Origin of the sequence: Pseudomonas citronellolis (assembly GCF_029335315.1) — a bacterium.
Classification (GTDB): Bacteria; Pseudomonadota; Gammaproteobacteria; order Pseudomonadales; family Pseudomonadaceae; genus Pseudomonas; species Pseudomonas citronellolis_A.
Genome location: NZ_JARJLT010000276.1, coordinates 1 through 43,352, shown reverse-complemented (window position 1 = coordinate 43,352; position 43,352 = coordinate 1). Strand labels below are relative to the sequence as shown.

The following is a 43,352-nucleotide window of genomic DNA, read 5'->3' as shown; positions in this document are numbered from 1 at the left end:
CTGGTCTAGCTTTTCAGCAGTTTCAGGGCCTTCTCGGTCATGGCGACGCAGGCCTTGGTATTGCCTTGCTCCTGGGCCTGGGCGGCTTTTTCCTGCAGGCGCATGGCTTGCTCCTGAACGCTGTCGCTGCGGTGGGTGCTCTGCATGCTCTCGTCGATCTTCTGCAGGTTGTCGTCGCAGCGGTCGGCGGCGAAAACCGGCGACGCGAGCAGCGCGGCGCTGATGAACAGAATGGCGGTTTTCATGGTGCGATACCTGTAAGGCTGAACATGGCACAGGCGGCGTCTCGCCAGGCGAGCGGGGCCTGAACGGTGGACCGCCCGTGGCTCGCCGGGGTTCAGGAATTCTGCGCGGACGGCAGCTCCACCAGTACCCCAAGGCCTGCGCCGCCCAGGCCGGGGTGCAGGCTGATGCGGCCCTGGTGGATCTCCACCACGCGCTTGACGATCGGCAGGCCCAGGCCGCTGCCACCGCTGCCGGCGGCCACGCTGGGGCTGCGGTAAAAGCGGGTGAAGATGGCCGCCTGCTCGGCGGCGACGACGCCGGGGCCGGAGTCCAGCACCCACAGCTGTACCTGCTGGTCGACGGTCGCCAGGCGCACTTCCACGTGGCCGCCCTCGGGGGTGTAGCGCAGGGCGTTGCCGACCAGGTTGCCGAGCATGATGCCCAGCCACACCGGCACGCCCATGATCGCGCCGCCCTGGCTGTCCAGGGTCAGCTCGATGCGCTTGTCGATGGCCTGGGGCGCCAGCTCGGCGATGGTTTCCTCGCTGAGCTGGGCGAGGTCGACGCGGGCGAAGGTCTCGTGCAGTTCTTCGTTGTCCAGGCGCGCCAGCAGGAGGATCTGCTCCATCAGCGTGCCGATGCGCTCGACGCTGCGGCTGACCTGCTGCAGGCCGTGGGCGTGCACCGCCGGGTCGGAGGAGCGCAGCGCCACCTGGGCGTGGGTGCGCAGGCTGGCCAGCGGCGTACGGATTTCGTGGGCGGCGTCGCTGGTCAGGCGGCGCTCGGCTTCCATCGCCTGGCCCAGGCGCTCCAGCAGCAGGTTGAGTTCGTTGACCAGGCTGTGCACTTCCACCGGCGCGCGGTTCAGCGCCAGCGGCTGCAGGCTGCGCGCGCTGCGCTGGTGCAGTTGCGCGGTCAGCCCGTACAAGGGCGCCAGGCCACGGCTGACCCCCAGCCACACCAGCAGGGCGAGCAACGGCAGGGCCAGCAGCAGCGGGAACAGTGCGCTGAGCAGCAGCAGGTGCAGGGTGTGGCTGCGGTGGTGGAGGTTCTCGACGATCCAGATGCGCGCGCGCTGGTCGCTGGTGCTCAGTTGCAGGATGCGCCAGTGGTTGCCGGCCTGTTCCAGCTCGGAGAAGCCGGGGCCCTGCTGCTCGGCTTCGGGCGGCAGGCCGGGGGTGGCGAACAGGCGCTGGTCGGTGTACCACAGCGAGTAGCCCAGGGCGGATTCGCGGCGCACCAGCGGCAGGCCCTCGATGGCCTTGCGGCTGCGGGCGATCAGCTCGCCCATGCCGCCGGGGGAGATGTGGTCGTCGGCGACGTCGACCAGGCGCAGCGCGGCCTCGCCGAAGTCGACCATGTCCTCGTCGTACAGGCGGTTCACCTGGCGCAGCGCCAGGTGGTAGGTGAGGGTGCCGGCCAGCAGCCAGCACAGGGTCACGCCGCCGATCAGCAACAGCAGCAGGCGCCGGCTCAGCGAACCGGCGCGGTGCGCGCGACCGTTGCCGCTCAAGCGCCGTCCTTGGGTCGGTCGATACCGTAGCCGATGCCGCGCACGGTGCGGATCAGCTCGTTGCCGAGCTTGCGCCGCAGGTGATGCACGTGGACCTCGATGGCGTTGCTTTCCAGCTCGCCGTCCCAGCCATACAGCGCCTCGACCAGGCGCGTGCGCGAAAGCACCTTGCCGCGCTGTTCCAGCAGCAGGCGCAGCAGCGCGTATTCGCGCGGCGCCAGTTCCACCTGCTCGCCGGCCAGGCTGACGTGGTGGGTGGCCGGGTCCACGCGCAGCTCGCCATGTTCCAGCAGCGGCTGGGCGCGGCCGGTGTGACGGCGGGTGAGGGCGCGCACGCGGGCCAGCAGTTCGTCGAGGTCGAAGGGCTTGCTCAGGTAGTCGTCGGCGCCGGCGTCGAGGCCGGCGACGCGGTCGGCCACCTTGTCGCGGGCGGTGAGGATCAGCACCGGGGTCATGTCGCCGCGCTTGCGCAGGCCGCGCAGCACTTCCATGCCGTCGCGGCGCGGCAGGCCGAGGTCGAGCACCAGCAGGTCGAATTCGTCGGTGGCCAGGGCCTGGTCGGCGGCCACGCCGTCGGTGACCCAGTCCACGGTGTCGCCTTCCAGGCCCAGCCCGGCGCGGATGCCGTCGCCCAGCAGGGGGTCGTCTTCAGCCAGCAGGATTCGCATGTTCCGTCCTCTTTCGCGGGGGCGCCGCGAGCGTTCCGAGCAGGATAGCCGCAGCGGCGGTTTCGCGGCAGAGGCTGGCAGCGCTCGCTTAACGCGCGGTTAAGACAGCCACGTAGGGCGAATAACGCCTACGGCGTTATCCGCCATCGTGCCCGGGCCGTGATGTGCCGGGGCAGCGGCGGATAACCGCGAACGGTTATCCGCCCTACGCGGGGCTGATCCGCGGGTCTACGCCTGCGCGCGCGGGCGGGTGACGCGGTCCACCAGGTAGACCACGCCGTGATAGTCGATGCCGCTGTGGGCGCTCAGGCCGATCTCGCAGGTGCGGCTGGTGGAGACGCCTTCGTCGCAGTACTGCACCGCGTCCTTCAGGCTGCGCAGCGAGTGGGCGTTGAGTTCCGGGGTGGTGAAGCCCTTGTCGCCGGCGAAGCCGCAGCAGTGGATGCCCTCGGGGATTACCACTTCGCTGGCGCAGCGGCGCACCAGGTCGATCAGCGCCTGGCTTTCGCCCAGGTGCTGGGTGCTGCAGGTGACGTGCACCGCCACCGGCTTGTCCAGCGGCTGGAACTCCAGGCGCTCGACCAGGAAGCTGCGGATGAACTTCACCGGATCGTAGATCTTCAGCCGGCTGTCGGCCAGGTCCTGGACCAGGCGCAGGGTGCAGGGGCTGGTGTCGCAGTAGATCGGGTCGAGGCCGCCACGGCTGGCTTGCAGCAGCGCGGCGAGCAGCTCGTCGCGCTTGTCGTCGGCCTGCTGCTGGTAGCCCTTGGAGGCGAACGGCTGGCCGCAGCAGAGGTTGTCGGCGTTGTCCGGGAACACCACCTGGTAGCCGGCTTTCTCCAGTAGCTGGCGGGTCTTGTCGATCAGCGGCACCTGCTCTTCGTCGCTGGCTGCCGGGCCCATGGCGCGGGACACGCAGGCGGTCAGGTAGACCACGCGCGGGCGGCTGTCGTCGAGGCTGCGCGGTGGCGCCGGCAGGCGCACCGGTTGCGGCATCGCCGGGTTCCACTGCGGCACGCGGCCCTTGCTGGCGTGGCTGATGGAGGCGCTGACGCTGGCCAGGCGCGGCGCGCCGAGGAGCCTGCGCGCGCCGTTGGCGACGTGGAGCATGAAGCGCGCGCCCTGCATGGCGGTGGCGAAGTTGCGCGCCAGCCAGGTGGCGGTGCCGGGGTGGCGGGTTTCCTCGCCGCGCAGTTTCTTCACCAGCTCGCCGGTGTTGATGTTCACCGGGCAGCGCTGGGCGCACAGGCCGGTGGCGGCGCAGGTGTCGATGCCCTGGTACTGGTAGTCGCGCTCCAGCTGCGTGGTGTCGATGCCGCTGCGGCGCTTGGCCTGGATGTCGCGCCACATGACGATGCGCTGGCGCGGGCTGAGGGTCAGCCCCTTGGACGGGCAGACCGGCTCGCAGAAGCCGCATTCGATGCACTTGTCGACGATCTCGTCGGCGGCCGGCAGCGGCTTGAGGTTCTTCAGGTGCAGTTGCGGGTCGTCGGTGAGGATCACCCCGGGGTTGAGGATGCCCTGCGGGTCGAGCAGGCGCTTGAGCTGCCACATCAGCTGGTAGGCGTCGTGGCCCCACTCCAGCTCGACGAAGGGCGCCATGTTGCGCCCGGTGCCGTGCTCGGCCTTCAGCGAGCCGCCGTACTCCACCGCCACCAGGTGCGCCACGTCGTCCATGAAGGCCGAGTAGCGCGCCACCTGCGCGGGCGAATCGAAGCCCTGGGTGAAGACGAAGTGCAGGTTGCCCTCCAGCGCGTGGCCGAACAGGATCGCCTCGTCGTAGCCATGCTTGTCGAACAGCTCGATCAGGCGGTTCACGCCTTCGGCCAGCTTCTCGACGGGGAAGGTGACGTCCTCGATGATCACCGTGGTGCCGGTCTCGCGCACCGCGCCCACAGCCGGGAAGGTGTCCTTGCGGATGCGCCAGAGCTGGTTGTAGACCACCGGGTCTTCGCTGAAGTCGACCTGTTTCTCCACCGGGAAGTCGGCGATGGAGGCCATGATCTGCGCCAGCTGTTCGTGCAGCAGCGTCTGGGTGGCCGCGCGGGATTCGATGAGCAACGCGCAGGCGCCGGCGGACAGGCTCTTCACCCACACCGGCATGCCCTGCATGTTCTCTACCGAGCGCAGGCTGCGGCGGTCGAGCAGCTCCACGGCGGACACCGGCTGCAGCTTGAGCACCGGCACGGCCTTGCAGCAGGTTTCCACGTCGGGGAAGACGATCAGCGCGCTGGCCTTGTGCGGGTGGTCCGGCACGGTGTCGTAGGTCACCGCGCTGATGAAGCCGAGGGTGCCCTCGGAGCCGACCATCAGGTGGGTGAGGATGTCCAGCGGCTGGTCGTAGTCCACCAGCGCGTTGAGGGAGAAGCCGGTGGTGTTCTTCAGCCGGTACTTGTGGCGGATCTTCGCTGCCAGCTCGGGGTTGGCGCGGGTCTGCCGGCCCAGCTCGGCCAGGCGCTCCAGGGTGTCGCCATGGCTGGCGCGGAAGGCGTCGAGGCTGGCCTCGTCCTCGCTGTCCAGCAGGGTGCCGTCGGCCAGCAGCAGGCGCATACCGGCCAGGGTGTTGTAGCTGTTCTGCGCGGTGCCGCAGCACATGCCGCTGGCGTTGTTGGCGACGATGCCGCCGATCTTGCAGGCGTTGATCGAGGCCGGGTCCGGGCCGATCTTGCGGCCGAAGGGCGCCAGCCAGGCGTTGGCCTGCGCGCCGATCACGCCGGGCTGCAGGCGGATCTGCTCGCCGCCGGCGCGGATGTCGCGGCCGTTCCAGTTGTCGCCGAGGACCAGCAGCACCGAGTCGCTGACCGCCTGGCCGGAAAGACTGGTGCCGGCCGCGCGGAAGGTCACCGCCACTTGTTGGGCGTGAGCGGCGCGCAGCAGGGTGCGCACCTCGTCTTCGCTCTCGACGCGGATCACCAGCTTGGGGATCAGCCGGTAGAAGCTGGCGTCGGTGCCGAAGGCCAGGGTCGAGAGGGGATCATCGAAACGCCGCTCGCGCGGGATCAGGTGTTCTACCGTGTCGAGGAAAGCGGCGGGCAAGCTCATGGCGGCTCCGGTCATCATCGGTGAGCGTGGACCGCTGGACGGCCCATCGGTGTTCTTTTGGTTCGAACGCGCGCGGGCACGTTCTTTTGTAGGAGCGAGCTTGCTCGCGAACCCGGTGGGCTCGGAGTTGGGCAGGTTCGCGAGCAAGCTGGGGGGCTTCAGGCGCCCAGTTCGCGGACCAGCGAATCGCGGCTGATCTCGCCGATGGTCTTGGCGCCGGTCAGCACCATGGCCACGCGCATTTCCTTCTCGATCAGCTCCAGCAGGTTGCGCACGCCGGCTTCGCCGTCCACCGCCAGGGCGTAGAGGAAGGCGCGGCCGAGCAGCACGCTGTCGGCGCCGAGGGCGATCATGCGCACCACGTCGAGGCCGTTGCGGATGCCGGAGTCGGCGAGGATGGTCAGCTCGCCCTTCACCGCGTCGGCGATGGCCGGCAGGGCGCGGGCGCTGGAGAGTACGCCGTCGAGCTGGCGGCCGCCGTGGTTGGAGACGACGATGCCGTCGGCGCCGAATTTCACCGCGTCCCTGGCGTCTTCCGGGTCGAGGATGCCCTTGATCACCATCGGGCCGTCCCAGAAGTCGCGGATCCATTCCAGGTCCTTCCAGGAGATCGATGGGTCGAAGTTGGCGCCCAGCCAGCCGATGTAGTCGGCCAGGCCGGTGGGGTTGCCACGGTACCTGGAGATGTTGCCGAGGTCGTGCGGGCGGCCGAGCAGGCCCACGTCCAGGGCCCACTGCGGATGGGTCATGGCCTGCCACATGCGGCGCATGGGGGCGTTCGGGCCGCTCATGCCGGAGTGCGCGTCGCGGTAGCGGGCGCCGGGCACCGGCATGTCCACGGTGAACACCAGGGTGGTGACCCCGGCGGCCTTGGCGCGCTCCAGGGCGTTCTTCATGAAGCCGCGGTCCTTCAGCACGTAGAGCTGGAACCACATGGGCCGGTCGATGGCCGGCGCCACTTCCTCGATCGGGCATACCGAGACGGTCGACAGGGTGAAGGGCACGCCCTTCGACGCCGCCGCGCGCGCCGCCTGTACTTCTCCACGGCGGGCGTACATGCCGGTCAGGCCGACCGGGGCGAGGGCCACTGGCATCGCCAGGGTCTCGTTGAACAGCCGGGTTTCCAGGCTCAGCTCGGACATGTTCTTCAGCACGCGCTGGCGCAGGGCGATGTCCGACAGGTCCGCCACGTTGCGGCGCAGGGTGTGCTCGGCGTAGGCGCCGCCATCTGCGTAGTGGAACAGGAAGGGCGGAATCTTGCGTTGGGCCGCGGCGCGGTAGTCGGTGGAGGCGGAAATGATCATCTGGCAGGGCACCGGTTGGGGTGGACGGTGAGGGCCGGGCCCCGCTACGCAGCGGGAGCCCGGCAGGTACAGCTTAGTGAACGAGCATGCCGGTGAAGACATAGGCCTGCAGCAGGGTGATCACACCGATCACCGCGGCGAACAGCAGGCTGTGCTTCAGGGTGAAGCGGAACAGGTCGGATTCCTTGCCGACCATGCCGGTGGCGGCGCAGGCCACGGCGATGGATTGCGGCGAGATCATCTTGCCGGTCACGCCGCCGGTGGTGTTGGCGGCCACCAGCAGGGTGTCGTTGACCCCGATCTGGTGCGCGGTGGTGCCCTGCAGGGCGCCGAACAGCGCGTTGGAGGAGGTGTCCGAACCGGTCAGGAACACGCCCAGCCAGCCGAGGAACGGCGAGAAGAACGGGAAGGCCGCGCCGGTGCCGGCGAGCACCAGCGCCAGGGTGGTGGACATGCCGGAGAAGTTGGTGACGAAGGCGAACGCCAGCACCATGCCGATGGACAGCACCGGCCACTTCAGCTCGATCAGGGTTTCCTTGAAAGTGGTCAGACCAGTTTTCGCGGTGATGCGCAGGATGACCATCGAGATGATCGCGGAGATCAGGATCGCGGTGCCGGTGGCGGCTAGCGGGTCGAACTTGAACACGGCCGGCAGGGCGGTGGCGGCCGCGGCGATCGGCGGGCCCTTGAACACCAGTTGGTCGAGGCCGGGGATCGGGAAGTTGAACACCAGGCTATAGAGCGCGCCGCCGGGCAGGAACATGGCCTTGAACGGTTTCAGGGTCCAGATGGTGACCAGCACGGTGAGCACCAGGAACGGCGACCAGGCCTTGATGATCTCGCCGGCGCTGTACGGCGAGGGTTCGGCACGCGGCGCGCTGCCGCCGCCAGCGACGGCTGCACCGCCGGAGACGCCGAGCACTTCGGTGGCGTTGGCCGGCTGCCAGACCTTGAGGAACAGGGTCAGGCACACCAGGCTGATCAGCGCGGAGGTGATGTCCGGCAGTTCCGGGCCGATGAAGTTGGAAGTGAAGTACTGGCTGACGGCGAAGCTGCCGCCGGCGACCAGGGCGGCCGGCCAGGTTTCCTTCACGCCTTTCACGCCGTCCATCATGAACACCAGCCAGAACGGTACCAGCAACGACAGCAGCGGCAGCTGGCGGCCGGCCATGGCGCCGATCTTGAAGGCGTCGATGCCCGAGACCTGGCCGGCGACGATGATCGGGATGCCCAGGGCGCCGAAGGCCACCGGCGCAGTGTTGGCGATCAGGCACAGGCCCGCGGCGTACAGCGGGTTGAAGCCCAGGCCGACGAGCAGGGCGGCGGTGATCGCCACCGGTGCGCCGAAGCCGGCCGCGCCCTCGAGGAAGGCGCCGAACGAGAAGCCGATCAGCAGCACCTGCAGGCGCTGGTCGGAGGTGATCGAGAGCACCGAGCTGCGGATGATCTCGAACTGCCCGCTCTTCACCGTCAGCTTGTACAGGAACACCGCCGCGATGATGATCCAGGCGATCGGCCAGAGGCCGTAGAGGAAGCCGTAGAAGGCGGCGCCCAGGGCCTTGCCGACCGGCATGCCGTAGGCGGCGATGGCGACGATGATGGACAGGATCAGGGTGATGGTGCCGGCGACGTGGCCTTTGAGGCGGAACACGGCGAGGGCGAGGAAGAAGAATACGATCGGGATCACGGCGACCAGCGCCGACAGGCCGAGGCTGCCGAGCGGGGTGTAGATCTGCTGCCAGGTTTGCATGCTCTTGTGGCTCCTAATTGTTTTTTGATTGGAGTCTTGCGCCGTGTCGTGGAGTTGGCCGCCCACTCCGGAAGGGCAGTGGCGTCGGGCGGATGAACGTCTCGGCGTTACCTCTGAAAAATTGGTAAGACCAATTTACAAAAGCGAGTGCTCAGGGTAAAAGCATGGCCTGTAGCCTGTCAATTTGCGGTGCTACAACTTTTGTCGGACAACGCGCGCCCGCCGCTGGATGGGCTTGTTGCCGGCCCCGTCGCTGGGTAGGCTGCGCGCCCTTGCGCAATGGCCCCGCGATGGCGCGGCGAATGAGGTTGGAAAGAATGGCTTTCAGTCAGGTGCGGCAGCGCCGCTTGTCGGACGACATTGTCGAGCGCCTAGAGGCGATGATCCTCGAAGGCACGCTCAAGGCCGGCGAACGCCTGCCTGCCGAGCGCGTGCTCGCCGAGCAGTTCGGGGTATCGCGGCCGTCGCTGCGCGAGGCGATCCAGAAGCTGGTGGCCAAGGGGCTGCTGATCAGCCGCCAGGGTGGCGGCAACTATGTGGCCGAGGCGCTGGGCTCGACATTCAGCGACCCGCTGCTGCACCTGCTGGAGAGCAACCCGGAGGCGCAGCGCGACCTGCTGGAGTTCCGCCACACCCTGGAAGGCTCATGCGCCTATTACGCCGCGCTGCGCGCCACCGAGGTGGACCATCAGCGCCTGACCAGCGCCTTCGAGACGCTGCAGGACTGCTACCAGCGCAACGACAAGGTCAGCGAAGAGGAGGGGGCGGCGGACGCGAGCTTCCACCTGGCCATCGCCGAGGCGAGCCACAACACGGTGCTGCTGCATACCATTCGCGGCCTGTTCGACCTGCTCAAGCACAACGTGGTGACCAACATCGGCGGCATGTACGCCCAGCGCGCGGAAACCCGCGAGCAGCTGATGCGCCAGCACCGCGAGCTGTACGACGCGATCATGCAGGGCAAGGCCGAGGAGGCGCGGGATATCTCGCACCGGCACATTTCCTACGTGCAGGAAGTGCTGGAAGAATCGCAGGACGAAGTACGCCGCCTGCAGCGCGCGCAGCGCCGCCTGGGCGTCTGAATCGAACCGGCAGGAGCGAGCTGGCTCGCTCCTGCGCAAAGCGGCTGGGTCAGTCGTCCTTGCCGTGCCGAATGGCGCGCTGGATCTCGCGATCGGAATCGCGTTCCTTCTCGGTGTCGCGCTTGTCGTACTCTTTCTTGCCCTTGGCCAAGGCGATCTCGCACTTGATCAGGTGCTTCTTCCAGTACATCGACAGCGCCACGCAGGCGTAGCCCTTCTGCTGCACCGCGCCGAACAGCTTGCCCAGCTCGCGCTTGTGCAGCAGCAGCTTGCGCGTGCGCACCGGGTCGGCGATGACGTGGGTGCTGGCGGTGGTCAGCGGGGTGATGTGACTGCCCAGCAGCCAGGCCTCGCCGTCCTTGAGCAGCACGTAGCTGTCCACCAGCTGGGCCTTGCCCGCGCGCAGGCTCTTGACCTCCCAGCCGGCGAGGGCGATGCCCGCCTCGAAGCGTTGCTCGATGAAGTAGTCGTGCAGAGCCTTCTTGTTCTGCGCGATGGTCCCCTGAGGGTGTTTCTTCTGTTTAGCCATAGGCCGCGCATTATAGGGAGTCGCTCGCCGCGCCGCCATCGGCGGCGGTCAATTCGGGGTGCGGCGGGATGCGCGCTTGAGGGTGGGTGGCTAATCTCGGAGAATGCGCGCTGTTTTTCGTACCGATGGAAGCCGGCCCGCCGGCGTCCGCCACTGCAGAAGCGAGACCCTTATGAGCACGCATATCCAGCGTTCGGCCCTGCTGCCTTACCCCGCGAAGGCGCTGTACGACCTGGTCAACGATGTGGCGCGCTATCCGGAGTTCCTCCCCTGGTGCTCGACGAGCAAGGTGCTGGAGGAGAGCGAGACGGCGATGCGCGCCGAGCTTGGCGTGGCCAAGGGCAGCCTGTCGCAGCGCTTCACCACGCGCAACGTGCTGGTGCCCGGGCAGAGCATCGAGATGAACCTGGAGGAGGGGCCGTTCTCCGAGCTGCATGGCGTGTGGACCTTCAAGGCCCTCGGCGACAAGGCCTGCAAGATCACCCTCGACCTGACCTTCGACTACGCCGGCGCCCTGGTCAAGGCGACCCTCGGTCCGCTGTTCACCCAGGCCGCCAATACCATGGTCGACGCCTTCTGCCAGCGCGCCAAGCAGCTGCATGGCTGAGACGCGCAGCATTGCCATCGAGGTGGTCTGCGCGCTGCCCGAGCGGCAGCGCCTGCTGCGCCTGAGCGTGCCCTACGGCACCTGCGTGCGCGAGGCGGTGGCGCTCTCCGGCATCGCCGCGCAATTTCCCGAGCTGGATGTGCCGAACAGCCCGCTGGGGATTTTCGGCAAGGCGGTGGTCGACCCGGATTCCCGGGTGCTGGAGGAGGGCGAGCGGGTCGAGGTCTACCGGCCGTTGATCGCCGACCCCAAGGAAGTGCGCAAGCGCCGCGCGGCTCGCGCGAAGGCGGAGAAGGGCTGAGGCGTTACCTCTGGATACGAAAAAGCCCGGCATTGGCCGGGCTTTTTTCTGCGCCGCAGAATTACTGCGGATTTTTCTCCAGCGGTTCCGGAGTCGGTACGGCGACCGGTTTGGCCTCGTCGACTTCGCGCTGCAGTTGCTCTTCCACGGAGCCCGGCTTGGCCGGCGTTTCCTTGGGTTGTTCCGGCTTCTGCTGCTGCGGCTGCTCGGGCGAGGAGGGCGTGGATTCCTTGCCGAGGATGGCCTCGTCGCGGCTCACGCCGGGGCGGAAGTCGCCGTTCAGGCCGATCAGCTGATCGTCCTTGTTGAACTGCAGCGAGACGCGCTCCTGCTGGCGCTGACCGCCACCGGGCTGGATGCTGTACAGGTAGTCCCAGCGCTCGGGGTGGAAGGTGTCGACGATCAGCGGGTTGCCCATGATAAACCGCACTTGGCGTCGGGTCATTCCCGGCTTCAACTGGTCTATCATGTCTTGTGTCACGACGTTGCCTTGCTGGATGTCGATCTTGTAGACCCCCGGGAAAGAACAACCGGCGAGTGCGGCTAGCCCCATCGCGAATGCGAGACTGGTCAGCATGAGCTTGGTGTTTTGCATCAGGGGGTGACTTCCACTATCTTGGCTGGGCGACGAAATCCCGATCATACCTGCATTGAAGGATGCTGCGAAGCATTCCGCGCCGAGAAAGCACACATGGTTGAAAATAGCGAACTGCGCAAGGCCGGCCTTAAAGTCACCCTGCCGCGCGTCAAGATCCTGCAGATGCTCGACTCCGCCGAGCAGCGCCACATGAGCGCCGAGGATGTCTACAAGGCGCTGATGGAGGCTGGCGAGGATGTCGGTCTGGCTACCGTGTATCGCGTTCTGACCCAATTCGAAGCCGCCGGTCTGGTGGTGCGCCACAATTTCGATGGCGGTCACGCGGTGTTCGAACTGGCCGATAGCGGCCACCACGACCACATGGTCTGCGTGGATACCGGCGAAGTCATCGAGTTCATGGACTCGGAGATCGAGAAGCGCCAGAAGGAAATCGTCAGGGAGCGCGGCTTCGAGCTCGTGGACCACAACCTGGTCCTGTACGTGCGCAAGAAGAAATAAGCGTGCCTTGAACGTGAAAACGGCGACCTCGGGTCGCCGTTTTCGTTTCCGGGGTGTGCGGTGGGCGTTTCAAGCAACGTTGGTGGGTAGAGGGCGCCTGGTCCGAGATAGTCGAAGGTTCCAGTGCGACTCGCGGATGAGATCCGCTGCACGGCCCCAATCCATGCCATTCCCTCGTAGGGCGCATAACGCCTACGGCGTTATCCGCCGTTTTCATCGGGCATTGGTGCATTGGCCGGCGGCGGATAACCGCGAACGGTTATGCGCCCTACGCGAATCGCGGACGGAATCCGCTCCTGCGATTTTCAGCCTTGCAGTGCGCGGTCCACCATCTTGCGGGCGTGGGCCAGGGATTCCTTGGTCATGTCCACGCCGCCGAGCATCCGGGCGATTTCCTCGATGCGTTCGGCCTTCTTCAGGTTGGCCACGGCGGTGCGGGTCTCGCTGCTGCCGCGCTCCTTGTGCACGAACAGGTGCTGGTGGCCCTGGGCGGCGACCTGCGGCAGGTGGGTCACGGTCAGTACCTGGCCGCGCTCGCCCAGGCGACGCAGCAGCTGCCCGACCACCTCGGCGGTGGGGCCGCCGATGCCGACGTCCACTTCGTCGAACACCAGGGTGGGGATGCGCGAGGTCTGCGCGGTGATCACCTGGATGGCCAGGCTGATGCGCGACAGCTCGCCGCCGGAGGCGACCCGCGCCAGGCCCTTGAGTGGCTGGCCGGGGTTGGCGCTGACGAGGAATTCCACTTGCTCCAGGCCGTTGACCTGCGGTTCGTCGTTCGGCGCATCGCGCAGTTCGATGGCGAAGCGCCCGCCGGGCATGCCCAGCCGCTGCATTTCGGTTTCCACCAGAGCGGCCAGCTGCGGCGCGGCCTGGCGGCGCAGGGTGCTGAGCTCGCCGGCCTTTTCCTGGTAGTGGCGCGCGTAGGCGGCCAGTTCCTCGCCGAGGCGTTCGAGCGCCTCGTCGTCGGCGTTCAGCGCCTCCAGTTCGTCGAGCAGGCGTTGTTGCAGCTCCAGCAGTTCGTGGGGCTGCACGCGGTGCTTGCGGGCCAGGCCATAGATGGCATCCATGCGTTCTTCCAGCAGTTGCAGGCGGCCGGGGTCGGCATCGAAGTTGTCGACGAAGCGGTTCAGCTCGCCCACCGCTTCCTCAACCTGGATCTGCGCGCTGGAGAGCAGGGTCACCGCCTCGCCCAGCGCCTGCGGCTGGCTCTGGAAGGCGGTCAGGCGGTTGAGTGCGGCGGTCAGCACCGAAAGCACGTTGCCGGCGTCGCTTTCGCTGCACATGTCCACCACCTGGCGGCAGGCGCCGAGCAGCGCGCCGGCGTTGCTCAGGGTGCGGTGCTCGTTCTCCAGTTCCTGCAGCTCGTTGTCGCCCAGGGCGAGGTTGTCCAGTTCGTCGAGCTGGTAGCTGAGCAGCTGGTGGCGGGCGCGCTGCTCGTCGCCGCTGCGCGACAGGCGGTCGAGCTCGTGGCGCGTCTGCTTCCAGCGCTGTGCGGCCAGTTGTACCTGGCGCGCGAGCTCCTGGCTGGCGGCGTACTCGTCGAGCAGGCGGCGGTGGGTGTCGGCCTTCAGCAGCGACTGGTGTTCGTGCTGGCTGTGGATGTCGATGAGCAGCTCGCCCAGGGCCTTGAGGTCGCCCAGGGTGCAGGGCGTGCCGTTGATGTAGCCACGCGAGCGTCCCTCGGCGGTGATCACCCGGCGCAGGATGCACGGGCCGTCCTGCTCCAGGTCGCGCTCGGCGAGCCAGTCGCGGGCCTCGGCTATCGCGCTGACGTCGAAGCTGGCGAGGATGTCCGCCTTGTCCGCGCCGGGGCGTACCACGCCGCTGTCGGCGCGGTCGCCCAGGGCCAGGCCGAGGGCGTCGAGCATGATCGACTTGCCGGCGCCGGTTTCACCGGTGATCACGCTCATGCCGGCGGCTAGCTCGAGATCGAGATGCTCGACGATGGCGTAGTTGTGCACGGACAGGTGGACCAGCATGGTGGCGGCTCCGGTGAAAGATCTGGTTATTTATACAGTATTTTTCCGCTGTGGCAATTCACCGCTCGCCCCTTGAACCGGCGCAAATGGACCCCATATAGCCGGCAGAGCTGCGAGCCATTGGGTTCGCTTTGTTTTCAAAGGCTTTTTCTTTTTTTAGGAGAGAGGCATGTCTGACGAGCAACAGACTCAGGATTCGCAACAGAACGAGCAGCCGGAACAGGCCGCCGGCGACCTGAACGCCCGCGTGCTGGAGCTTGAGGAGCAGGTCGCTGCCGCCAAGGACCAGAGCCTGCGCGTCGCCGCCGAGCTGCAGAACGTGCGCCGTCGCGCCGAGCAGGATGTCGAGAAGGCGCACAAGTTCGCCCTGGAGAAGTTCTCCGGCGACCTGCTGCCGGTGGTCGACACCCTGGAGCGCGCGCTGGAGATGTCGAACCCGGACGACGAGGCGATCAAGCCGATGCGCGAAGGCATCGAGCTGACCCTCAAGATGTTCCACGACACCCTGAAGCGCTACAACCTCGAACCGGTCGACCCCCACGGCGAGCCGTTCAACCCCGAGCACCATCAGGCGATGGCCATGCAGGAGAGCGCTCACCTGGAGCCCGGCAGCGTGGTCAAGGTGTTCCAGAAGGGCTACCTGCTCAACGGTCGCCTGTTGCGTCCGGCGATGGTGGTGGTCAGCAAGGCGCCTGAACAGACCCCGCCTTCGATCGACGAAAAGGCTTGAAATCCACCACCCGGTCCCCATCTGGGTAATCAACCGAGCACAAGGTCCGCAGCGGGATCAGCACGGAATCTAATTTCTGGAGAGTGAATATGGGCAAAATCATCGGTATCGACCTGGGGACCACCAACTCCTGCGTCTCCATCCTCGAAAACGGTAGCGTCAAGGTGATCGAGAACGCCGAAGGCGCTCGCACCACCCCGTCGATCATCGGCTACGCCAACGACGGCGAAATCCTGGTCGGCCAGCCGGCCAAGCGCCAGGCGGTCACCAACCCGAAGAACACCCTGTACGCGGTGAAGCGTCTGATCGGCCGTCGCTTCGAAGAAGACGTCGTGCAGAAAGACATCAAGATGGTGCCTTACAACATCGTCAAGGCTGACAACGGCGACGCCTGGGTCGAGGCCAAGGGCCAGAAGATGGCTCCGCCGCAGGTCTCCGCCGAAGTCCTGAAGAAGATGAAGAAGACCGCCGAGGACTACCTGGGCGAGCCGGTCACCGAAGCGGTCATCACCGTCCCGGCCTACTTCAACGACAGCCAGCGCCAGGCCACCAAGGACGCCGGCCGTATCGCCGGTCTGGACGTCAAGCGCATCATCAACGAACCGACCGCGGCAGCCCTGGCCTATGGCCTGGACAAGGCCAAGGGCGACCACACCATCATCGTCTACGACCTGGGCGGCGGTACCTTCGACGTGTCGGTGATCGAGATCGCCGAAGTCGATGGCGAGCACCAGTTCGAAGTGCTGGCCACCAACGGCGACACCTTCCTCGGTGGTGAAGACTTCGACCTGCGCCTGATCGACTACCTCGTCGACGAGTTCAAGAAAGAAACCGGCATGGACCTCAAGGGCGACCCGCTGGCCATGCAGCGCCTGAAAGAGGCTGCCGAGAAGGCCAAGATCGAGCTGTCCTCGACCCAGCAGACCGACGTCAACCTGCCGTACATCACCGCTGACGCCAGCGGCCCGAAACACCTGAACGTGAAGGTGTCCCGCGCCAAGCTGGAGTCCCTGGTGGAAGACCTGGTGACCCGTACCATCGAGCCCTGCCGCGTAGCCCTGAAGGACGCCGGCCTGGACGTGTCGAAGATCGACGAAGTGATCCTCGTCGGTGGCCAGACCCGTATGCCGCTGGTGCAGAAGACCGTCGCCGAGTTCTTCGGCAAGGAAGCGCGCAAGGACGTCAACCCGGACGAAGCCGTCGCCATGGGCGCCGCGATCCAGGGCGCCGTGCTGGCCGGTGACGTCAAGGACGTCCTGCTGCTCGACGTCACCCCGCTGACCCTGGGTATCGAAACCCTGGGTGGCGTGATGACCGCGCTGATCGACAAGAACACCACCATCCCGACCAAGAAGTCGCAGGTGTTCTCCACCGCCGACGACAACCAGGGCGCCGTGACCATCCACGTGCTGCAGGGCGAGCGCAAGCAAGCCGCGCAGAACAAGTCGCTGGGCAAGTTCGACCTGGCCGACATTCCGCCGGCCCCGCGCGGCGTACCGCAGATCGAAGTGACCTTCGACATCGACGCCAACGGCATCCTGCACGTCGGCGCGAAGGACAAGGCCACCGGCAAGCAGCAGTCCATCGTGATCAAGGCCTCTTCCGGTCTGTCCGAGGACGAGATCCAGCAAATGGTGCGTGACGCCGAGGCCAACGCCGAGGAAGACCGCAAGTTCGAGGAACTGGCCGCCGCCCGCAACCAGGGTGACGCGCTGGTCCACGCGACTCGCAAGATGGTCACCGAGGCTGGCGACAAGGCCACCGCCGAGGAAAAGGCAGCCATCGAGAAAGCGCTGAGCGACCTGGAAGCCGCCGTGAAGGGCGACGACAAGGCCGATATCGAAGCGAAGATGAACGCGCTGTCCCAGGCGTCCACCCCGCTGGCGCAGAAGATGTACGCCGAGCAGCCGCAGCCGGGCGCCGAAGCCCAGGCTGGCGATGCCGACCACAAGGCCGGCGACGACGTGGTCGACGCCGAGTTCGAAGAGGTCAAGGAGAACAAGTAAGCCGCGTGCTTGCTTCCGCTCCGGCGCACCGACCAGCGTGTCGGTGCGCATGAAACGTCGCGCGGGGGCTTGCTCCCGCGTCGGCGTGTCTGGGGGAGAGGTTTTCAAGGTGCAAAGAATTTATGGCCAAACGTGATTTCTACGAGGTACTGGGTGTCGAGCGTGGCGCCAGCGAAGCGGACCTGAAAAAGGCCTATCGCCGGCTGGCCATGAAGTACCACCCGGACCGCAATCCCGGCGACAAGGAGGCCGAGGATAAATTCAAGGAGGCCAACGAGGCGTACGAGATCCTGTCCGACGCCAGCAAGCGCGCGGCCTACGACCAGTACGGTCACGCCGGCGTCGACCCGCAGATGGGTGGCGGCGGTGGCGGCTTCGGCGGCGGCGCGAGCTTCTCGGACATCTTCGGCGACGTCTTCAGCGACTTCTTCGGGGGCGGCGGTCGCGGCGGTGGCCGTGGCGGCCCGCAGCGTGGCGCGGACCTGCGCTACACCCTCGACCTGGACCTGGAAGACGCGGTTCGCGGCACCACCGTGACCATCCGCGTGCCCACCCTGGTCGGCTGCAAGACCTGCAGCGGCAGCGGCGCCAAGCCCGGCACCTCGCCGGTCACCTGCACCACCTGCGGCGGCATCGGCCAGGTGCGCATGCAGCAGGGCTTCTTCTCGGTGCAGCAGACCTGCCCGCGTTGCCATGGCAACGGCAAGATGATCAGCGACCCGTGCGGCACCTGCCACGGCCAGGGCCGTGTCGAGGAGCACAAGACCCTGTCGGTGAAAGTGCCGGCCGGCGTCGACACCGGCGACCGCATCCGCCTGACCGGCGAAGGCGAAGCCGGGGCCCACGGTGGCCCGTCGGGCGACCTCTACGTGGTGGTCAACGTGCGTGAGCACGACATCTTCCAGCGCGACGGCAAGCACCTGTACTGCGAAGTGCCGATCAGCTACGCCGACGCCGCCCTGGGTGGCGAGCTGGAAGTGCCGACGCTGGATGGCCGGGTCAAGCTGAAGATCCCCGAGGGCACCCAGACCGGCAAGCTGTTCCGCCTGCGCGGCAAGGGCGTGGCCCCGGTGCGCGGCGGTGGCGCCGGCGACCTGATGTGCCGCGTCGTCGTGGAAACGCCGGTGAACCTGAACAAGCGTCAGCGCGAACTGCTGGAAGAGTTCCGTGGCAGCCTGCAGGGCGATACGTCCCACTCGCCCAAGGCTAGTGGCTGGTTCGAAGGCATGAAGCGCTTCTTCGACGATCTATGACCTCAGGGCCGCAAGTCGCGGGCCGCAGCTCCCATGAGCTGCGCCCGCGGCCTGCGGCTTGCAGCTTGGAGCTGGTTTTATGCGACGTATAGCCGTAATGGGCGCCGCCGGGCGCATGGGCAAGATTCTCATCGAGGCGGTGCAGCAGACCAATGGTGGCGCCGGCCTTACCGCGGCGATCGACCGTCCAGACAGCACCCTGGTCGGTGCCGACGCCGGCGAGCTGGCCGGCCTTGGCCGCATCGGCGTGCCGCTGTCGGGTGACCTGGCGAAGGTGGTCGACGAGTTCGACGTGCTGATCGACTTCACCCACCCCAGCGTGACCCTGAAGAACCTGGAAGTCTGCCGCAAGGCCGGCAAGGCCATGGTCATCGGCACCACCGGCTTCAGCGCCGAGGAAAAGGCCCTGCTGGGCGAGGCCGCGAAGGAGATTCCGATCGTCTTCGCCGCCAACTACAGCGTCGGCGTCAACCTCTGCCTGAAGCTGCTGGACACCGCTGCCCGCGTGCTCGGCGACGAAGTGGATATCGAGATCATCGAGGCTCACCACCGGCACAAGGTCGACGCGCCGTCCGGCACCGCCCTGCGCATGGGCGAAGTGGTGGCCAACGTCCTGGGGCGTGACCTGGAGAAGGTGGCGGTCTACGGTCGCGAGGGCCAGACCGGCGCCCGCGAGCGCGAGACCATCGGCTTCGCCACCGTGCGCGCCGGCGACGTGGTGGGCGACCACACCGTGCTGTTCGCCGCTGACGGCGAGCGCGTGGAGATCACCCACAAGGCCTCCAGTCGCATGACTTTCGCCCGTGGCGCGGTGCGCGCGGCGCTCTGGCTGGAAGGGCAGGGTAACGGCCTGTATGACATGCAGGACGTCCTCAGCCTGCGCTGAAGAACCCGTCACGATCTGCTGCGCGTCGGCATAGCGGCGTTGAAAACAGGCGAGCGATGCTCATTTAGCAGCCTAAACTGCGCGCTCTCGCCTGTTTTCGCCTAGCTCTGCTCTAGCTCGCGAGGTCGTGAACAGGTTCTGACACGACCCAGCGGTAGCGCCGTACGTCGTGCAAAAGGTGGACCATTATGTCGCGTTTCTGTAAACTACAGATTTAGTGTGTCCACTAAAAGCAGCGCAGAATGAACCAAATAAAAAGCGGGATGACCTCATCAGATGTCATCCCGCTTTTTTACAACCTGCGTACGCCCAGCCAGGCTTGATTTACGGGAGGTCTTCTTGACTAAGCCAGCCATACTTGCACTTGCCGACGGCAGCATTTTTCGCGGTGACGCCATCGGTGCCGACGGTCACACCGTCGGCGAGGTGGTGTTCAACACCGCCATGACCGGCTACCAGGAAATCCTTACCGATCCTTCCTATGCCCAGCAGATCGTCACCCTGACCTACCCGCACATCGGCAACACCGGGACCACCCCGGAAGACGCCGAGGCCAACCGTGTCTGGGCCGCCGGCCTGATCATCCGCGACCTGCCGCTGCTGGCCAGCAGCTGGCGCAACAAGCAGTCGCTGCCGGATTACCTGAAAGAGAACGGCACCGTCGCCATCGCCGGCATCGACACCCGCCGCCTGACCCGCATCCTGCGCGAGAAGGGTTCGCAGAACGGCTGCATCCTGGTCGGCGACGACGCCACCGAGGAAAAGGCCCTGGAGCTGGCGCGCGCCTTCCCCGGCCTGAAGGGCATGGACCTGGCCAAGGTGGTGTCCTCCACCGAGAAGTACGAGTGGCGCTCCAGCGTGTGGAACCTGGAAACCGACAGCCACCCGGAAATCGCCGCCGCCGACCTGCCGTACCACGTGGTCGCCTACGATTTCGGCGTCAAGCTGAACATCCTGCGCATGCTGGTCGCTCGTGGCTGCCGCCTGACCGTGGTGCCGGCGCAGACCTCGGCCAGCGAAGTGCTGGCGCTGAACCCGGACGGCATCTTCCTCTCCAACGGCCCTGGCGACCCCGAGCCGTGCGACTACGCCATCCAGGCCATCCGCGAGTTCCTCGAGACCGAGATCCCGGTATTCGGCATCTGCCTCGGCCACCAGCTGCTGGCCCTGGCCTCCGGCGCCAAGACCCTGAAGATGGGCCACGGCCACCATGGCGCCAACCACCCGGTGCAGGACCTGGACAGCGGCGTGGTGATGATCACCAGCCAGAACCACGGCTTCGCGGTGGAAGAAGAAACCCTGCCGGGCAACCTGCGCGCTACCCACAAGTCGCTGTTCGACGGCACCCTGCAGGGCATCGAGCGTACCGACAAGGTCGCCTTCAGCTTCCAGGGCCACCCGGAAGCCAGCCCCGGCCCGCACGACGTCGCGCCGCTGTTCGACCGTTTCATCTCGGCCATGGCCGAGCGTCGCTGAGATCGGCGAAGAGGTAAGCGAAGATGATGCCGACCCTGGGAATCACCGACCTCTGGACCTACGTCCTGGGCACGCTGTTCATCGTCCTGCTGCCGGGGCCGAACTCGCTGTTCGTGCTCGCCACCGCCGCCCAGCGCGGCGTCGGCGCCGGCTACCGGGCGGCCAGCGCGGTGTTCCTCGGCGACGCCGTGCTGATGCTGCTGTCGGCCCTGGGCATCGCCTCGCTGCTCAAGGCCGAGCCGATGCTGTTCCTCGGCCTCAAGTACGTCGGCGCCGCCTACCTGTTCTACCTGGGCCTCGGCATGCTCCGTGGCGGCCTGCAGAAGCTGCGCCGCCCGCTGACCGAAGTCGCCCCGGTGAAGGATGTCGATGTCGCCCAGCCGTTCCGCAAGGCGCTGCTGCTGAGCCTGTCGAACCCCAAGGCGATCCTCTTCTTCGTGTCCTTCTTCATCCAGTTCGTCGACCCGGGCTACGCCTACCCCGGCGTGTCGTTCCTGGTGCTGGGCACGATCCTCGAGGTCATCAGCGCCCTCTACCTCAGCTTCCTGATCTTTTCCGGTGTGCGCCTGGCGGCCTGGTTCCGCCGTCGGCAACGCCTGGCCGCCGGCGCTTCCAGCGGTGTCGGCGCCCTGTTCGTCGGCTTTGGCGTGAAGCTGGCCAGCGCAACCCTTTCCTGAATATTGCAACGAGAGTCCCATGCCCAAGCGTACAGACATCAAGAGCATCCTGATCCTCGGAGCCGGTCCCATCGTCATCGGCCAGGCCTGCGAATTCGACTACTCCGGCGCCCAGGCCTGCAAGGCCCTGAAGGAAGAAGGCTTCCGCGTCATCCTGGTGAACTCCAACCCGGCCACCATCATGACCGACCCGGCCATGGCCGACGCCACCTACATCGAGCCGATCAAGTGGGCCACCGTGGCCAAGATCATCGAGAAGGAGCGTCCCGACGCCCTGCTGCCGACCATGGGCGGCCAGACCGCGCTGAACTGCGCCCTGGACCTCGAGCGCCACGGCGTGCTGGAGAAGTTCGGCGTGGAAATGATCGGCGCCAACGCCGACACCATCGACAAGGCCGAAGACCGTTCGCGCTTCGACAAGGCCATGAAGGACATCGGCCTGGCCTGCCCGCGCTCGGGCATTGCCCACAGCATGGAAGAAGCCTACGGCGTGCTGGAGCAGGTCGGTTTCCCCTGCATCATCCGTCCGTCCTTCACCATGGGCGGCACCGGCGGCGGCATCGCCTACAACCGTGAAGAGTTCGAGGAAATCTGCGCCCGCGGCCTCGACCTGTCGCCGACCAGCGAGCTGCTGATCGACGAATCGCTGATCGGCTGGAAGGAATACGAGATGGAGGTTGTCCGCGACAAGAAGGACAACTGCATCATCGTCTGCGCCATCGAGAACTTCGACCCGATGGGCGTGCACACCGGCGACTCGATCACCGTCGCGCCGGCGCAGACCCTGACCGACAAGGAATACCAGATCATGCGCAACGCCTCCCTGGCGGTGCTGCGTGAGATCGGCGTGGAAACCGGCGGCTCCAACGTGCAGTTCGGCATCTGCCCGGACACCGGCCGCATGGTCGTGATCGAGATGAACCCGCGCGTGTCGCGTTCCTCCGCCCTGGCCTCCAAGGCCACCGGCTTCCCGATCGCCAAGATCGCTGCCAAGCTGGCCGTCGGCTACACCCTCGACGAGCTGCAGAACGACATCACCGGCGGCCGCACCCCGGCGTCCTTCGAGCCGGCGATCGACTACGTCGTCACCAAGATCCCGCGTTTCGCCTTCGAGAAATTCCCCAAGGCCGACGCCCGCCTGACCACCCAGATGAAATCCGTGGGTGAAGTCATGGCCATCGGCCGTACCTTCCAGGAGTCGGTGCAGAAAGCCCTGCGCGGCCTGGAAGTCGGCGTCGCCGGTTTCGATCCGAAGCTCGACCTGAACGACCCGGAAGCCGAAGGCACCCTGCGTCGCGAGCTGACCGTGCCGGGCGCCGAGCGTATCTGGTACGTGGCCGACGCCTTCCGCGCCGGCAAGAGCGTCGAGGAAGTCTTCAACCTGACCAAGATCGACGAATGGTTCCTGGTGCAGATCGAGGATCTGATCAAGGAAGAGGAGAAGGTCCAGACCCTCGGCCTCTCCGGCATCGACGCCGACCTGATGCGCAAGCTCAAGCGCAAGGGCTTCTCCGACTCGCGCCTGGCCAAGCTGCTTGGCGTCACCGAGAAGAACCTGCGCAGCCACCGTCACAAGCTGAAGGTGCTGCCGGTGTACAAGCGCGTGGACACCTGCGCCGCCGAGTTCGCCACCGATACCGCCTACATGTACTCGACCTACGAGGAAGAGTGCGAGGCCAACCCGTCCGGCCGCGACAAGATCATGATCCTCGGCGGCGGTCCGAACCGCATCGGTCAGGGCATCGAGTTCGACTACTGCTGCGTACACGCCGCGCTGGCGATGCGCGAAGACGGCTACGAGACCATCATGGTCAACTGCAACCCGGAGACCGTCTCCACTGACTACGACACTTCCGACCGCCTGTACTTCGAGCCGGTGACCCTGGAAGACGTGCTGGAGATCGTCCGCGTCGAGCAGCCCAAGGGCGTGATCGTCCAGTACGGCGGCCAGACCCCGCTGAAACTCTGCCGCGCCCTGGAAGAAGCCGGCGTGCCGATCATCGGCACCAGCCCGGACGCCATCGACCGCGCCGAAGACCGCGAGCGCTTCCAGCAGATGGTCCAGCGCCTGAACCTGCGCCAGCCGGCCAACGCCACCGCGCGCAGCGAAGACGAAGCCCTGGCCCTGTCGAAGAGCATCGGCTACCCGATGGTCGTGCGCCCGTCCTACGTACTGGGCGGCCGCGCGATGGAAATCGTCTACCAGGAAGAAGAGCTCAAGCGCTACATGCGCGAAGCGGTGAAGGTTTCCAACGACAGCCCGGTGCTGCTGGACCGCTTCCTGAACTGCGCCATCGAAGTGGATATCGATGCTGTCTGCGACGGCGAGACCGTGGTGATCGGCGCGATCATGCAGCACATCGAACAGGCTGGCGTGCACTCCGGTGACTCCGCCTGCTCGCTGCCGCCGTACTCGCTGCCCAAGCACATCCAGGACGAGATCCGCGAGCAGGTCAAGAAAATGGCCCTGGAGCTCGGCGTGGTCGGCCTGATGAACGTGCAGATGGCCGTGCAGGGCGAGGACATCTACGTCATCGAAGTGAACCCGCGCGCCTCGCGTACCGTGCCGTTCGTTTCCAAGTGCATCGGCGAGTCGCTGGCCAAGGTCGCGGCGCGCGTCATGGCCGGCCGCACCCTGGCCGAAGTCGGCTTCACCGAAGAGGTGATCCCGCCGTTCTTCAGCGTCAAGGAAGCGGTGTTCCCGTTCGCCAAGTTCCCGGGCGTCGACCCGATCCTTGGCCCGGAAATGAAATCCACCGGCGAAGTCATGGGTGTCGGCGACAGCTTCGGCGAAGCCTTCGCCAAGGCCCAGCTGGGCGCCAGCGAAATCCTGCCGAACGCCGGTTGCGCCTTCATCAGCGTCCGCGAGGACGACAAGCCGCAAGCCGTGCAGGTCGCCCGTGACCTGGTCGCGCTGGGCTTCGAAGTGGTCGCCACCGCCGGTACCGCCAAGGTGATCGAGGAAGCCGGCCTGCCGGTGCGCCGCGTGAACAAGGTGACCGAAGGCCGTCCGCACGTGGTCGACATGATCAAGAATGACGAAGTCACCCTGATCATCAACACCACCGAGGGGCGTCAGTCGATCGCCGACTCCTACTCCATCCGTCGCAACGCTCTGCAGCACAAGATCTACTGCACCACCACCATCGCGGCGGGGCAGGCGATCTGCGAGGCGCTCAAGTTCGGTCCCGAGAAGACCGTGCGCCGCCTGCAGGATCTGCATGCAGGAATCAACGCATGAGCAAATTCCCGATGACCGTCCAGGGCGCTCGCGCCCTGGAAGAAGAACTGAAGCACCTGAAGACGGTTCTGCGCCCGCAGATCACCCAGGCGATCGCTGAGGCGCGCGAGCTGGGTGACCTCAAGGAGAACGCCGAGTATCACGCGGCCCGTGAACAGCAGGGCATGTCCGAGGCGCGTATCCGCGACATCGAGGCCAAGCTGTCCAACGCGCAGATCATCGACGTGACCACCATCCCGCACACCGGGAAGGTGATCTTCGGCACCACCGTGGACATCGCCAACGTCGAGACCGACGAGACCGTGACCTACCAGATCGTCGGCGACGACGAAGCCGACATCAAGCGCAGCAAGATCTCCGTCAACTCGCCGATCGCCCGCGCGCTGATCGGCAAGACCGAAGGCGATGCGGTGCTGGTGCGGACCCCGGGTGGCGACGTCGAGTACGAGATCGTTGAAGTCCGCCACGCCTGATCCGCGTCCACTGAAAGCCGCCGCAGCCAGCTGGTTGCTGGCCCAGACATTCTGGGTCGGCGGCCTCTGGCTGCTGCGTTTCGTGGTTCTGCCGGCGCTCGACAAGGTCGGCCTGGCACCGCTGCTGGTGCAGTCGGTGGCCGACGCCCTGACGCCGCTGCTGGTCGGCTTCGCCGGCTTCTGCGCGCTGCTCCAGGCGCTGGTGCTGGTGAGCGCCCAGGGCTTCGCCAGCCTCTGGCGCGAGATGCGCGGGCAACTGCTGCTGACGGTGCTGGTGATGGTCGCCAGCTACCTGCTGGTCGATCGGCTGCTGCCGGAGGCCCAGCGCTGGCTGATGTTCAATTACGTGGTGCTGGCCCTGTGCGGCGTGCTGCTGGTGCTGCAGCCGGTGCCGGGCCGCGACGCGGCGCGCTGAGCGCCGGGCGGGAAAAGCCGGCCGGGCGCGCCTTGGCGCCCGGTCCGTCCTACACTGTCACAGGCCGCTGAAACGGGCGACGTTGGACAGGTTGCGGTTCGGCTTGGCGTTGCGACGGTAGACCAGGGCCATCTTGCCGATGGTCTGGATCAGTTCGCAGCTGCCGTTCCGGCACAGCTCGTCGATCAGCGCGCGACGGTCCTCGCGCTCGGTGATGCGGAACTGCACCTTGATCAGTTCGTGATCGTTGAGCGCACGCTCCAGCTCGGCCATGACACCTTCCGTAAGACCGTTCTCTGCGACGATCAATACGGGTTTCAGGTGGTGACCGATAGATTTGAACTGTTTCTTCTGCTCCTGAGAGAGCGCCATAATCAGACCCCTGGTAAAAAAGGCGGATATTCTACCCGAATTACGGTTTAACCGGGTGCCGCTCAGACGAGGTAATACGTGGCCCGTTCCAAGACTAGCCATCGCTGGCTGAAAGAACATTTCGACGACCCTTACGTGAAGATGGCACAGCGCGACGGTTACCGCTCGCGCGCCAGCTACAAGCTCCTGGAGATTCAGGAGAAGGATCGCATCCTGCGCCCGGGCATGACCGTGGTCGACCTCGGCGCCGCGCCGGGCGGCTGGTCGCAGGTCACCAGCCGGGTGATCGGCGACAAGGGCACCCTGATCGCCTCGGACATCCTGCCGATGGACAGCATCCCCGACGTCACCTTCATCCAGGGCGACTTCACCGAGGACGCGGTCTTCGCCCAGTTGCTCGAGGCCATCGGAGAAAATCCGGTAGACCTTGTGATTTCCGATATGGCCCCCAATATGAGTGGACTGCCCGCCGTGGACATGCCGCGCGCGATGTTCCTCTGCGAGCTGGCGCTGGACCTGTGCACCCGGGTACTGCGACCGGGCGGCGACTTCCTGATCAAGATCTTCCAGGGCGAGGGTTTCGATACCTACCTGAAGAGCGTGCGGGAAGGGTTCGACAAGGTGCAGATGCGCAAGCCGCTGTCGTCCCGCGACCGTTCCCGCGAGCAATATCTGCTCGCACGGGGCTTCCGCGGGGCCTAGACTGCGACGAATGGGCCGTAGCTCCGTCCACTGCACGCAAGTAGGGCTTGTGCCGGCTCGTGCCGGGGTTCATAAAGGGTTACAGACGCCTCCTACGCCGCTAGGGGATGTGTAGTAATTTGGCCGGAAGGAGTCTGGCCGTCGTGTGAAGCGGTTTCCAGGGCGGAGCCGGCTTCAGAGGGTAGTCAATTGAACGACATGGCAAAGAACCTGATCCTGTGGTTGATCATCGCGGCGGTCCTGGTCACCGTGATGAACAACTTCTCCAGCCCGAGCGAGCCGCAGACGCTCAACTACTCGGACTTCATCCAGCAGGTGAAGGAAGGCAAGGTCGAGCGGGTTACCGTCGACGGCTACGTGATCACCGGCAAGCGTCAGGATGGGGACAGCTTCAAGACCATTCGCCCGGCGATCCAGGACAACGGCCTGATCGGTGACCTGGTCAACAACAACGTGGTCGTCGAAGGCAAGCAGCCCGAGCAGCAGAGCATCTGGACCCAGCTGCTGGTGGCGAGCTTCCCGATCCTCGTGATCATCGCCGTGTTCATGTTCTTCATGCGCCAGATGCAGGGCGGCGGCGGTGGCCGCGGCGGCCCGATGAGCTTCGGCAAGAGCAAGGCGCGCCTGCTCTCCGAGGACCAGGTGAAGACCACCTTCGCCGACGTCGCCGGTTGCGACGAGGCCAAGGAAGAGGTCAGCGAACTGGTCGAATTCCTCCGCGACCCCGGCAAGTTCCAGCGCCTGGGCGGTCGCATCCCGCGCGGCGTGCTGATGGTCGGCCCGCCCGGTACCGGCAAGACCCTGCTGGCCAAGGCCATCGCGGGTGAGGCCAAGGTGCCGTTCTTCACCATCTCCGGTTCCGACTTCGTCGAGATGTTCGTCGGCGTGGGTGCGTCCCGCGTGCGCGACATGTTCGACCAGGCCAAGAAACACGCGCCCTGCATCATTTTCATCGACGAGATCGACGCCGTCGGCCGCCATCGTGGCGCCGGCCTGGGCGGCGGTCACGACGAGCGCGAGCAGACCCTCAACCAGTTGCTGGTGGAGATGGACGGCTTCGAGATGAACGATGGCATCATCGTCATCGCCGCGACCAACCGTCCGGATGTGCTCGACCCGGCGCTGCTGCGCCCGGGCCGCTTCGACCGCCAGGTGGTGGTCGGCCTGCCGGACATCCGTGGCCGCGAGCAGATCCTCAAGGTGCACATGCGCAAGGTCCCGCTCGGCGACAACGTCGACGCCGCGGTGATCGCCCGCGGCACGCCGGGCTTCTCCGGTGCCGACCTGGCCAACCTGGTCAACGAGGCCTCGCTGTTCGCCGCTCGCGCCAACAAGCGCATCGTCGACATGCGTGAGTTCGAGCTGGCCAAGGACAAGATCATGATGGGCGCCGAGCGCAAGACCATGGTCATGTCCGAGAAGGAGAAGAAGAACACCGCCTTCCACGAGGCCGGCCACGCCATCGTCGGCCGCCTGGTGCCGGAGCACGACCCGGTCTACAAGGTTTCCATCATCCCGCGTGGCCGCGCCCTGGGCGTGACCATGTTCCTCCCCGAGGAGGATCGCTACAGCCTGTCCAAGCGCGCCCTGGAAAGCCAGATCTGCTCGCTGTTCGGCGGGCGCATCGCGGAAGAGATGACCCTGGGCTTCGAGGGCGTCACCACCGGCGCTTCCAACGACATCATGCGTGCCACCCAGCTGGCGCGGAACATGGTCACCAAGTGGGGCCTGTCGGAGAAACTCGGCCCGCTGATGTACGCCGAAGAAGAGGGCGAGGTGTTCCTCGGCCGCAGCGCCGGCAGCCAGCACGCCAACGTTTCCGGCGAGACCGCCAAGCTGATCGACCAGGAAGTCCGGCGCATCATCGACGATTGCTACGGCACGGCCAAACGCCTGCTGGAAGAGAATCGCGACAAGCTGGACATGATGGCCGACGCGCTGATGAAGTACGAAACCATCGACGCCGACCAGATCGACGACATCATGTCCGGCCGCGAACCGCGCGAGCCGCGTGACTGGCAGGGCGGCGGCTCCGGTTCCACCGGCACCCCCAGCGCCAGCCGCGATGACGGCGGGCGCAAGGAAAACCCCATCGGCGGGCCGGCCGGCGAGCACTGAGATCACTCAATGAGTTTCGAGCTGTACCCGACCCGGTTGCCTTGCGGCAACCGGGTTCTTGATTTAAAGCGCACCCATGTCATGGGGATCCTCAACGTTACCCCGGACTCCTTCTCCGACGGTGGGCGTTTCAACCAGCAGGACCAGGCGCTGCGCCACGCTGCGCGGATGGTCGAGGCTGGCGCGACGCTGATCGACGTGGGTGGCGAGTCCACCCGGCCCGGCGCTCGCCTGGTAACGCCGACCGAGGAGCTCGAGCGGGTTGCCCCGGTGGTCGAGGCCATCGCTCGCGAGCTGGACGTGGTGATCTCCGTGGACACCTCGACGCCCGCGGTGATGCGCGAAACGGCGCGCCTGGGCGCCGGCCTGATCAACGACGTGCGCTCGCTGCAGCGCGACGGCGCCCTGGACGCGGCGGTGGATAGCGGGCTGGCGGTGTGCCTGATGCACATGCGTGGCGAGCCGAGCAACATGCAGGACGACCCGCAGTACCCGGACATCCTCGCCGAGGTGCGTGACTTCCTCGTCGAGCGCATGGCGGTCTGCGAGGCGGCGGGCATTCCCCGCGAGCGCCTGGTGCTCGACCCGGGCTTCGGCTTCGCCAAGACCCAGGCGCACAACCTGGTGCTGTTCCAGCGCATGGAGCGGCTGCTTGAACTCGGCTGCCCGCTGCTGGTCGGAGTGTCGCGCAAGAGCATGATCGGTCGCGCCCTGGGGCGCGAAGTGGGCGAACGCCTGTACGGCAGCCTGGCGCTGGCGGCGCTGGCGGTGACCAAGGGTGCGCGCATCATTCGCGTGCACGATGTCGCCGAGACGGCGGACGTGGTCCGCATGATCGATGCCGTGGAACAAGCCAAAGAAGAAGGATAGAGAGCATGAGCAGGAAATATTTCGGTACCGACGGCATTCGTGGCCGGGTTGGTACGCCGCCGATCACCCCTGACTTCGTGCTCAAGCTGGGTTGGGCCGTGGGCATGGCTTTCCGTCAGCAGGGCAAGTGCCGCGTGCTAGTCGGCAAGGATACGCGGATTTCCGGCTACATGTTCGAGTCGGCCCTGGAGGCTGGCCTGTCCGCCGCCGGCGCCGACGTGATGCTGCTGGGCCCGATGCCCACGCCGGGCATCGCCTACCTGACCCGCACCTTCCACGCCGAAGCCGGTATCGTCATCAGTGCCTCGCACAACCCGCACGACGACAACGGCATTAAGTTCTTCTCCGGTCAGGGCACCAAGCTGCCCGATGACGTCGAACTGATGATCGAAGAGCTGATCGATACACCGATGACGGTGGTCGACTCGGCGCGCCTGGGCAAGGTGTCGCGGATCAACGACGCCGCCGGGCGCTACATCGAATTCTGCAAGAGCAGCGTGCCGAGCAGCACCGACTTCGCCGGCCTGCGCCTGGTGATCGACTGCGCCCATGGCGCCACCTACAAGGTTGCGCCCAGCGTGTTCCGTGAGCTGGGCGCGCAGGTGTCGGTCATCGGCGTGCAGCCCAACGGCCTGAACATCAACGACAACTGCGGTTCCACCCATGTGGCGGCGCTGCAGGCGGCGGTGATCGACGAGCATGCGGACATGGGCATCGCCTTCGATGGCGACGGCGACCGGGTGATGATGGTCGACCATACCGGGGCCGTGGTGGATGGCGACGAGATCCTCTACCTCATCGCCCGCGACATGCAGGAACGCAATCGCCTGCAGGGCGGGGTGGTGGGCACCCTGATGAGCAACCTGGGCCTGGAGCTGGCCCTGGGCGAGCTGCAGATTCCCTTCACCCGCGCCAAGGTCGGCGACCGTTACGTGATGGCCGAGATGCTCGATCGCGGCTGGCAGCTGGGTGGCGAGAACTCCGGGCACGTGGTCTGCGCCCAGCACACCACCACCGGCGATGCGATCATCGCCGCGCTGCAGGTGCTGATGGCGCTCAAGAGTCGTGGCCAGACCCTGGCCGAAGCGCGCCAGGGCATCCGCAAGTTCCCGCAGATCCTGATCAATGTGCGCTACCAGCGCGGCGACGTGGACCCCATCGAGCACCCGGCGGTCAAGGAAGCCTGCGCGCGGGTCACCGAGAGCATGGCCGGCCGCGGTCGCGTGCTGCTGCGCAAGTCGGGGACCGAGCCGCTGGTGCGGGTGATGGTCGAAGGCGACGAGGAAACCCGGGTGCGCGCCTACGCCGAACAGCTGGCGAAGGTCGTAACCGAGGTATGTGCTTGATTTCTCTTGTCAGTCTGATTTCTGTCGAGTAACATCTGCGCCCACTTTGCTCAGCGAGGTACAGCATGCGTCGACCCTTAGTGGCCGGGAACTGGAAAATGCACGGTACCCGCTCCAGTGTTGCGGAGCTGATCAAAGGCCTGCGACAACTGGCTCTGCCAACAGGTGTCGACGTGGCGGTTCTGCCGCCCTGTCTGTACATCAACCAGGTCCTGCAAGGGCTGGATGGCAAGTCGGTTGCGGTTGGTGCGCAGAACTGCGCAGTCGAGCCGATGCAAGGTGCCCTCACGGGTGAAGTTGCTGCGAGCCAGCTGGCCGATGCCGGTTGCTCCCTGGTTCTGGTAGGGCACTCCGAGCGCCGCCAGATCCTCGGTGAAAGCGATGGTGTCATCAGTCGCAAGTTCGCAGCGGCGCAGTCCTGTGGTCTGATTCCGGTGCTGTGCGTGGGCGAGAGCCGCGAGCAGCGCGAAGCCGGCAAGACCCTGGAAGTCGTGGGGCGTCAGCTGGGTTCGGTAATAGAAGATTTGGGCGTTGGGGCTTTTTCCCGCGCCGTTGTGGCTTACGAGCCCGTGTGGGCAATCGGGACGGGGCTGACCGCCTCGCCTGAGCAAGCCCAGGAAGTACATGCGGCCATCCGTGCGCAATTGGCGGCAGAAAATGCCGAGGTCGCCCGCGGGGTTCGCCTGCTTTATGGCGGTAGCGTCAAGGCGGCGAATGCGGTCGAGCTGTTCGGCATGCCGGACATCGATGGGGGCCTGATTGGTGGCGCCTCCCTGAATGCGGATGAGTTCGGTGCGATCTGTCGCGCCGCGGGAAGCTAAAAGATGCTGGAAACAGTTGTGATCGTGATTCACCTGCTGATGGCGCTGGGTCTGGTTGTACTGGTCCTGCTGCAGCATGGTAAAGGTGCGGATGCTGGTGCCTCCTTCGGCTCCGGCGCTTCGGGTACCGTTTTCGGTAGCCAGGGCTCCGCAACCTTCCTTAGTCGTTTTACTGCTGTACTGGCTGCAATTTTTTTCATTACTAGCTTGGGTTTAGCGTATTTCGCTAAAGAAAAAGCTGATATGATACGTCACATCGGACTTCCTGATCCGGCAGTGATGGAGCAGAAGCAGGAGAAGGCCCCGGCAACCTCAGATGTGCCGGCGACCCAAGGGCAGCAACAAGCCCCGGCGGCTGGTAACGGTGACGTTCCGGCAGCTCCTGAGCAGAAGTAAGAGGCAAGAGTTTTTGCCGAGGTGGTGGAATTGGTAGACACGCTACCTTGAGGTGGTAGTGGCCATAGGCTGTAGGGGTTCGAGTCCCCTCCTCGGTACCATATACGAAGCCCCGCATGCGGGGCTTTCGTTTCCGGTGCATCGGTTGACCTGATTAGGGTGTAACCGTATAATTTTGCACCAGCTTTGACGCGGGATGGAGCAGTCTGGTAGCTCGTCGGGCTCATAACCCGAAGGTCGTTGGTTCAAATCCAGCTCCCGCAACCAGTTATGGCAGAGCCCCTTTTCAGGGGCTTTTTGCTAGCTGGACAGTCCGCGCCGCCGATCCAGGGCGGCCCTTTAGGGATGGGCGTTTCGCCCATTTTTCGTTTCTACGGCATACGCGAGGCGATCAGGTGTCGAGCAAGCTAGAACAGTTGCAGGCCTTGCTGGCCCCTGTAGTAGAGGCGCTCGGCTACGAGTGCTGGGGCCTCGAGTTCCTGTCCCAGGGACGTCATTCCCTGCTGCGAGTGTATATCGACAAGGCCGAGGGCATCCTGATCGAGGATTGCGAAGCGGTCAGTCGTCAGGTCAGTGGCGTACTCGATGTCGAGGACCCGATCAGTGGCGAGTACACCCTGGAGGTTTCCTCCCCGGGTATGGATCGCCCGCTGTTCACCCTCGAACAGTTCGCCCGCTACGTTGGCGAGCAAGTGAAGATCAAGCTGCGCGTGCCTTTCGAACGGCGCCGCAACTTCCAGGGCATCCTCCGCGCAGTGGAGGAGCAGGACGTGGTGGTTCTGGTGGATGACCACGAGTACCTGCTGCCGATCGATTCGATCGATAAGGCCAACATCATTCCCCGATTTGAGTGAGCCGCCAACCAAGCGGATTCCAATGGATTGAAAGGCGAGGCGTACGATGAGCAAAGAAGTACTGCTGGTTGTTGAGTCGGTATCCAACGAGAAGGGCGTACCGCCCGGCGTGATTTTCGAAGCGCTGGAACTGGCACTGGCGACCGCCACCAAGAAGCGTTTCGAGGACGAGGTCGACCTGCGCGTGCAGATCAACCGCGCCAACGGCAACTACGACACCTTCCGTCGCTGGACCGTGGTCGAGGACGAAGACTACTCCAACCCGGCTGCCGAACTGACCGTCGACGACGTAGCGGAAAGCCACCCGGGCACCAAGGCCGGCGACGTCATCGAAGAGAAGATCGAGTCCATCGAGTTCGGCCGCATCGCCGCTCAGACCGCCAAGCAGGTCATCGTGCAGAAGGTCCGCGAGGCCGAGCGCGCCCAGGTGGTCGACGCCTACCGTGAGAAGGTCGGCGAGATCATCTCCGGTACCGTCAAGAAGGTCACCCGCGACAACGTCATCGTCGACCTCGGCAACAACGCCGAAGCGCTGCTGGCCCGCGACCAGATCATCCCGCGCGAAACCTTCCGCGTCGGCACCCGCGTGCGTGCCCTGCTCAAGGAAATCCGCAGCGAGAACCGTGGTCCGCAACTGGTCCTGTCGCGCACCGCGCCGGAAATGCTGATCGAGCTGTTCCGCATCGAAGTGCCGGAAATCGCCGAGCAACTGATCGATGTCATGGCCGCCGCTCGTGACCCGGGTTCGCGCGCCAAGATCGCGGTACGCTCCAAGGACAAACGCATCGACCCGCAGGGCGCCTGCATCGGCATGCGCGGTTCGCGCGTCCAGGCCGTATCCGGCGAACTGGGCGGCGAGCGTGTGGACATCGTCCTGTGGGACGACAACCCCGCGCAGTTCGTCATCAACGCCATGGCTCCGGCCGAAGTGGCGGCGATCATCGTCGACGAAGATACCCACACCATGGATATCGCCGTCGCCGAGGACAACCTGGCCCAGGCCATCGGCCGTAGCGGCCAGAACGTTCGCCTGGCCAGCCAGCTGACCGGCTGGACGCTGAACGTGATGACCGAGGCCGACATCCAGGCCAAGCAGCAGGCCGAGACCGGCGACATCCTGCAGCGCTTCGTCGACGAGCTCGATGTCGATGAAGAGCTGGCGCAGGTTCTGGTCGAGGAAGGCTTCACCACCCTGGAAGAAATCGCCTACGTACCGATGGAAGAGATGCTCAGCATCGACGGTTTTGACGAAGACATCGTCAACGAGCTGCGTTCGCGCGCCAAGGACCGCCTGCTGACCAAAGCCATCGCGACCGAGGAAAAACTTGCCGACGCTCAACCGGCCGAAGACCTGCTCAGCCTCGATGGCATGACCAAAGAGCTGGCCTTGGACCTGGTACTGCGTGGCGTAACCACCCGTGAAGATCTTGCCGAGCAGTCTATCGACGACCTGCTCGACATCGACGGCATGGACGAAGAGCGTGCCGGCAAGTTGATCATGGCCGCCCGGGCCCATTGGTTCGAGTAAGCATTCGCGGCCTGAGGAGAGAAATGCATGACGCAAGTCACGGTGAAAGAACTGGCCAAAACGGTCGATACGCCAGTCGAGCGCCTGCTGCAGCAGATGCGCGAGGCGGGCCTGCCGCACAGCAGTGCGGAGCAGGTAGTGACCGATAACGAAAAGCAGGCTCTGCTGGCGCACCTGAAGGGTAGCCATGGCGATCGCCTGGAAGAACCGCGCAAGATCACCCTGCAGCGTAAGACCACCTCCACCATCCGCGTGGCTGGCAGCAAGACGGTGAGCGTCGAGGTTCGCAAGAAGAAAACCTACGTCAAGCGCAGCCCCGACGAGATCGAGGCCGAGCGCCAGCGCGAGCTGGAAGAGCAGCGCGCCGCCGAAGAGGCCGTACGCCTGAAGGCCGAGGAAGAGGCCCGTCAGAAGGCCGAAGCCGAAGCCCGTCGCCAGGCCGAAGACGCCGCGCGCCGCCAGGCCGAGAGCGCCCCGTCCCAGGGCGAGTCGGCGCCTGTCGCCGCCGAAGCTCCGGCGCCGGTCGCCGCGACCGTGGCCCCGGCCGCCGCTCCGGCGACCCCGGCTGGCGTCGAGCGCAAGAAGGAAGAAGAGCGTCGTGCGCCCAAGCGCAGCGACGAGGACGATCGTCGTGACCGCAAGCATGCCCAGCATCGCCCGTCGGTCAAGGAAAAGGAAAAGACCACCGCGCCGCGCGTGGTGCGTTCCGGTGGCGACGACGAGGATGGCTACGGCCGTCGTGGCGGTGGCCGCGGCAAGACCAAGCTGAAGAAGCGCAACCAGCACGGGTTCCAGAGCCCGACAGGACCCATCGTGCGTGAAGTGAGCATTGGCGAGACCATCACCGTGGCCGAACTGGCCCAGCAGATGGCGGTGAAAGGCGCCGACGTGGTCAAGTTCATGTTCAAGATGGGCAGCCCGGTGACCATCAACCAGGTGCTCGATCAAGAGACCGCCCAACTGGTCGCCGAGGAATTCGGCCACAAGGTCAAGCTGGTCAGCGAGAACGCCCTGGAAGAGCAACTGGCCGAGTCGCTGAAGTTCGAAGGCGAGGCGGTATCCCGCGCGCCGGTCGTGACCGTTATGGGCCACGTCGACCACGGCAAGACCTCGCTGCTCGACTACATCCGTCGTGCCAAGGTGGCGGCTGGCGAAGCCGGCGGCATCACCCAGCACATCGGCGCCTACCACGTGGAAACCGACCGCGGCATGGTCACCTTCCTCGACACCCCCGGCCACGCCGCGTTCACCGCGATGCGTGCCCGTGGCGCCCAGGCGACCGACATCGTCATCCTGGTGGTGGCGGCGGACGACGGCGTGATGCCGCAGACCCAGGAAGCCGTGCAGCACGCGAAAGCGGCTGGCGTGCCGATCGTGGTCGCGGTGAACAAGATGGACAAGCCGGACGCCAACCCGGACAACATCAAGAACGGCCTCGCCGCGCTGGATGTGATCCCGGAAGAGTGGGGCGGCGACGCTCCCTACGTACCGGTTTCGGCGAAAATGGGTACCGGCGTCGACGAACTGCTCGAAGCTGTACTGCTGCAGGCCGAACTGCTGGAACTCAAAGCCACTCCGTCGGCCCCGGGCCGTGGCGTGGTGGTCGAATCGCGCCTGGACAAGGGCCGTGGCCCGGTAGCCACCGTGCTGGTCCAGGACGGCACCCTGCGTCAGGGCGACATGGTCCTGGTCGGCGTCAACTACGGCCGCGTCCGTGCGATGCTCGACGAGAACGGCAAGCCGATCAAGGAAGCCGGCCCGTCCATCCCGGTCGAGATCCTCGGCCTGGACGGCACCCCGGATTCCGGTGACGAGATGACCGTGGTCGCCGACGAGAAGAAGGCCCGCGAAGTCGCGCTGTTCCGCCAGGGCAAGTTCCGCGAGGTCAAGCTGGCTCGCCAGCAGGCCGGCAAGCTCGAGAACATCTTCGAGAACATGGGCCAGGACGAGAAGAAGACCCTCAACATCGTGCTCAAGGCCGACGTTCGTGGTTCTCTCGAGGCCCTGCAAGGTTCGCTCACCGGCCTGGGCAACGAAGAAGTCCAGGTTCGCGTGGTCGGCGGCGGCGTCGGTGGCATCACCGAGTCCGACGCCAACCTGGCGCTGGCCTCCAACGCGGTGCTGTTCGGCTTCAACGTCCGTGCCGACGCCGGTGCGCGCAAGATCGTCGAGGCCGAAGGCCTGGACATGCGTTACTACAACGTGATCTACGACATCATCGAAGACGTCAAGAAAGCCCTGACCGGCATGCTCGGCAGCGATGTCCGCGAGAACATCCTGGGTATCGCCGAAGTGCGTGACGTGTTCCGTTCGCCGAAGTTCGGCGCGGTCGCCGGCTGCATGGTCACCGAGGGTCTGGTGCACCGCAACCGTCCGATCCGCGTACTGCGCGACGACGTGGTGATCTTCGAGGGCGAGCTGGAATCGCTGCGCCGCTTCAAGGACGACGTCTCCGAAGTCCGTGCCGGCATGGAATGCGGTATCGGCGTGAAGAGTTACAACGACGTTCGCGTCGGCGACAAGATCGAAGTATTCGAGAAGGTCGAAGTCGCTCGTACCCTGTAAGGGCAGACGAGCGTGAACGCAGCGCCCGGGTCAGCCTTGCTGATCCGGGCGTTTGCCGCTTATTCGTCCGGTGGCCGTGGCTCACCGGAAGCAGGTTAGGAAAATGGCAAAAGAGTACAGCCGTACCCAGCGTATCGGCGATCAGATGCAACGCGAACTGGCGCTGCTGATCCAGCGCGAGGTCAAGGATCCGCGCCTGGGCCTGGTGACCATCACCGGCGTCGACGTCGCGCGCGACCTGTCCCACGCCAAGGTGTTCGTCACCGTGATGGGCCAGGACGACAACGCCGAGGTGATCAAGCAGAACACCTCGATCCTCAACGACGCCGCGGGCTTCCTGCGCATGCTGCTGGGCAAGGCGATGAAGCTGCGCACCGTGCCCCAGCTGCATTTCAGCTATGACGCCAGCATCCGTCGCGGCGCCGAGCTGTCGGCGCTGATCGAACGCGCGGTGGCGGAAGATCGTCGCCACGGTGGCGGCGGTTCCGAGGAGTAACGCGTGGCCCAGGTGAAGCGTATCCGCCGAGCGGTCAATGGTGTGCTGGTGCTCGACAAGCCGCGCGGCATGAGTTCCAACCAGGCCCTGCAGAAAGTGCGCTGGCTGCTCAACGCCGAGAAGGCCGGGCACACCGGCAGCCTCGACCCCCTGGCCACCGGCGTGCTGCCGCTGTGCTTCGGCGAGGCGACCAAGTTCTCCCAGTACCTGCTGGACGCCGACAAGGGCTACGAGACCGTGGCCCAGCTGGGCGTCACCACCACCACCGGCGACGCCGAGGGTGAGGTCGTCGAGGAGCGCCAGGTGACCGTCGGTCGGGAGGCCCTGGAGGCCGTGCTGCCGCGCTTCCGTGGCGAGATAGAGCAGGTGCCGCCGATGTATTCGGCACTGAAGAAGGATGGCCAGCCTTTGTACAAGCTGGCCCGCGCGGGAGAGGTAGTGGAGCGCGAGGCGCGTTCTGTTACTATTGCGCGCCTGGAACTGCTGGCCTTCGAGGCGCCCTGCGCCACCATGGCCGTTTCCTGCAGCAAGGGCACCTATATCCGCACGCTGGTCGAGGACATCGGCCGTGAGCTGGGGTGTGGCGCCCACGTCGCGGCATTGCGCCGGACCCAGGCCGGGCCCTTCGGGCTGGCCCAGGCGGTGACACTGGAGGAGCTCGAGCAGGCCCACGCCGAGGGTGGCAACGAAGCCCTCGACCGCTTCCTGCTGCCGGTGGACGCCGGCCTGGAGCACTGGCCGCTGCTGCAGCTGTCCGAGCACAGCGCCTACTACTGGTTGCACGGGCAACCGGTGCGCGCACCCGAGGCGCCGAAATTCGGCATGATGCGGGTGCAAGATCACGAAGGTCGTTTCATCGGTATCGGTGAAATGACCGACGACGGGCGCATAGCGCCGCGTCGACTGATTCGGTCGTAAGGCCGGAAACCCGAGGGTGGCTGTCAACAGGCACGGTCACACCTCCTTTATGAACACAGGGAATAGTCCCTGGCCTGTTACCTCAGAGGAAAGCCCATCATGGCACTGAGCGTCCAAGAGAAAGCCCAGATCGTTAACGAGTACAAGCAAGCTGAAGGCGACACCGGTTCTCCGGAAGTGCAGGTTGCACTGCTGTCCGCCAACATCAACAAGCTGCAGGACCACTTCAAGGCCAACGGCAAAGATCACCACTCCCGTCGTGGTCTGATCCGCATGGTCAACCAGCGCCGCAAGCTGCTGGACTACCTGAAGAACAAGGACACCGCTCGTTACAGCACCCTGATCGGTCGCCTGGGCCTGCGTCGCTAAGACGGCAAGCCTGAAGTGGGAAGCTGGGAGTCGGGAGTTGATGGACGGTGCGAACCGCCCATCGACTTCGGGCTCCCGGCTTCTCGCTTTTTAGGGAATCGCATCGGGTCCGACTCCCGGCATTTCCACAATTTCCCCCAAGGCAACTAAAGCGAAGGTAAAGACACCGTGAACCCGGTAACCAAGAAATTCCAGTTCGGTCAATCGACCGTAACCCTCGAGACCGGCCGCATCGCCCGCCAGGCCACCGGCGCCGTTCTGGTCACCATGGACGACGTCACCGTGCTGGTCACCGTCGTCGGTGCCAAGCAGGCCGACCCGAACAAGGGCTTCTTCCCGCTGTCCGTGCACTACCAGGAAAAGACCTACGCAGCCGGCCGCATCCCCGGTGGTTTCTTCAAGCGTGAAGGCCGTCCTTCCGAGAAAGAGACCCTGACCTCGCGCCTGATCGACCGTCCGATCCGTCCGCTGTTCCCCGAAGGTTTCATGAACGAAGTGCAGGTCGTCTGCACCGTCGTTTCGACCAACAAGAAGTCCGATCCGGACATCGCCGCCATGATCGGCACCTCCGCCGCCCTGGCGATCTCCGGCATTCCGTTCGCCGGCCCGATCGGCGCCGCCCGTGTCGGCTTCCACCCGGAAATCGGCTACATCCTCAACCCCACCTACGAGCAACTGCAGAGCTCCAGCCTCGACATGGTCGTGGCCGGTACCTCCGACGCCGTACTGATGGTTGAATCCGAAGCCGACGAGCTGACCGAAGACCAGATGCTGGGCGCCGTGCTGTTCGCCCACGAAGAATTCCAGTCGGTCATCCGCGCCGTCGCCGAGCTGGCTACCGAAGCCGGCAAGCCGACCTGGAACTGGAGCGCTCCGGTCGAGAACTCCGCCCTGGTCAACGCCATCAAGGCCGAGTTCGGTGCTGCCATCTCCGAAGCCTACACCGTCACCGTCAAACAGGACCGCTACGCGGCCCTGGACGCCCTGCGCGAGGAAATCGTCGCCAAGTTCGCCGGTGAAGGCGAAGGCCAGTTCCCGGCCGGCGAAGTCAAGGACGTGTTCGGTCTGCTGGAATACCGCACCGTTCGCGAGAACATCGTCAACGGCAAGCCGCGTATCGACGGTCGCGACACCCGCACCGTGCGCCCGCTGAAAATCGAAGTCGGCGTGCTCGGCAAGACCCACGGCTCGGCCCTGTTCACCCGCGGTGAAACCCAGGCCCTGGTCGTCGCCACCCTCGGCACCGCCCGTGACGCCCAGCTGCTCGATACCCTCGAAGGCGAGCGCAAAGACCCCTTCATGCTGCACTACAACTTCCCCCCGTTCTCGGTGGGCGAGTGCGGCCGCATGGGCAGCCCGGGCCGTCGTGAAATCGGCCACGGCCGTCTGGCACGTCGCAGCGTCGCGGCCATGCTGCCGTCGCAAGAGCAGTTCCCCTACACCATCCGCGTGGTTTCCGAAATCACCGAGTCCAACGGTTCCAGCTCCATGGCTTCCGTGTGCGGCGCCTCCCTGGCGCTGATGGACGCCGGCGTGCCGGTTCGCGCGCCGGTCGCCGGTATCGCCATGGGCCTGGTCAAGGAAGGTGACAAGTTCGCCGTCCTGACCGACATCCTGGGTGACGAAGACCACCTGGGCGACATGGACTTCAAGGTCGCCGGTACCGACAAGGGCGTCACCGCCCTGCAGATGGACATCAAGATCAACGGCATCACCGAAGAGATCATGGAGATCGCCCTGGAGCAGGCTCTGGAAGCGCGCCTGAACATCCTCGGCCAGATGAACCAGGTCATCGCCCAGCCGCGCGCCGAGCTGTCGGAAAACGCCCCGACCATGCTGATGATGAAGATCGATCCGGACAAGATCCGCGACGTCATCGGCAAGGGCGGCGCCACCATCCGCGGCATCTGCGAAGAGACCAAGGCCTCGATCGACATCGAGGACGATGGCAGCGTGAAGATCTACGGCGAAACCAAGGAAGCCGCCGAGGCCGCCAAGCAGCGCGTCCTGGGTATCACCGCGGAAGCTGAGATCGGCAAGATCTACGTCGGCAAGGTCGAGCGCATCGTCGACTTCGGCGCCTTCGTCAACATCCTGCCGGGCAAGGACGGTCTGGTGCACATCTCGCAAATCAGCGACAAGCGCATCGACAAGGTCACCGACGTCCTCAAGGAAGGCGAGGAAGTCAAAGTCCTGGTCCTCGACGTCGACAACCGTGGCCGCATCAAGCTGTCCATCAAGGACGTAGCTGCTGCAGAAGCCTCCGGCGTCTAAGGAACCTGCCCACGATCTGCTGCGCGTCGGCAGAACGGCGTTAAAAACAGGCGAGTGATGCTCATTTAGCTGTCTAAACTGCGCTCCCTCACCTGTTTTTGCCTTGTTCTGCTCTAGCTCGCGAGATCGTGAACAGATTCCAAGCCGTAGCGAAATGAAAGAGGGCCCCTTGCGGGCCCTCTTTTTTTGCCTGGAAAATGGCGGCTAGCCACTACGGAAGGAATCCCCACGGCTCATGGACAAGCATCACTGCCACTACCACCAGGCGCAGCCTGCGACCTGGCATTGCGCGCCCTGCCAGCGCCACTACGGCGACTGCTGCGTGCCGCTCAACGCCGAGGCACCGGAGTACGCGCCGGCCTGCCCGTTGTGCCGCAACGGCTTGCAGTACCTGGGCGCGGCCAACAGCGCGCAGCCGTTCTGGGAGCGCCTGCCGAAGTTCTTTGCCTACGCCCTGCAACCCGGCCCGCTGCTGTTCGCCGCGCTCCTGGCGCTGGCCTGCCTGTTCATGCCGCGCATGCTGATCCTGCAGGTCGCCCTGTTCAGCGTCGCCACCAAATACCTGCACAGCGTGATCGAGGCCGCGAGCCTGGGCGGCAACGAAGCGCCCGGTCTCGGGCAGGCGTTCGCCCTCGACAGTTTCGGCGCCTTCTGGCGGCAACTGGCGGTGTTCGCCGTGGCCGGGGTGGTGCTCTGGCTGGCCACGGACTTCGATAACCCTTCGGTGTTCTGGGTGGCGGTCGTGGCCCTGGTGCTGGTTCTGCCGGCAAGCATCATCCGCCTGGCCCTGGACAAGACCCTCGGTGCCGCGCTCAGCCCGCTGGAAGTCGGCCAGGTGATCGCCGCCATGGGCTGGCGCTACCTGATCCTCTGCGTATTCCTGTTCATGCTCGGGCAGTCGCCGCTGTACCTGGCCGGCCTGCTGGGCCTGGGACTGCCCAAGGTGGTGCTGCTGCCGGTGCTGTTCGGCTTGCTCGGCTACTTCAGCGTGGTCACCAGCGCGATGATGGGCTACGCGGTGTTCCAGTACCAGGGCGCGCTGGGCTACGCGGTGGCCGGCGACGATGCCGCCGAAGGTTTTCCCGAGGCTGAATGGCGCCGTCGTCGCGCGCTGGCCGAGGCCGAGGTGCGGGTCAAGGAAGGGCAGGGCGGCGCGGCGGTGGAAACGCTCAGCGCCGCCTTGCGCCAGGACCCGGCCGACCTGCGCCTGAACGAGCGCTACCACCAGCTGTTGTATGGCCTGAACCTGCGCGAGGACTGCCTGACGCACCTGGCGCGCTACCTGCCGATGGCCAGCGCGCAGAACCCGCAGCTGGCCGCCAACGCCCTGCTCAACGCGCGGCAGTTGCAGGCCGACTACCTGCCGGCCGAACCCGAGGCCTGCGAGCGCATCGCCCAGGTGCTGCTGCAGCGGCACAAGGTCCGTGAGGCCCTGAGCCTGCTGCGTAACCTGCACCAGCGCTTCCCGGACTATCCGCACATCCCCCGCGCCTACCTGCTCGCCGCGCGCGGCTTCGCAGAGGGCCTTGGGCAGATCGAGCCGGCGACCAAGCTGCTGGCCTTCATCCGCCAACGCTATCCGCAGAGCCCGCTGCAGGACGAGGTGGCGAGCCTGGAGCGGGTGCTGCAGAAGATGGCCGCCGCCGGCGGATAAGGCTCATGCAAATTGCACGGCGCGTTGGGCCGCACTGTGCAATTTGCCTGTGGTTCGGCTTTCTCATTTTTGCTTAACTAATTGAAATTTAACTATTTATTCGATATTTAGAAGCTGGCCCGATGCTTGCGATATCCCTTGTGCAACTGCCGCCAGGAATGGCCGCAGTCCTTCGCCAAGTACAGGAGAGATCGCCATGAAACACCGTTTCAGCAAACTGGCCCTTGCCGCTGCCACCGCTACCGCCCTGAGCTTCTCGTTCGCCAATTCGGTGTTCGCGCAACCGACCACCCTGGCGGCGAACGACACCGTGCAGAAGACCGAGGAAGCGGTTTCCGATACCTGGATCACCAGCAAGGTGAAATCCAGCCTGATCGCCAACAAGGACATCAGCGGCACCAGCATCAAGGTGGAAACCAACAAGGGTGTGGTGTCCCTGTCCGGTACGGTCAAGACCGACGCCGAGCGTGAACTGGCGGTGCAGACCGCCAAGGGCATCAAGGGTGTCACCGCGGTCTCCGCCGACGGCCTGAAGGCTGTGGACTGATTCACCTGGGCCCGGCATCGCCGGGCCCACCCGCAGAACAGGAGTACCCCTCATGAATAGCGATGTGATCAAAGGCAAGTGGAAGCAGCTGTCGGGCACCCTCAAGGAGAAGTGGGGCAAGCTGACCGACGACGACGTCCAGGCGGCGGATGGACACGCCGAATACCTGGTCGGCAAGCTGCAGGAGCGTTACGGCTGGACCCGCGAGCGGGCCGAGAAGGAAGTCCGCGAATTCAGCGACCGCCTGTAGCCGCCCCCATTCACGC

At 65.6% G+C, this 43,352-nt stretch carries 39 protein-coding genes and 2 tRNA genes; 31 read left to right on the top strand and 10 right to left on the bottom strand.

What is annotated here, in order from left to right; genetic code table 11:
* Positions 1 to 5: 5 nt before the first annotated feature.
* The 6 genes from P3W75_RS20860 to P3W75_RS20835 all read right to left on the bottom strand — a co-directional run bounded on the left by P3W75_RS20860 (position 6) and on the right by P3W75_RS20835 (position 8,502).
* Positions 6 to 245, bottom strand: a complete 240-nt coding sequence (locus P3W75_RS20860; protein ID WP_276229207.1) for a hypothetical protein — start codon at positions 243 to 245, stop codon at positions 6 to 8.
* A gap of 92 nt (positions 246 to 337) precedes the next feature.
* A complete protein-coding gene (locus P3W75_RS20855; protein WP_276229206.1) occupies positions 338 to 1,738 on the bottom strand; it encodes a sensor histidine kinase in 1,401 nt (466 codons plus the stop codon).
* Positions 1,735 to 2,406 (bottom strand): response regulator, encoded by a 672-nt coding sequence (locus P3W75_RS20850; RefSeq protein WP_276229205.1) that lies wholly within the window; start codon positions 2,404 to 2,406, stop codon positions 1,735 to 1,737. The genes P3W75_RS20855 and P3W75_RS20850 overlap by 4 nt, the downstream gene beginning before the upstream one ends.
* Before the next feature lie 228 nt (positions 2,407 to 2,634).
* Complete coding sequence (locus P3W75_RS20845) at positions 2,635 to 5,448, bottom strand: FAD-binding and (Fe-S)-binding domain-containing protein (RefSeq protein ID WP_276229204.1); 2,814 nt, start codon at positions 5,446 to 5,448, stop codon at positions 2,635 to 2,637.
* Positions 5,449 to 5,606: 158 nt separating this feature from the next.
* Positions 5,607 to 6,752 (bottom strand): FMN-dependent L-lactate dehydrogenase LldD, encoded by a 1,146-nt coding sequence (lldD, locus tag P3W75_RS20840; RefSeq protein WP_276229203.1) that lies wholly within the window; start codon positions 6,750 to 6,752, stop codon positions 5,607 to 5,609.
* A gap of 73 nt (positions 6,753 to 6,825) precedes the next feature.
* The gene (locus P3W75_RS20835) at positions 6,826 to 8,502 is read right to left on the bottom strand and encodes a lactate permease LctP family transporter (protein WP_276229202.1); all 1,677 of its coding nucleotides are present in this window, start codon (positions 8,500 to 8,502) and stop codon (positions 6,826 to 6,828) included.
* A 317-nt stretch (positions 8,503 to 8,819) separates the two neighbouring features.
* Here P3W75_RS20835 and P3W75_RS20830 point away from each other — a divergent pair, with 317 nt between their 5' ends.
* Positions 8,820 to 9,584, top strand: coding sequence for an FCD domain-containing protein (locus P3W75_RS20830; protein ID WP_276229201.1), 765 nt, complete (start codon positions 8,820 to 8,822; stop codon positions 9,582 to 9,584).
* Between the two features lie 49 nt (positions 9,585 to 9,633).
* On the opposite strand, the gene smpB is transcribed toward P3W75_RS20830, so the two are convergent.
* A complete protein-coding gene (gene smpB / locus P3W75_RS20825; RefSeq protein ID WP_276229200.1) occupies positions 9,634 to 10,113 on the bottom strand; it encodes an SsrA-binding protein SmpB in 480 nt (159 codons plus the stop codon).
* Between the two features lie 172 nt (positions 10,114 to 10,285).
* On the opposite strand from smpB, the gene P3W75_RS20820 reads away from it, so the two are divergent.
* Complete coding sequence (locus tag P3W75_RS20820; protein WP_276229199.1) at positions 10,286 to 10,720, top strand: type II toxin-antitoxin system RatA family toxin; 435 nt, start codon at positions 10,286 to 10,288, stop codon at positions 10,718 to 10,720.
* Positions 10,713 to 11,021: an RnfH family protein gene (locus P3W75_RS20815; RefSeq protein WP_276229198.1), complete on the top strand. Its 309-nt coding sequence runs from the start codon at positions 10,713 to 10,715 to the stop codon at positions 11,019 to 11,021. Before P3W75_RS20820 ends, P3W75_RS20815 begins: the two co-directional genes overlap by 8 nt.
* 61 nt (positions 11,022 to 11,082) lie before the next feature.
* On the opposite strand, the gene P3W75_RS20810 is transcribed toward P3W75_RS20815, so the two are convergent.
* Entirely contained in the window at positions 11,083 to 11,616 is a 534-nt protein-coding gene (locus P3W75_RS20810) for an outer membrane protein assembly factor BamE (protein WP_276229197.1), read from the bottom strand.
* A 96-nt stretch (positions 11,617 to 11,712) separates the two neighbouring features.
* Here P3W75_RS20810 and fur point away from each other — a divergent pair, with 96 nt between their 5' ends.
* Positions 11,713 to 12,117, top strand: coding sequence for a ferric iron uptake transcriptional regulator (gene fur / locus P3W75_RS20805; RefSeq protein ID WP_015478949.1), 405 nt, complete (start codon positions 11,713 to 11,715; stop codon positions 12,115 to 12,117).
* A gap of 305 nt (positions 12,118 to 12,422) precedes the next feature.
* Here the strand turns inward: fur and recN are convergent, their stop codons facing one another.
* Complete coding sequence (recN, locus tag P3W75_RS20800) at positions 12,423 to 14,099, bottom strand: DNA repair protein RecN (RefSeq protein WP_276229196.1); 1,677 nt, start codon at positions 14,097 to 14,099, stop codon at positions 12,423 to 12,425.
* 169 nt (positions 14,100 to 14,268) lie between these two features.
* On the opposite strand from recN, the gene grpE reads away from it, so the two are divergent.
* The 9 genes from grpE (at position 14,269) to P3W75_RS20755 (ending at position 25,256) form a co-directional block, all read left to right on the top strand.
* Positions 14,269 to 14,829, top strand: coding sequence for a nucleotide exchange factor GrpE (gene grpE, locus P3W75_RS20795; protein ID WP_276229195.1), 561 nt, complete (start codon positions 14,269 to 14,271; stop codon positions 14,827 to 14,829).
* A gap of 89 nt (positions 14,830 to 14,918) precedes the next feature.
* Positions 14,919 to 16,835, top strand: coding sequence for a molecular chaperone DnaK (gene dnaK, locus P3W75_RS20790; protein WP_276229194.1), 1,917 nt, complete (start codon positions 14,919 to 14,921; stop codon positions 16,833 to 16,835).
* Between the two features lie 122 nt (positions 16,836 to 16,957).
* Positions 16,958 to 18,088, top strand: coding sequence for a molecular chaperone DnaJ (gene dnaJ / locus P3W75_RS20785; RefSeq protein WP_276229193.1), 1,131 nt, complete (start codon positions 16,958 to 16,960; stop codon positions 18,086 to 18,088).
* Positions 18,089 to 18,167: 79 nt separating this feature from the next.
* Positions 18,168 to 18,974 (top strand): 4-hydroxy-tetrahydrodipicolinate reductase, encoded by an 807-nt coding sequence (gene dapB, locus P3W75_RS20780; protein ID WP_276229192.1) that lies wholly within the window; start codon positions 18,168 to 18,170, stop codon positions 18,972 to 18,974.
* 339 nt (positions 18,975 to 19,313) lie between these two features.
* On the top strand, positions 19,314 to 20,450 hold the full coding sequence (carA, locus tag P3W75_RS20775; RefSeq protein ID WP_276229191.1) for a glutamine-hydrolyzing carbamoyl-phosphate synthase small subunit: 1,137 nt from the start codon (positions 19,314 to 19,316) through the stop codon (positions 20,448 to 20,450).
* A 26-nt stretch (positions 20,451 to 20,476) separates the two neighbouring features.
* The gene (leuE, locus tag P3W75_RS20770; RefSeq protein ID WP_276229210.1) at positions 20,477 to 21,127 is read left to right on the top strand and encodes a leucine efflux protein LeuE; all 651 of its coding nucleotides are present in this window, start codon (positions 20,477 to 20,479) and stop codon (positions 21,125 to 21,127) included.
* Positions 21,128 to 21,146: 19 nt separating this feature from the next.
* On the top strand, positions 21,147 to 24,368 hold the full coding sequence (gene carB, locus P3W75_RS20765; RefSeq protein ID WP_276229190.1) for a carbamoyl-phosphate synthase large subunit: 3,222 nt from the start codon (positions 21,147 to 21,149) through the stop codon (positions 24,366 to 24,368).
* Positions 24,365 to 24,841, top strand: coding sequence for a transcription elongation factor GreA (greA, locus tag P3W75_RS20760; protein WP_089390228.1), 477 nt, complete (start codon positions 24,365 to 24,367; stop codon positions 24,839 to 24,841). The genes carB and greA overlap by 4 nt, the downstream gene beginning before the upstream one ends.
* Positions 24,842 to 24,851: 10 nt before the next feature.
* Positions 24,852 to 25,256: a DUF4149 domain-containing protein gene (locus tag P3W75_RS20755; RefSeq protein WP_276229209.1), complete on the top strand. Its 405-nt coding sequence runs from the start codon at positions 24,852 to 24,854 to the stop codon at positions 25,254 to 25,256.
* A gap of 57 nt (positions 25,257 to 25,313) precedes the next feature.
* Here the strand turns inward: P3W75_RS20755 and yhbY are convergent, their stop codons facing one another.
* The gene (gene yhbY, locus P3W75_RS20750) at positions 25,314 to 25,628 is read right to left on the bottom strand and encodes a ribosome assembly RNA-binding protein YhbY (RefSeq protein WP_276229189.1); all 315 of its coding nucleotides are present in this window, start codon (positions 25,626 to 25,628) and stop codon (positions 25,314 to 25,316) included.
* A gap of 78 nt (positions 25,629 to 25,706) precedes the next feature.
* Here yhbY and rlmE point away from each other — a divergent pair, with 78 nt between their 5' ends.
* From rlmE to P3W75_RS20660, 18 genes are all read left to right on the top strand, one after another.
* Positions 25,707 to 26,330, top strand: coding sequence for a 23S rRNA (uridine(2552)-2'-O)-methyltransferase RlmE (gene rlmE / locus P3W75_RS20745; RefSeq protein WP_276229188.1), 624 nt, complete (start codon positions 25,707 to 25,709; stop codon positions 26,328 to 26,330).
* 198 nt (positions 26,331 to 26,528) lie between these two features.
* The gene (gene ftsH / locus P3W75_RS20740; protein WP_276229208.1) at positions 26,529 to 28,448 is read left to right on the top strand and encodes an ATP-dependent zinc metalloprotease FtsH; all 1,920 of its coding nucleotides are present in this window, start codon (positions 26,529 to 26,531) and stop codon (positions 28,446 to 28,448) included.
* A gap of 9 nt (positions 28,449 to 28,457) precedes the next feature.
* Complete coding sequence (gene folP / locus P3W75_RS20735; protein WP_276229187.1) at positions 28,458 to 29,318, top strand: dihydropteroate synthase; 861 nt, start codon at positions 28,458 to 28,460, stop codon at positions 29,316 to 29,318.
* Between the two features lie 5 nt (positions 29,319 to 29,323).
* A complete protein-coding gene (glmM, locus tag P3W75_RS20730; protein WP_276229186.1) occupies positions 29,324 to 30,664 on the top strand; it encodes a phosphoglucosamine mutase in 1,341 nt (446 codons plus the stop codon).
* A gap of 65 nt (positions 30,665 to 30,729) precedes the next feature.
* Positions 30,730 to 31,485: a triose-phosphate isomerase gene (gene tpiA, locus P3W75_RS20725; RefSeq protein ID WP_276229185.1), complete on the top strand. Its 756-nt coding sequence runs from the start codon at positions 30,730 to 30,732 to the stop codon at positions 31,483 to 31,485.
* A 3-nt stretch (positions 31,486 to 31,488) separates the two neighbouring features.
* A complete protein-coding gene (gene secG / locus P3W75_RS20720; RefSeq protein ID WP_276229184.1) occupies positions 31,489 to 31,881 on the top strand; it encodes a preprotein translocase subunit SecG in 393 nt (130 codons plus the stop codon).
* Positions 31,882 to 31,896: 15 nt separating this feature from the next.
* Positions 31,897 to 31,982 (top strand) — tRNA-Leu (locus tag P3W75_RS20715).
* An 89-nt stretch (positions 31,983 to 32,071) separates the two neighbouring features.
* Positions 32,072 to 32,148: transfer RNA gene (locus P3W75_RS20710), tRNA-Met, on the top strand.
* A 128-nt stretch (positions 32,149 to 32,276) separates the two neighbouring features.
* A complete protein-coding gene (gene rimP, locus P3W75_RS20705) occupies positions 32,277 to 32,735 on the top strand; it encodes a ribosome maturation factor RimP (protein WP_276229183.1) in 459 nt (152 codons plus the stop codon).
* A 46-nt stretch (positions 32,736 to 32,781) separates the two neighbouring features.
* Positions 32,782 to 34,263 carry a transcription termination factor NusA gene (gene nusA, locus P3W75_RS20700; RefSeq protein ID WP_276229182.1) on the top strand — a complete coding sequence of 494 codons (1,482 nt, stop codon included), beginning with the start codon at positions 32,782 to 32,784 and terminating at the stop codon, positions 34,261 to 34,263.
* 27 nt (positions 34,264 to 34,290) lie between these two features.
* Positions 34,291 to 36,828, top strand: coding sequence for a translation initiation factor IF-2 (infB, locus tag P3W75_RS20695; RefSeq protein WP_276229181.1), 2,538 nt, complete (start codon positions 34,291 to 34,293; stop codon positions 36,826 to 36,828).
* 103 nt (positions 36,829 to 36,931) lie between these two features.
* A complete protein-coding gene (gene rbfA / locus P3W75_RS20690) occupies positions 36,932 to 37,324 on the top strand; it encodes a 30S ribosome-binding factor RbfA (protein WP_276229180.1) in 393 nt (130 codons plus the stop codon).
* A gap of 3 nt (positions 37,325 to 37,327) precedes the next feature.
* Positions 37,328 to 38,242 (top strand): tRNA pseudouridine(55) synthase TruB, encoded by a 915-nt coding sequence (truB, locus tag P3W75_RS20685; RefSeq protein WP_276229179.1) that lies wholly within the window; start codon positions 37,328 to 37,330, stop codon positions 38,240 to 38,242.
* Positions 38,243 to 38,341: 99 nt separating this feature from the next.
* Positions 38,342 to 38,611, top strand: coding sequence for a 30S ribosomal protein S15 (gene rpsO / locus P3W75_RS20680; RefSeq protein WP_276229178.1), 270 nt, complete (start codon positions 38,342 to 38,344; stop codon positions 38,609 to 38,611).
* Between the two features lie 168 nt (positions 38,612 to 38,779).
* Entirely contained in the window at positions 38,780 to 40,885 is a 2,106-nt protein-coding gene (gene pnp / locus P3W75_RS20675; RefSeq protein WP_276229177.1) for a polyribonucleotide nucleotidyltransferase, read from the top strand.
* A gap of 235 nt (positions 40,886 to 41,120) precedes the next feature.
* Complete coding sequence (locus tag P3W75_RS20670; protein WP_276229176.1) at positions 41,121 to 42,539, top strand: hypothetical protein; 1,419 nt, start codon at positions 41,121 to 41,123, stop codon at positions 42,537 to 42,539.
* Between the two features lie 196 nt (positions 42,540 to 42,735).
* Positions 42,736 to 43,086: a BON domain-containing protein gene (locus tag P3W75_RS20665; protein WP_276229175.1), complete on the top strand. Its 351-nt coding sequence runs from the start codon at positions 42,736 to 42,738 to the stop codon at positions 43,084 to 43,086.
* A 52-nt stretch (positions 43,087 to 43,138) separates the two neighbouring features.
* Positions 43,139 to 43,336 carry a CsbD family protein gene (locus tag P3W75_RS20660; RefSeq protein ID WP_276229174.1) on the top strand — a complete coding sequence of 66 codons (198 nt, stop codon included), beginning with the start codon at positions 43,139 to 43,141 and terminating at the stop codon, positions 43,334 to 43,336.
* Positions 43,337 to 43,352: the final 16 nt, after the last annotated feature.

Excerpts from the sequence above, each read along its gene's own strand:
- P3W75_RS20860 (WP_276229207.1), bottom strand. The coding sequence starts at position 245 with ATGAAAACCGCCATTCTGTTCATCAGCGCCGCGCTGCTCGCGTCGCCG.
- P3W75_RS20850 (WP_276229205.1), bottom strand. The coding sequence starts at position 2,406 with ATGCGAATCCTGCTGGCTGAAGACGACCCCCTGCTGGGCGACGGCATC.
- P3W75_RS20845 (WP_276229204.1), bottom strand. The coding sequence starts at position 5,448 with ATGAGCTTGCCCGCCGCTTTCCTCGACACGGTAGAACACCTGATCCCG.
- lldD (WP_276229203.1), bottom strand. The coding sequence starts at position 6,752 with ATGATCATTTCCGCCTCCACCGACTACCGCGCCGCGGCCCAACGCAAG.
- P3W75_RS20835 (WP_276229202.1), bottom strand. The coding sequence starts at position 8,502 with ATGCAAACCTGGCAGCAGATCTACACCCCGCTCGGCAGCCTCGGCCTG.
- P3W75_RS20830 (WP_276229201.1), top strand. The coding sequence starts at position 8,820 with ATGGCTTTCAGTCAGGTGCGGCAGCGCCGCTTGTCGGACGACATTGTC.
- smpB (WP_276229200.1), bottom strand. The coding sequence starts at position 10,113 with ATGGCTAAACAGAAGAAACACCCTCAGGGGACCATCGCGCAGAACAAG.
- P3W75_RS20820 (WP_276229199.1), top strand. The coding sequence starts at position 10,286 with ATGAGCACGCATATCCAGCGTTCGGCCCTGCTGCCTTACCCCGCGAAG.
- P3W75_RS20815 (WP_276229198.1), top strand. The coding sequence starts at position 10,713 with ATGGCTGAGACGCGCAGCATTGCCATCGAGGTGGTCTGCGCGCTGCCC.
- P3W75_RS20810 (WP_276229197.1), bottom strand. The coding sequence starts at position 11,616 with ATGCAAAACACCAAGCTCATGCTGACCAGTCTCGCATTCGCGATGGGG.
- fur (WP_015478949.1), top strand. The coding sequence starts at position 11,713 with ATGGTTGAAAATAGCGAACTGCGCAAGGCCGGCCTTAAAGTCACCCTG.
- recN (WP_276229196.1), bottom strand. The coding sequence starts at position 14,099 with ATGCTGGTCCACCTGTCCGTGCACAACTACGCCATCGTCGAGCATCTC.
- grpE (WP_276229195.1), top strand. The coding sequence starts at position 14,269 with ATGTCTGACGAGCAACAGACTCAGGATTCGCAACAGAACGAGCAGCCG.
- dnaK (WP_276229194.1), top strand. The coding sequence starts at position 14,919 with ATGGGCAAAATCATCGGTATCGACCTGGGGACCACCAACTCCTGCGTC.
- dnaJ (WP_276229193.1), top strand. The coding sequence starts at position 16,958 with ATGGCCAAACGTGATTTCTACGAGGTACTGGGTGTCGAGCGTGGCGCC.
- dapB (WP_276229192.1), top strand. The coding sequence starts at position 18,168 with ATGCGACGTATAGCCGTAATGGGCGCCGCCGGGCGCATGGGCAAGATT.
- leuE (WP_276229210.1), top strand. The coding sequence starts at position 20,477 with ATGCCGACCCTGGGAATCACCGACCTCTGGACCTACGTCCTGGGCACG.
- carB (WP_276229190.1), top strand. The coding sequence starts at position 21,147 with ATGCCCAAGCGTACAGACATCAAGAGCATCCTGATCCTCGGAGCCGGT.
- greA (WP_089390228.1), top strand. The coding sequence starts at position 24,365 with ATGAGCAAATTCCCGATGACCGTCCAGGGCGCTCGCGCCCTGGAAGAA.
- yhbY (WP_276229189.1), bottom strand. The coding sequence starts at position 25,628 with ATGGCGCTCTCTCAGGAGCAGAAGAAACAGTTCAAATCTATCGGTCAC.
- ftsH (WP_276229208.1), top strand. The coding sequence starts at position 26,529 with ATGGCAAAGAACCTGATCCTGTGGTTGATCATCGCGGCGGTCCTGGTC.
- folP (WP_276229187.1), top strand. The coding sequence starts at position 28,458 with ATGAGTTTCGAGCTGTACCCGACCCGGTTGCCTTGCGGCAACCGGGTT.
- glmM (WP_276229186.1), top strand. The coding sequence starts at position 29,324 with ATGAGCAGGAAATATTTCGGTACCGACGGCATTCGTGGCCGGGTTGGT.
- tpiA (WP_276229185.1), top strand. The coding sequence starts at position 30,730 with ATGCGTCGACCCTTAGTGGCCGGGAACTGGAAAATGCACGGTACCCGC.
- secG (WP_276229184.1), top strand. The coding sequence starts at position 31,489 with ATGCTGGAAACAGTTGTGATCGTGATTCACCTGCTGATGGCGCTGGGT.
- nusA (WP_276229182.1), top strand. The coding sequence starts at position 32,782 with ATGAGCAAAGAAGTACTGCTGGTTGTTGAGTCGGTATCCAACGAGAAG.
- infB (WP_276229181.1), top strand. The coding sequence starts at position 34,291 with ATGACGCAAGTCACGGTGAAAGAACTGGCCAAAACGGTCGATACGCCA.
- rbfA (WP_276229180.1), top strand. The coding sequence starts at position 36,932 with ATGGCAAAAGAGTACAGCCGTACCCAGCGTATCGGCGATCAGATGCAA.
- rpsO (WP_276229178.1), top strand. The coding sequence starts at position 38,342 with ATGGCACTGAGCGTCCAAGAGAAAGCCCAGATCGTTAACGAGTACAAG.
- P3W75_RS20670 (WP_276229176.1), top strand. The coding sequence starts at position 41,121 with ATGGACAAGCATCACTGCCACTACCACCAGGCGCAGCCTGCGACCTGG.
- P3W75_RS20665 (WP_276229175.1), top strand. The coding sequence starts at position 42,736 with ATGAAACACCGTTTCAGCAAACTGGCCCTTGCCGCTGCCACCGCTACC.
- P3W75_RS20660 (WP_276229174.1), top strand. The coding sequence starts at position 43,139 with ATGAATAGCGATGTGATCAAAGGCAAGTGGAAGCAGCTGTCGGGCACC.